This window comes from Sphingobium sp. KKT206 (genome assembly GCF_055640555.1).
In genome coordinates, this window is record NZ_CM145764.1 from 3,345,377 (window position 1) to 3,401,557 (window position 56,181).

55 protein-coding genes (1 of these 55 running past the window's edge) are annotated in these 56,181 nt (G+C 63.5%); 29 read left to right on the forward strand and 26 right to left on the reverse strand.

The window, feature by feature from the left end; all coding sequences use genetic code 11:
- On the reverse strand, positions 1–548 hold the start of the coding sequence (locus ACZ2HM_RS16255; protein ID WP_470425721.1) for an ATP-dependent DNA helicase. The gene continues 2,206 nt to the left of window position 1, outside the view; only the first 548 of its 2,754 coding nucleotides appear in the window; the start codon lies at positions 546–548; its stop codon lies off the left edge, out of view.
- A 52-nt stretch (positions 549–600) separates the two neighbouring features.
- Positions 601–963 (reverse strand): PilZ domain-containing protein, encoded by a 363-nt coding sequence (locus tag ACZ2HM_RS16260; RefSeq protein WP_037472688.1) that lies wholly within the window; start codon positions 961–963, stop codon positions 601–603.
- Between the two features lie 127 nt (positions 964–1,090).
- Here ACZ2HM_RS16260 and ACZ2HM_RS16265 point away from each other — a divergent pair, with 127 nt between their 5' ends.
- Positions 1,091–2,686 (forward strand): lysine--tRNA ligase, encoded by a 1,596-nt coding sequence (locus tag ACZ2HM_RS16265; RefSeq protein ID WP_069065915.1) that lies wholly within the window; start codon positions 1,091–1,093, stop codon positions 2,684–2,686.
- Positions 2,687–2,880: 194 nt separating this feature from the next.
- Here ACZ2HM_RS16265 and ACZ2HM_RS16270 read toward each other — a convergent pair whose 3' ends face one another.
- The 3 genes from ACZ2HM_RS16270 to ACZ2HM_RS16280 form a co-directional block, all read right to left on the reverse strand.
- On the reverse strand, positions 2,881–3,351 hold the full coding sequence (locus ACZ2HM_RS16270; protein ID WP_037474758.1) for an RcnB family protein: 471 nt from the start codon (positions 3,349–3,351) through the stop codon (positions 2,881–2,883).
- A 149-nt stretch (positions 3,352–3,500) separates the two neighbouring features.
- Positions 3,501–4,178 carry a prolyl hydroxylase family protein gene (locus ACZ2HM_RS16275; protein WP_037474761.1) on the reverse strand — a complete coding sequence of 226 codons (678 nt, stop codon included), beginning with the start codon at positions 4,176–4,178 and terminating at the stop codon, positions 3,501–3,503.
- 102 nt (positions 4,179–4,280) lie between these two features.
- Entirely contained in the window at positions 4,281–5,237 is a 957-nt protein-coding gene (locus tag ACZ2HM_RS16280) for an RcnB family protein (protein WP_052027608.1), read from the reverse strand.
- A gap of 246 nt (positions 5,238–5,483) precedes the next feature.
- Here ACZ2HM_RS16280 and ACZ2HM_RS16285 point away from each other — a divergent pair, with 246 nt between their 5' ends.
- The gene (locus ACZ2HM_RS16285; RefSeq protein ID WP_052027609.1) at positions 5,484–6,023 is read left to right on the forward strand and encodes a biliverdin-producing heme oxygenase; all 540 of its coding nucleotides are present in this window, start codon (positions 5,484–5,486) and stop codon (positions 6,021–6,023) included.
- Entirely contained in the window at positions 6,016–8,577 is a 2,562-nt protein-coding gene (locus ACZ2HM_RS16290) for an HWE histidine kinase domain-containing protein (RefSeq protein WP_037474764.1), read from the forward strand. The genes ACZ2HM_RS16285 and ACZ2HM_RS16290 overlap by 8 nt, the downstream gene beginning before the upstream one ends.
- 4 nt (positions 8,578–8,581) lie before the next feature.
- Here the strand turns inward: ACZ2HM_RS16290 and ACZ2HM_RS16295 are convergent, their stop codons facing one another.
- The 3 genes from ACZ2HM_RS16295 to ACZ2HM_RS16305 are packed head-to-tail and all read right to left on the reverse strand — an operon-like array spanning position 8,582 to position 10,837.
- Complete coding sequence (locus tag ACZ2HM_RS16295; protein WP_037474766.1) at positions 8,582–9,118, reverse strand: (2Fe-2S)-binding protein; 537 nt, start codon at positions 9,116–9,118, stop codon at positions 8,582–8,584.
- Positions 9,115–9,606 (reverse strand): DUF2721 domain-containing protein, encoded by a 492-nt coding sequence (locus ACZ2HM_RS16300; protein WP_037474768.1) that lies wholly within the window; start codon positions 9,604–9,606, stop codon positions 9,115–9,117. Before ACZ2HM_RS16300 ends, ACZ2HM_RS16295 begins: the two co-directional genes overlap by 4 nt.
- Before the next feature lie 22 nt (positions 9,607–9,628).
- Positions 9,629–10,837: an LL-diaminopimelate aminotransferase gene (locus ACZ2HM_RS16305; RefSeq protein ID WP_037474771.1), complete on the reverse strand. Its 1,209-nt coding sequence runs from the start codon at positions 10,835–10,837 to the stop codon at positions 9,629–9,631.
- Positions 10,838–10,980: 143 nt separating this feature from the next.
- On the opposite strand from ACZ2HM_RS16305, the gene ACZ2HM_RS16310 reads away from it, so the two are divergent.
- The 6 genes from ACZ2HM_RS16310 to ACZ2HM_RS16335 all read left to right on the forward strand — a co-directional run bounded on the left by ACZ2HM_RS16310 (position 10,981) and on the right by ACZ2HM_RS16335 (position 18,332).
- Positions 10,981–12,720 carry a PHA/PHB synthase family protein gene (locus tag ACZ2HM_RS16310; protein ID WP_470425722.1) on the forward strand — a complete coding sequence of 580 codons (1,740 nt, stop codon included), beginning with the start codon at positions 10,981–10,983 and terminating at the stop codon, positions 12,718–12,720.
- Between the two features lie 139 nt (positions 12,721–12,859).
- On the forward strand, positions 12,860–13,804 hold the full coding sequence (locus ACZ2HM_RS16315; protein ID WP_037478157.1) for a phasin family protein: 945 nt from the start codon (positions 12,860–12,862) through the stop codon (positions 13,802–13,804).
- Positions 13,805–13,956: 152 nt separating this feature from the next.
- Entirely contained in the window at positions 13,957–14,334 is a 378-nt protein-coding gene (gene clpS, locus ACZ2HM_RS16320; protein ID WP_470425723.1) for an ATP-dependent Clp protease adapter ClpS, read from the forward strand.
- A gap of 135 nt (positions 14,335–14,469) precedes the next feature.
- A complete protein-coding gene (locus ACZ2HM_RS16325) occupies positions 14,470–15,969 on the forward strand; it encodes a catalase (RefSeq protein WP_037478158.1) in 1,500 nt (499 codons plus the stop codon).
- A 129-nt stretch (positions 15,970–16,098) separates the two neighbouring features.
- Entirely contained in the window at positions 16,099–17,880 is a 1,782-nt protein-coding gene (locus ACZ2HM_RS16330; protein WP_037474777.1) for a sensor domain-containing diguanylate cyclase, read from the forward strand.
- A 74-nt stretch (positions 17,881–17,954) separates the two neighbouring features.
- Positions 17,955–18,332 carry a MerC domain-containing protein gene (locus ACZ2HM_RS16335; RefSeq protein ID WP_037478159.1) on the forward strand — a complete coding sequence of 126 codons (378 nt, stop codon included), beginning with the start codon at positions 17,955–17,957 and terminating at the stop codon, positions 18,330–18,332.
- A gap of 19 nt (positions 18,333–18,351) precedes the next feature.
- Here ACZ2HM_RS16335 and glpX read toward each other — a convergent pair whose 3' ends face one another.
- Positions 18,352–19,335: a class II fructose-bisphosphatase gene (glpX, locus tag ACZ2HM_RS16340; protein ID WP_037478160.1), complete on the reverse strand. Its 984-nt coding sequence runs from the start codon at positions 19,333–19,335 to the stop codon at positions 18,352–18,354.
- Positions 19,336–19,442: 107 nt separating this feature from the next.
- On the opposite strand from glpX, the gene ACZ2HM_RS16345 reads away from it, so the two are divergent.
- On the forward strand, positions 19,443–19,886 hold the full coding sequence (locus tag ACZ2HM_RS16345) for a hypothetical protein (protein WP_037478163.1): 444 nt from the start codon (positions 19,443–19,445) through the stop codon (positions 19,884–19,886).
- Positions 19,887–19,893: 7 nt separating this feature from the next.
- Here the strand turns inward: ACZ2HM_RS16345 and ACZ2HM_RS16350 are convergent, their stop codons facing one another.
- Both ACZ2HM_RS16350 and ACZ2HM_RS16355 read right to left on the reverse strand, forming a co-directional pair.
- Positions 19,894–21,198: a homoserine dehydrogenase gene (locus ACZ2HM_RS16350; protein ID WP_037474780.1), complete on the reverse strand. Its 1,305-nt coding sequence runs from the start codon at positions 21,196–21,198 to the stop codon at positions 19,894–19,896.
- An 88-nt stretch (positions 21,199–21,286) separates the two neighbouring features.
- On the reverse strand, positions 21,287–22,159 hold the full coding sequence (locus ACZ2HM_RS16355; RefSeq protein WP_470425724.1) for a hypothetical protein: 873 nt from the start codon (positions 22,157–22,159) through the stop codon (positions 21,287–21,289).
- Positions 22,160–22,413: 254 nt separating this feature from the next.
- Between ACZ2HM_RS16355 and ACZ2HM_RS16360 the strand changes: the two genes are divergently transcribed.
- From ACZ2HM_RS16360 to ACZ2HM_RS16380, 5 genes are all read left to right on the forward strand, one after another.
- The gene (locus tag ACZ2HM_RS16360; RefSeq protein WP_069065925.1) at positions 22,414–23,076 is read left to right on the forward strand and encodes an energy transducer TonB; all 663 of its coding nucleotides are present in this window, start codon (positions 22,414–22,416) and stop codon (positions 23,074–23,076) included.
- 72 nt (positions 23,077–23,148) lie between these two features.
- A complete protein-coding gene (locus ACZ2HM_RS16365; RefSeq protein WP_037473520.1) occupies positions 23,149–23,919 on the forward strand; it encodes a MotA/TolQ/ExbB proton channel family protein in 771 nt (256 codons plus the stop codon).
- A 99-nt stretch (positions 23,920–24,018) separates the two neighbouring features.
- Positions 24,019–24,504 (forward strand): ExbD/TolR family protein, encoded by a 486-nt coding sequence (locus ACZ2HM_RS16370; protein ID WP_037473522.1) that lies wholly within the window; start codon positions 24,019–24,021, stop codon positions 24,502–24,504.
- Positions 24,505–24,549: 45 nt separating this feature from the next.
- Positions 24,550–24,972: an ExbD/TolR family protein gene (locus tag ACZ2HM_RS16375; protein WP_470425725.1), complete on the forward strand. Its 423-nt coding sequence runs from the start codon at positions 24,550–24,552 to the stop codon at positions 24,970–24,972.
- Between the two features lie 230 nt (positions 24,973–25,202).
- Positions 25,203–25,532: a PilZ domain-containing protein gene (locus ACZ2HM_RS16380; RefSeq protein ID WP_313922579.1), complete on the forward strand. Its 330-nt coding sequence runs from the start codon at positions 25,203–25,205 to the stop codon at positions 25,530–25,532.
- 21 nt (positions 25,533–25,553) lie between these two features.
- Here ACZ2HM_RS16380 and ACZ2HM_RS16385 read toward each other — a convergent pair whose 3' ends face one another.
- Together ACZ2HM_RS16385 and ACZ2HM_RS16390 are read right to left on the reverse strand one after the other, a co-directional pair.
- Entirely contained in the window at positions 25,554–27,341 is a 1,788-nt protein-coding gene (locus ACZ2HM_RS16385) for an ABC transporter transmembrane domain-containing protein (protein WP_470425726.1), read from the reverse strand.
- A gap of 31 nt (positions 27,342–27,372) precedes the next feature.
- On the reverse strand, positions 27,373–28,677 hold the full coding sequence (locus tag ACZ2HM_RS16390; RefSeq protein WP_470425727.1) for a class I SAM-dependent methyltransferase: 1,305 nt from the start codon (positions 28,675–28,677) through the stop codon (positions 27,373–27,375).
- Positions 28,678–28,778: 101 nt separating this feature from the next.
- Between ACZ2HM_RS16390 and dgcA the strand changes: the two genes are divergently transcribed.
- Positions 28,779–29,753: an N-acetyl-D-Glu racemase DgcA gene (dgcA, locus tag ACZ2HM_RS16395; RefSeq protein ID WP_470425728.1), complete on the forward strand. Its 975-nt coding sequence runs from the start codon at positions 28,779–28,781 to the stop codon at positions 29,751–29,753.
- Positions 29,754–29,770: 17 nt separating this feature from the next.
- Here the strand turns inward: dgcA and ACZ2HM_RS16400 are convergent, their stop codons facing one another.
- Positions 29,771–30,934, reverse strand: coding sequence for a mechanosensitive ion channel family protein (locus ACZ2HM_RS16400; protein WP_470425729.1), 1,164 nt, complete (start codon positions 30,932–30,934; stop codon positions 29,771–29,773).
- Positions 30,935–30,961: 27 nt separating this feature from the next.
- Complete coding sequence (locus tag ACZ2HM_RS16405; RefSeq protein ID WP_470425730.1) at positions 30,962–31,969, reverse strand: DNA topoisomerase IB; 1,008 nt, start codon at positions 31,967–31,969, stop codon at positions 30,962–30,964.
- Positions 31,970–32,072: 103 nt separating this feature from the next.
- On the opposite strand from ACZ2HM_RS16405, the gene ACZ2HM_RS16410 reads away from it, so the two are divergent.
- Positions 32,073–32,627 (forward strand): type 1 glutamine amidotransferase domain-containing protein, encoded by a 555-nt coding sequence (locus ACZ2HM_RS16410; protein WP_037473532.1) that lies wholly within the window; start codon positions 32,073–32,075, stop codon positions 32,625–32,627.
- Here the strand turns inward: ACZ2HM_RS16410 and ACZ2HM_RS16415 are convergent.
- The 3 genes from ACZ2HM_RS16415 to ACZ2HM_RS16425 are packed head-to-tail and all read right to left on the reverse strand — an operon-like array spanning position 32,587 to position 34,770.
- The gene (locus ACZ2HM_RS16415) at positions 32,587–33,294 is read right to left on the reverse strand and encodes a hypothetical protein (protein WP_470425731.1); all 708 of its coding nucleotides are present in this window, start codon (positions 33,292–33,294) and stop codon (positions 32,587–32,589) included. The two genes, ACZ2HM_RS16410 and ACZ2HM_RS16415, sit on opposite strands and share 41 nt — an antisense overlap.
- The gene (locus ACZ2HM_RS16420) at positions 33,291–34,655 is read right to left on the reverse strand and encodes a putative O-glycosylation ligase, exosortase A system-associated (RefSeq protein ID WP_470425732.1); all 1,365 of its coding nucleotides are present in this window, start codon (positions 34,653–34,655) and stop codon (positions 33,291–33,293) included. The genes ACZ2HM_RS16415 and ACZ2HM_RS16420 overlap by 4 nt, the downstream gene beginning before the upstream one ends.
- Positions 34,648–34,770 (reverse strand): hypothetical protein, encoded by a 123-nt coding sequence (locus tag ACZ2HM_RS16425; RefSeq protein WP_313922570.1) that lies wholly within the window; start codon positions 34,768–34,770, stop codon positions 34,648–34,650. The genes ACZ2HM_RS16420 and ACZ2HM_RS16425 overlap by 8 nt, the downstream gene beginning before the upstream one ends.
- A gap of 90 nt (positions 34,771–34,860) precedes the next feature.
- On the opposite strand from ACZ2HM_RS16425, the gene ACZ2HM_RS16430 reads away from it, so the two are divergent.
- Positions 34,861–36,105: a TIGR04063 family PEP-CTERM/XrtA system glycosyltransferase gene (locus ACZ2HM_RS16430; RefSeq protein WP_470425733.1), complete on the forward strand. Its 1,245-nt coding sequence runs from the start codon at positions 34,861–34,863 to the stop codon at positions 36,103–36,105.
- A gap of 39 nt (positions 36,106–36,144) precedes the next feature.
- Entirely contained in the window at positions 36,145–37,041 is an 897-nt protein-coding gene (locus tag ACZ2HM_RS16435) for a hypothetical protein (protein WP_470425734.1), read from the forward strand.
- A 5-nt stretch (positions 37,042–37,046) separates the two neighbouring features.
- Here ACZ2HM_RS16435 and ACZ2HM_RS16440 read toward each other — a convergent pair whose 3' ends face one another.
- Complete coding sequence (locus ACZ2HM_RS16440; RefSeq protein WP_037476402.1) at positions 37,047–37,418, reverse strand: hypothetical protein; 372 nt, start codon at positions 37,416–37,418, stop codon at positions 37,047–37,049.
- On the reverse strand, positions 37,415–37,600 hold the full coding sequence (locus tag ACZ2HM_RS16445) for a hypothetical protein (RefSeq protein ID WP_037476400.1): 186 nt from the start codon (positions 37,598–37,600) through the stop codon (positions 37,415–37,417). Before ACZ2HM_RS16445 ends, ACZ2HM_RS16440 begins: the two co-directional genes overlap by 4 nt.
- 116 nt (positions 37,601–37,716) lie before the next feature.
- On the opposite strand from ACZ2HM_RS16445, the gene ACZ2HM_RS16450 reads away from it, so the two are divergent.
- Both ACZ2HM_RS16450 and ACZ2HM_RS16455 read left to right on the forward strand, forming a co-directional pair.
- Entirely contained in the window at positions 37,717–38,391 is a 675-nt protein-coding gene (locus ACZ2HM_RS16450) for a S24 family peptidase (protein WP_037476398.1), read from the forward strand.
- A gap of 41 nt (positions 38,392–38,432) precedes the next feature.
- On the forward strand, positions 38,433–39,350 hold the full coding sequence (locus ACZ2HM_RS16455) for an XdhC family protein (protein ID WP_037476396.1): 918 nt from the start codon (positions 38,433–38,435) through the stop codon (positions 39,348–39,350).
- Between the two features lie 173 nt (positions 39,351–39,523).
- Here the strand turns inward: ACZ2HM_RS16455 and ACZ2HM_RS16460 are convergent, their stop codons facing one another.
- From ACZ2HM_RS16460 to ACZ2HM_RS16485, 6 genes are all read right to left on the reverse strand, one after another.
- Positions 39,524–40,186 (reverse strand): structural protein, encoded by a 663-nt coding sequence (locus ACZ2HM_RS16460; RefSeq protein WP_037476393.1) that lies wholly within the window; start codon positions 40,184–40,186, stop codon positions 39,524–39,526.
- Between the two features lie 30 nt (positions 40,187–40,216).
- Entirely contained in the window at positions 40,217–40,402 is a 186-nt protein-coding gene (locus ACZ2HM_RS16465) for a YbdD/YjiX family protein (protein ID WP_037476391.1), read from the reverse strand.
- The gene (locus ACZ2HM_RS16470; protein ID WP_037476389.1) at positions 40,399–42,447 is read right to left on the reverse strand and encodes a carbon starvation CstA family protein; all 2,049 of its coding nucleotides are present in this window, start codon (positions 42,445–42,447) and stop codon (positions 40,399–40,401) included. The genes ACZ2HM_RS16465 and ACZ2HM_RS16470 overlap by 4 nt, the downstream gene beginning before the upstream one ends.
- 78 nt (positions 42,448–42,525) lie before the next feature.
- Positions 42,526–42,933 (reverse strand): DoxX family protein, encoded by a 408-nt coding sequence (locus tag ACZ2HM_RS16475; RefSeq protein ID WP_193378855.1) that lies wholly within the window; start codon positions 42,931–42,933, stop codon positions 42,526–42,528.
- 2 nt (positions 42,934–42,935) lie between these two features.
- Positions 42,936–45,473: a penicillin-binding protein 1A gene (locus tag ACZ2HM_RS16480; protein ID WP_037476387.1), complete on the reverse strand. Its 2,538-nt coding sequence runs from the start codon at positions 45,471–45,473 to the stop codon at positions 42,936–42,938.
- A 343-nt stretch (positions 45,474–45,816) separates the two neighbouring features.
- The gene (locus tag ACZ2HM_RS16485; RefSeq protein ID WP_037476379.1) at positions 45,817–47,097 is read right to left on the reverse strand and encodes an N-acetylmuramoyl-L-alanine amidase; all 1,281 of its coding nucleotides are present in this window, start codon (positions 47,095–47,097) and stop codon (positions 45,817–45,819) included.
- 526 nt (positions 47,098–47,623) lie between these two features.
- Here ACZ2HM_RS16485 and ACZ2HM_RS16490 point away from each other — a divergent pair.
- The 8 genes from ACZ2HM_RS16490 to yihA all read left to right on the forward strand — a co-directional run bounded on the left by ACZ2HM_RS16490 (position 47,624) and on the right by yihA (position 56,113).
- On the forward strand, positions 47,624–50,299 hold the full coding sequence (locus ACZ2HM_RS16490; RefSeq protein WP_470425735.1) for an Rne/Rng family ribonuclease: 2,676 nt from the start codon (positions 47,624–47,626) through the stop codon (positions 50,297–50,299).
- 164 nt (positions 50,300–50,463) lie between these two features.
- Positions 50,464–51,813 carry a M48 family metalloprotease gene (locus tag ACZ2HM_RS16495; protein ID WP_037473505.1) on the forward strand — a complete coding sequence of 450 codons (1,350 nt, stop codon included), beginning with the start codon at positions 50,464–50,466 and terminating at the stop codon, positions 51,811–51,813.
- Between the two features lie 2 nt (positions 51,814–51,815).
- Entirely contained in the window at positions 51,816–52,583 is a 768-nt protein-coding gene (locus ACZ2HM_RS16500) for a DsbA family protein (RefSeq protein ID WP_052027546.1), read from the forward strand.
- 206 nt (positions 52,584–52,789) lie between these two features.
- Positions 52,790–52,924 carry a 50S ribosomal protein L34 gene (gene rpmH / locus ACZ2HM_RS16505; RefSeq protein WP_006959075.1) on the forward strand — a complete coding sequence of 45 codons (135 nt, stop codon included), beginning with the start codon at positions 52,790–52,792 and terminating at the stop codon, positions 52,922–52,924.
- Positions 52,925–52,956: 32 nt separating this feature from the next.
- Positions 52,957–53,373 carry a ribonuclease P protein component gene (gene rnpA, locus ACZ2HM_RS16510; protein WP_470425736.1) on the forward strand — a complete coding sequence of 139 codons (417 nt, stop codon included), beginning with the start codon at positions 52,957–52,959 and terminating at the stop codon, positions 53,371–53,373.
- Positions 53,370–53,582: a membrane protein insertion efficiency factor YidD gene (yidD, locus tag ACZ2HM_RS16515; RefSeq protein WP_037473506.1), complete on the forward strand. Its 213-nt coding sequence runs from the start codon at positions 53,370–53,372 to the stop codon at positions 53,580–53,582. The genes rnpA and yidD overlap by 4 nt, the downstream gene beginning before the upstream one ends.
- Positions 53,583–53,614: 32 nt before the next feature.
- Positions 53,615–55,321 (forward strand): membrane protein insertase YidC, encoded by a 1,707-nt coding sequence (gene yidC / locus ACZ2HM_RS16520; protein WP_037473508.1) that lies wholly within the window; start codon positions 53,615–53,617, stop codon positions 55,319–55,321.
- Positions 55,322–55,474: 153 nt separating this feature from the next.
- A complete protein-coding gene (gene yihA, locus ACZ2HM_RS16525; RefSeq protein WP_037473509.1) occupies positions 55,475–56,113 on the forward strand; it encodes a ribosome biogenesis GTP-binding protein YihA/YsxC in 639 nt (212 codons plus the stop codon).
- The last annotated feature ends 68 nt before the right edge of the window (positions 56,114–56,181 follow it).

Sequence of the window (56,181 nt, forward strand, 5' to 3'; positions counted from 1 at the left end):
ACCTGCCCTTCATCCAGCGCGATCGTGCGCGGCGCGGGACGGGGCTGCGCCTCCTCCCATTCGGGCAATTTGGAAAAGAGCCAGCGTTCGGCTTCCTTGGGCTTGGCGATGCGCGGCGCGACCAGTAGTGCCCAGGTCCAGCGCAACCGGTGCAGCGATTGCGCTGCGGTCCAGCCGCCTTCGCGCTCGGTCCAGTCGGTCGATCCCAGCCGATCGAGCATCACTTGTGCCGCTTGTTGCAGCAGGCCGGGAATGTCGCCTTCGCTGGCCGGAACCGCCAAATTGAGCGCCGCCGCCAGCCCCTTGGGTGTGGGCACCAGAAAGCGGGCGGGGTGAAGAAAAGCCCATAATTCCAGCAGGTCGAGGCCGTTCAATTCGGGATAGCCGAGCCGCTGGCCGGTCAAAGGTGCATTGAGCAGCAGCACGGGGGTTTCGGCCGCGCGGGCGATCGCCCGTCCCTTGGCAAGCCCTTGCGTGCGGCCGCCATCGCGCAACCAGATGCCACCATGGCTGGCGTGAAGGGCGGGAAGGTCGGCGGGGTCGATCACCTGCCCGGCTTAGGCGAACAGGAACAAAAGGAAAACCTGTTTTGGTCGGCTTTCAGCCTGTACGGCGGCCAAAACCGCCACCGCCCATGCCCATGGATTGCGGGCGTGGTTGAAAGGGGAGTGGCGCACGGCGGGCTGCCTTTACCGCTTCGAGCTTTTCGAACAGCGGCCCCTCGGTCAATTCGTAAGGAAAGCGAATGCCCATCCGGTCCTCTTCGGACCAGCGAACGGTGCCGAACACGCTATAGCCATCCAAGTCGAGCTGGCACTGGGATTTCGGGGGGAGCGTGCAGCCAACGACCTGGGCACCGCCTTCGCTCAAGTCGACGATCACGCCGCGCAAGCTGTCGAGCACCGTCGTGACGACGATGGGGATCTCGACGGAGATGCGCTCACGGCTGCGCTTGATCTGCATATCGCCTCCAATCACCGCAGCCATTATCAACATTCAAGGTTAATGAAAGGCAAAGACGGCCAATTCCTAACGGGGATTGTCAGCAAAAGCCGTTCCCTTTCGCGGAGCGGGGCGGTAGAGGCCGGGCATGACTGTATCCGACACGCTCCGTACCGCCGCGCAGGCGGCCAAGGCCTGGCCCTATGAAGAAGCGCGCAAGCTGCTCAAACGCTATCCGCCCCATGGGCCGGACGGCGGCGTTCCGGCTAAGGGACATATCCTGTTCGAAACCGGCTATGGTCCATCGGGCCTGCCACATATCGGCACGTTCAACGAAGTGCTGCGCACTACCATGGTTCGCAATGCCTGGCATGCGCTATCGGATGTGCCGACCCGGCTGATCGCGTTCAGCGACGATATGGACGGGCTGCGCAAGGTGCCCGACAATGTGCCCAACCAGGCGATGTTGACGCAGCATCTGGGCAAGCCGCTGACGCAGGTGCCCGATCCGTTCGAAAAGTTCGAAAGTTTCGCGCATCACAATAATGCGATGCTGCGGGAGTTTCTGGACCGTTTCGGATTCGATTATGAATTCGTGTCCGCCACCGACCGGTATCAGGCGGGGGCGTTCGACGATGCGCTCAAAAATGTCCTGCGCCATTATCAGGCCATCATGGATATCATGCTGCCGACCCTGCGCAAGGAACGGCAGGCGACCTATTCGCCGGTACTGCCGATCAGCCCCAAAAGCGGCATCGTCCTGCAAGTGCCGGTCGAGGTGATCGACGCCGACGCTGGCCTCATCCGTTTCGAGGATGAGGGCGAGATGATCGAGCAATCGATCCTGTCCGGGGCAGCCAAGCTGCAATGGAAGGTCGACTGGGCGATGCGCTGGGTCGCGCTGGGCGTCGATTATGAGATGGCGGGCAAGGATCTGATCGATTCGGTGACGCAATCGTCCAAAATCTGTCGCGCGCTGGGCGCACGGCCGCCCGAAGGCTTCAATTACGAGATGTTCCTCGACGAAAAGGGCGAGAAAATCTCCAAGTCGAAGGGCAATGGCCTCAGCCTCGAACAATGGCTGACCTATGGCCCGCAGGAAAGCCTGGCTTTCTATGCTTATCGCGAGCCGAAGAAGGCGAAGCAACTGCACATGGGCGTCATCCCGCGCGCGGTCGATGAATATTGGCAGTTTCGCGGCAATTATGCTAACCAGGCGATCGAGCAGCAGCTCGGCAACCCGGTCCATCATGTGCATGATGGCAAGCTGCCGGACGGCACGCTGCCGGTAACGTTCGGCCTGTTGCTGAACCTTGTCGGCGTGATGGGGGATGCCAGCCGCGATCAGGTCTGGGCCTATCTCAAAAATTACGTCGCTGATGCCAATGCGGAAACCTACCCGGAATTGGACGCGCTGATCGGCCATGCTCTGGCCTATCATCGCGATTTCGTGGCCCCCACGCTGCAACGTCGCGCGCCCGACGAGCATGAGGCGGCGGCTCTGCGCAGGCTGGATGCGGAACTTGCCGCGCTGCCGGAAGGCGCATCGGCCGAGGATATCCAGAATATCGTCTATGCCATCGGCAAGGACGAGGCGTTCGGTTTCGCTGAACTGCGCGACTGGTTCAAAGCGCTCTACCAGACGCTGCTCGGCGCGGATCAGGGGCCGCGCATGGGCAGCTTTATCGCGCTTTACGGCATCGCCAACAGCCGCGCTCTGATTGCGGAAGCGCTGGCGGCATAAAGGCAGCGCCTCGCGCTGGAACATTTGCCCGGACGGGCCGTTTGCGGGTCAGTCCACCCCCCTTTCGGACTGATGGCGCGCCCCGCGTGCCATCGGCCGCGCCTGCCCGGCAACGGGCAGCGCGGCCAAGGGATGAGACCAGAGAAACGGCCCCAACGCTCGTGCGTTGGGGCCGTTCTCCTGTCAGCGGACTCTTACCAGAAGAAGCCGCGATGCACCTGGATCACGCGACCATTGCGCACATTCACCAGCATCACGTCGTTATAATGCCGGACCCAGCGCTGGTTCATGCCCGGACGGGGCAGGCGATAGCGATAGGGGTCGCTGATATAATAGCGCGAGTTGTAATAGGCCGGGCGAAGCTGCGCGCCTGCATTCCACTGATTGTAGCGGAAGGGCGCCCGCCAGTTGCCGGCGCGATAGACGCTGCGATGGCTGCGGCGATAATCGCGCCAGTCTTCGCGTACTTCGCGGCGCGCCTCGCGCACGTCGCGTCGTTCATCGCGCACGTCGCGGCGGTCGCCATAGCGCTGCGCCTGGCGCAGATCGCGCTGTTCTTCGCGCAACTCGCGCTGGCTTTGGCGGACTTCGCGGGCGGACTGCGCCGATGCAACGCTCGGCGCAACCGTTGCGGCCAATAGGCCCAGGATGATCAGTTTACGCATATCTCGTCTCCATATTGTCTGGCGGCTCAACCGAAAGGAAAAGGTCCGGCTCCGCTGCCAACACACAGAGATATGCCGCTCCGCGGCTGAACGATGCGCGAATGCGTCTGTCAGTTTTCAGTCATTTATGTCGCAAATTGTATCGGGCTTCAGTGGCCCCAGCGATGCTCGCGAAACCATTTGGTCACGACATATTTGGTGCCAGCTTCCACGGGACGCGCGGCGTGCAGGCTCATGGCGTTGGGCGCGCCTGTGCGGTCCATATTATCCCAGGCCAGCAACATGCCCTCAACCGGCGGCACCATGAATTCGCAATGCGGGAAGTGGGTTTCACCGCCCGCTTCCACGGCTGACAGATAGATCATGGCGGTCCAGCTACGTTGTCCGCCGCTCTTGCGCATCCGCTGCCAATAATCCGCGGTGACCGGAAAATAGTCGCAATGAACCTTATATTCCTGCCCTGCCGCATAACGCTGGCCTTGCAAGGTTTCGCCATGGTCGGCGGGAAGGCCGGTCAAGGCGCAGATCCGATCGCTGACCGTTCGGACCAAGTCGTCAAAGGGGTCGAGGTTGCAGCTATGGCTGGTGCGATAGTCCGCATTCGCGCTGCCCGAAAACAATGTCGATGGCTGTGCGCCCGCGTCGATGATCGCCCGCAGACCCGAACATTCCGCGCTGCTCAGAAAGCCGTGGCGTCCAAAGATGTCGATCCGGTCGCTGTCGATGCGGCTGACCATCGGGTTTCGTTCCAGCCGAGCGCGCACGTCCGCACCGATCTGCGCGCGCGCAGGGGAGGCAATGCCGCCATCGTCCATTATGTCCGTCATTGGCGCTTCCTGCCACAGACCGCAGGCGCATGAAAAGACCCCGAAGCGTTGCCGCTCCGGGGTCAGGGATTCCTGAAGGCCAGTTCAGGAAGTTTCGTCACGTCACCAGAAGAACCCGTGGATCACATCGACGACATAGCCGTCGCGCACATCCACCAGCATGGCGTCGTCATAATAGCGGACCCAGCGCAGCGTGCCGTAGGCAGGCGGCAGGCGATAGGCATAGGGATCGTTCAGCCAATAATTATTGGCATAGAGCAGACTGGACAGGGTGATCCCGACCGAAAAGCGGCGATAGCCATAGTCCCATCCGCGCGGGGCATAATAGCGGCCCATGCGGAACTGGTTGCCATTGCGACTGCGATAGCTGTTCCAGTCATAGCGCCGATCCTGCCGCCAGCCATTATCCCAGCGCCGCTGGTTGCTCCAGCGCGCGCGATCGTCATAGCGGCGGCCATTGTTCCAATTATTGTTGCCGACGCCCGCTACCCAGCCACGGTTATTGTTCCACCGCTGGTCGTCGCGCCGATCGTCCCTGCGGTCGTCGCGCCGATCCTGTCGATCATCACGGCGATCGTCGCGTCGATCATTACGCCAGTCCTGCCGTCCATCCCGGCGGTCTGCGCGGACATCCCGGCGATCGTCCCGCCGCTCTTCGCGCCGGTCCTGCCATCCGTCGCGTTGGCCAGGCGTGGTCACGACCTGGCTTGGCAGGTTGCGATCAGGCGTGGCGCGCACGCGCGGGTCGGCACGGCGCTGATCCCGCATGTCGGGGCGATAGGGTGCCATCCCGGCGGCGGGCCTTGGTGCCTGGGCCGGACGCTGTATCTGTGGCTGCCCTTGCGGGCTTACGTTCCCGCGCTGCTGCCAGCGATAGGACTGGTCGCCTTGCGGTCGAACCATGCGATTGCCCCGCTGTTCGCCCGCGCCACGATCAGGCCGTTGCATCCGCTCGCTGCGATTGCCACGGTCGCGCGGCTCACTTTGTGCATAGGCAGGCGTGATGCCGCTCAGCAATGTCGCGCTCATCAACCCCGCCAGCATCATCTTCCTGAACATGGTTCGGACTTTCTTCATGTGGGCACACAATGCGCCCTGATGTTCTACGACTATGCCATTCGGCGTGTCGCAAGTCTGAACCCATTCGTCAGCCATTTGAAAGCATTGGACGATGATGAACATGGACTATGGTTCATCTTGTGATCTTGATAAATATCGCTTGCCCGATGTTCGATATGTGCTGTGCAAGCATAAAAGCTGATCCAGATCAGTGCAGCGGTCACGAACTCGCTATAGGACTGCGCCGTGAAAAAATCCCCCCATGTTGGCGCAATCCGCCTGGCCTTGCGCGACGCAACGACAGACAATCATCGACAGGTCGATGCGTTGTTTGCTGATCATGCGATGGATTCACCCGACAGCTATCGCCGCTTTCTGACGGCCCATGCCCGCGCTCTGGGTGCGCTGGAGCCGGTTGCACGGCCGTCGGTGCCCCGCCTGCCGCTGTTGGCATCCGACATCGCGGCACTGGGACAGGTCATGCCCGCACCCCTGCCACTGGAGGATCGTGCCGGCGAGGGCTATCGCTGGGGGCTGCTCTACGCGCTCGAAGGCTCGCGGCTTGGCGGTGCGATGCTGGCGCGCAAGGTCGCACCTGATCTGCCCACCGCCTATCTCTCAGCGGTCCATGGCAAGGGCGAATGGCTTGCCTTCCAGCACGCGCTCGATAGCGCCGGTGCGGAAGGCGGCGAAGGCTGGCTGGACGATGCCGTGCAGGGTGCCCAGGCGGCCTTCGCCCTCTTCTCGCAAGCGGGCACGGCAGAACGAGCGGCTGCCCATGGCTGATGCCGACGCTGCGACCGACTTCGCCGTCGATCTTACCAATTGCGATCGCGAGCCGATCCATGTGCTTGGTACCATCCAGCCGTTCGGTTTTCTGATAGCGCTGACTGCCGACTGGCTGGTGTCGCGCGTATCAGCCAATAGTGCCGCCTTCATCGGCCACGAACCCGAAGCCTTGCTGGGGCGGCCGATCAGCGCGGTCTTTTCCGCCGATGCGATCCATATGCTGCGCAACCGCATCACCCTGCTGCGCGGTCCCGATTCGGTCGAGCGCATCTTCTCTCTGGCGCTGATGGACGGCGGCCCGGCGTTCGACATCGCCGTGCATTTTTCCGGGCAGTTGGTCGTGATCGAGGGCGAGCCCGCCTCACATGATGAGATGGAAGCGAGCAGCATCGTCCGCTCGATGGTCTCCCGGCTGGCGCAGGTGGAGGGCATGGCCCCGTTCCTGCGTGACGGCGCGCGGCAAGTGCGGGCACTGACCGGCTTCGACCGGGTCATGGTCTATCGCTTTGCGGAGGGCGGCGATGGCGAGGTGGTCGCCGAAGCGCTGCGCTCTGGTGTCGACAGTTTCTATGGCCTCCATTATCCCGCATCGGACATCCCGGTGCAGGCCCGCGCCCTCTATCTGCGCAATATCTTCCGCGTGATCGCCGATGTGAAGGCCGTGCCGGTTCCGGTGGTGCCTGCGCTCGATCCCACCGGAGCGGCGCTCGACATGTCGCTGTGCCTCACCCGCGCCGTGTCGCCGATCCATATCGAATATCTCGGCAATATGGGGGTGGGGGCATCGCTCTCCATCTCGATCATCGTCGAAGGCAAATTATGGGGGCTGTTTGCCTGCCACCATTATGCGCCCCGCCTGCCGACTTTCGCGCAGCGCAGCGCGGCCGAACTGTTCGGCCAGATCTTCTCGATGATGCTCGAAAGCCGCGAGCGCGCCGAAACCGCCACCTATGAGGGCAGGGCGCGGCAGGTGGCCGACCGGTTGATGGCGGCCGTCGCGCAGGATCATGACCTGCTGTCCAATGCCCGCTGGCTTGGCGACATCATTTTCGACACGATTCCGGCCGATGGCGTGGGCATCTATATCGACGGGCAGATGACCTTTTCCGGCCTGACGCCCGATCCTGCGGCCTTCTCGGCCATCGTCACGATGCTCAATCGCGTGGCGACCAGCCAAATCTATACGACCGACACTCTTTCTGCGGTGCTGCCGGGTGCGGCCGATTATGCCGACCGCGCAGCCGGACTGCTGGCGATCCCGCTGTCGCGTCGTCCGCGCGATTATGTCGTGCTGTTCCGGGCCGAACAATTGCGCTCGGTGCGCTGGGCCGGGCAGCAGGACAAGCATATCGAATATGGCCCCAACGGCCCACGCCTGACCCCGCGCAAGAGCTTCGAAAGCTGGTCGCAACTGGTCAAGGGCGTAGCGCTACCCTTTGCCCCCGCCGAATTGCGTGTGGCAGAAGCGCTGCGCACGGCCCTGCTCGAAGTCGTTCTGCGCCTGTCCGATTCGGCCGATCAGGAACGGCAGCGCGCGAACGAGAAGCAGGAATTGCTGATCGCCGAACTCAATCACCGCGTCCGCAACATCCTTTCGCTGATCCGTGGCCTGTTGTCGCAGACGCGCGATAGTGCGGCGACGGTCGAGGAATTTATCGGTACGCTCGAAAGCCGCGTCCATGCGCTGGCGCGGGCACATGACCAAATCACCGCCGATCGCTGGAGTCCTGCGCGCCTATACGACCTGATAGAGGTGGAAGCGGGTGCCTATCTGGGCGAGCGCCGCGACCGGGTGCAATTGTCCGGTCCCAATGTGCTGCTGACGCCCGGCTGTTTCACCGTCATGGCGCTGGTCATCCATGAAATGCTGACCAATGCCGCCAAATATGGGGCGCTGTCGGACAGCGGCGTCGTGACGATCGACTGGCGCGTGGACGAGGATGGCAGCCTGCTGCTGGACTGGACCGAAAGCGGTGGCCCCGCCGTGGTCGCGCCGACGCGCCGGGGTTTCGGCTCGACCGTCATCGAACGCTCGATCCCCTATGATCTGGAGGGACATGCCGAAATCAACTACCGGCTGGCCGGGATCGAAGCGCATTTCTGCATTCCCTCGCGGCATATCGTCTCGGTCCTGCCCGAAGCCGTGTCGCGGGATCGGGCCAAGCCGGTGCCAGCCGCGACGCCCTGCCTGTTGCGCGGCCGCAACGTCTTGCTGGTGGAGGATAATATGATCATCGCCATGGATGGCGAGGATGCGCTGCGCGATCTGGGGGCCGAAGTGTCGACGGTCGCCAGCGTCGGTCGCGCCCAGGAAGCGATCATGGTCCAGTCGATCGACCTGGCGGTGTTGGACTTCAATCTCGGCCACGAAACCAGCCTGCCGGTGGCGGACCTGCTGACACAGAAGGGCATCCCCTTCCTCTTTGCCACCGGCTATGGCGACGGACTGGAATTGCCCGAACGGTTCGCGCATATCGTGCTGGTCAAGAAACCCTATTCGGGCACGACGCTCGCTCAGGCCTTGGGACCGATGATCGCGCCGTCCGACTAAGCAGTCAGGGTTTTCCGAGCGCTGGCACCGTCTTCGAAGCATTTTCCGGGGTGATGCCGGGCGGCGGCGCGGCGGCAACCCGTTCTTCCCCGCGCATGATCCGTCCCGCCCTTTTGATCGCGCCACGCAACCGGGGATAGATGCCGCATCGGCAGATATTGGTGATCGCGGCGTCGATATCCTCATCGCTGGGGTCATTGCTCCGGCGGAGCAGGACCGACGCCGCCATGATCATGCCGGGAATGCAATAGCCGCATTGTGAGACATTGTCGGCGGCGAACGCCTGTTGCAGTGGATGACCGCGATCGGGCGACAGTGCCTCGATCGTCGTGACGAACCGCCCTTCGGTCTTGCCGATCGTGACCTGGCAGGACCGGACCGCTTCGCCGTCGATATCCACGGTGCAGGCGCCGCAGTCGCCGGTGCCGCAGCCATATTTGGTGCCGGTCAGGTTCGACGCATCGCGCAATGCCCAAAGCAGCGGCGTTTCCGGGTCCATGCGATATTGCACGGGCCGGTCATTGACGGTGAAGCGGGTCATGCCGCGTTTTCTTCCTCCGCCTCGGCCTTGTGATAGAGGACTTCGTTGCGGATATGGATGGTGCGAGCGGCCAGCCGGATTTCCTGAATGAAGGTGCCGAATGCCGCTGCCTGCAACAGCATCGCCAGAATGAACAGGATGGCAATCGCCGTGCCGAGATGGGCATCGACCAGTTCGGAGGCGAACAGCAGGATCACGACCAGGCAGATGGCGCAACCCGACGCCACGCACAGGAAAATCGCGCCGTTGACCACGCTCATCCGCCGGTCGAGTACACGAATTTCGCCGACCAACCGGTCATGTTCCTCGCCACGCGACACCATCACGGCCTTTTCGACGACCCGCGCCCGATCAATGACGCGCGCCAGACGCGCGGCGCAAACGTTGAGGAATGCGCCGATCCCGGCGAGCAGAAACACAGGTGCCACGGCCAGCTGGATCGTCTGGGCGACCTGCGAAACCTGGGGCAGGGAAATAAAGCCGCTCATCACGCTCCTGTTCGCCTGATGATCAGGCTGCGCCCTTAGCGGGCGTGTTGATACCCATCGACTGGAGATATTTCTTCACGTTGCGCGCGGCCTGCCGCAACCGCTGCTCATTCTCCACCAGGGCGATGCGGACATAGCCTTCGCCATCCTCGCCATAGCCTACCCCCGGCGCGACGGCGACCTTGGCATGGGTGAGCAATTGCTTGGAAAATTCGAGGCTCCCCATCTCTTTGAGCGCAGGCGGCAGCGGTGCCCAGGCGAACATGGAGGCGGGCGGGGCAGGGATGTCCCATCCGGCGCGGCCGAAACTTTCCACCAGCACGTCGCGGCGCTTGTGATAAAGCTCGCGGTTCTTCGCGACGATATCCTGCGGCCCGTTAAGGGCGGCGCAGGCAGCCGCCTGGATCGGCGTGAACGCGCCATAATCGAGATAGGATTTCACCCGGCTCATCGCCGCGATCAACTGTTTGTTGCCGACCGCAAAGCCGATCCGCCAGCCCGCCATGGAATAGGTTTTGCTGAGCGAGGTGAACTCGACTGCGATGTCCTTCGCGCCCGGCACCTGCAGGATCGAGGGCGTCGGTTTGCCGTCATAATAAAGTTCGGAATAGGCAAGGTCGGACAAGATCCAGACCTTATTCTCCTTCGCCCAGGCAACGAGCCGCTCGTAAAAGGCCAGGTCCACCGTCTCGGCGGTCGGGTTCGACGGATAATTGACGACCAGGATCGACGGGCGCGGCACGGTGAAGGCCATCGCCCGGTCGAGCGAGCGGAAGTAATTTTCGTCCGGCGTCGTCGGCACCGACCGGATCGTGGCCCCCGCCAGAATGAAGCCGAACATATGGATCGGATAGCTGGGGTTGGGGGCCAGCACGACATCGCCCGGTGCGGTGATCGCGGTGGCGAGGCTCGCCAGCCCTTCCTTCGACCCCATGGTCACGACGACTTCGGTTTCCGGGTCGACATCGACGCCGAAGCGGCGGCCATAATAATTGGCCTGCGCCTTGCGAAGGCCGGGAATGCCCTTGGACTGGGAATAGCCATGGGCGTCGGGCTTGCGCACAACCTCGATCAGCTTGTCGATGACATGCGGCGGCGGCGGCAGGTCGGGATTGCCCATGCCAAGGTCGATAATATCCTCGCCCGCCGCGCGTGCCGCTGCCCGCATCGCATTGACTTCGGCGATGACATAAGGGGGCAGGCGCTTCATGCGGTAGAATTCTTCGGACATTATAGGGGCTTTCCTGAAAGCTCTCGGTAGGGAATAGTGCGGCGCACGCCGTTGTCGCGTCACAATCTGGCTATAACCGGCCAGCCTGCGCCACGCCAGAAAAAGCGGCGCGACGAAATGATGCCAGGAAGAGGAGAGTGGCCATGGAAAAAGCTGATGTCATGGAGCCGCATCTGCCGACGCTGGACCAGATGCAGCAATGGACGCATGCGATCGGTCGCGCCCAGCAATTGATGCTGGAACAGGCGGCAGGCGCGTCGGGCATGACGCTGCCGTTCGATCCGCAAACCGTGGCGCGCATTCAATCGAGCTTTGCCGACGAAGGGCTGGCAATGTGGCAGCGCTTCATCGATTCGGGCGGCATGTGGCGGGACGAACCAGCCCCCGTTCCGGCCGACAGCCCCGCCGCGCGCAAGGATCGCCGCTTCGCCGACCCGGCCTGGACGCAAAATCCCTTCTACGACATCATCCGGCAAAGCTATCTGCTGGTGTCGGACTATATGACCCAATTGGCCGATGCGGTGGATGGCGTGGACCCCAAGCAGAAGGCCAAGCTGCGCTTTGCCACCGGTGGCATGCTCGATGCGCTGTCGCCCTCCAACTTCCCGCTGACCAATCCGGCGGTGGTCCAGAAGACGATCGAAAGCGGCGGCGAGAATCTGGTCAAGGGCTTGCAGCATATGCTGGCCGACATGGAAAAGGGGCAACTGACCCACACCGACGGCACCCAGTTCGAACTGGGCCGCAATATCGCCGCGACGCCGGGCAAGGTCATCCATGAAACCCCGCTCTACCAATTGATCCATTATGCGCCATCGACGGACACGGTGCTGGAAACCCCGCTGATCATTTTCCCGCCGTGGATCAACCGTTTCTATATTCTCGACCTGTCCCCACAAAAAAGCTTCGTCAAATGGGCCGTGGATCAGGGGATCAGCGTCTTTCTGATATCGTGGAAATCCGCCGATGCCTCGATGAAGGATCTGACCTGGGACGATTATATCCTGCGCGGCCAAGTCGATGCGATCGATACGGTGCGAGGCCTGCTCAAGGTCAAGAGCGTCCATACGATCGGCTATTGCGTGGCGGGCACCACGCTGGCGGCGACGCTGGCGCTGCTGACGGCACGGGGCGAGGCGGACAAGGTGGCGAGCGCGACCTTCTTCACCGCCCAGGTCGATTTCAGCAAGGCAGGCGACCTGACCCTGTTCGTGGACGATGAACAGATGAAGCTGGTGGATAAATTATCGACCGGCGGCTTCCTTGACGGGCGCTACATGGCGCTGACCTTCAACCTGCTGCGCGGGCGCGACCTGATCTGGAACTATGTCGTCAACAATTATCTGTTGGGGCAGGATTATCCGCCGTTCGACCTGCTCTACTGGAATGGCGACACCACCAACCTGCCCGCGCGCTGGCATCGCGACTATCTGACCCAGCTGTATCGCGACAATCTGCTGGTGACCCCCGGCGCAATCAGTGTCGATGGCACGCCAATCGACCTCAAGACGGTGCAGACGCCCGCTTATGTTCAGGCTGGCAAGGAAGATCATATCGCGCCGCTGGAAAGCGTCTGGAAGCTGACCGAAAATCTGTCCGGTCCGATCCGCTTCGTGCTGGCGGGATCGGGGCATATCGCGGGCGTCATCAATCCGCCCGCCGCCCATAAATATCAATATTGGGTCTGCGACGAGGCCCAGCCGACGCTCGACGCGTTCGTCGCGCAGGCCAAGGAAACCAAGGGGAGCTGGTGGCCGGACTGGCGCGGCTGGCTCGAAACGATCGATTCGCGCACCGTCGCGGTCAAGGGCGCGCGCCAGCCCGGCAAGGGGCGGCTCAAGGCGATCGAGGATGCGCCAGGGCGCTATGTGAAAGGCGAATAAGCAAACCCTCCTCCATGCTGCGGCGAGCCGTTCGCGACATGCGACAGGCCGCAGATGGCACTTTTGTTGCACTGCACAATAAATCTTGCAATTTCTTATTCGCGGGCTTATTGTGCAGTGCAACAAACGGAGGATGGTCATGGCTGTTACCCCAAAGACCGGACGCAATGCCCAGCCCGGTAAAAGCGACTCGGCGACATTATCGGCAAGCGAAGCATTGAAAGCGGCTGAGGCGGCGATCGAGCCAGCGCCGGCCGTTCGGAAACCTGCCCCGCGCAAGGCGGCATCGAGCGTTCCGGCGATGGACGCCAATCCATCGGCTAAATCGGTCCCCGCAATGGACGCCAATCCGTCCGCGAAGTCCGTGCCTGCGATGGATGCCAATCCGTCCGCCAAATCCGTGCCTGCGATGGATGCCAATCCATCCGCCAAATCGGTGAAGGCAACAGACGCCAGTCCCGCGGCGATCGTCGCTGCAACGACGGCCGTCGATGCCATGCCCGAACCCGATACGGAAGCGGCCGCTGAGGCGGCCCCCGACGCTGAGACACCAAAGAGCCTCGACGAAAAGGCCAAGACGACCGCAACCCTGCCGCTGCCGGCAACAGAAGGAACGAAGATCATGAACGACGTGATGGAAACCGGAAAGAAGTTCGCCGAGGACACCAAGGCCAAGCTCGAAACCGCCTATGCCGACATGAATGAGAAGGCGAAGGCCAGCGTCGAGAAGTCGACCAAGGCGATCGAAGAAATGAGCGACATCGCCAAGGGCAATGTCGAAGCCATGGTCGAATCGGGCAAGATCGCTGCCAAGGCGATGGAAACGATGAGCCAGGAAGCCGTCGACTACAGCCGCAAGAATTTCGAGAAGGCGACCGCCGCCCTCAAGAGCTTCGCGACCGTCAAGACGCCGACCGAATTCTTCCAGCTCCAGAGCCAGATGTTCTCCAGCAGCTTCGACGAATTCACCAAGGAAGCCGCGAAGAACAGCGAAGCGATGATGAAGGTTGCTGGCGACATCGCCCAGCCGCTGACCGCGCGCGTGACGCTCGTCACCGACAAGGTGAAGTCGCTGGCCGCTTAAGCGCCCGCGCTTTCCTGCCTGTAGTTGAAAGGGCGCTCTTCCCCGATGGGAAGGGCGCCCTTTCGCGTTAACGCTGAAATCCGGTTTGCTGCACCGTCCTGCCCCATCGGCCCCTTGCCATGGCCGGACAAATCGCCATATTCTTGGTCATCATGAACAGCATCACCTCAGCCTATGCCGACCCAGCGAAGATGGCGGGTCAGGACCAGGACGACCAAGGCGAAGGCCCTGGCGGCCCCAGCGTCGGCATCGCGACCCGCACCCGTACGCGCACCAAAAAACCTTCGCTTTATAAGGTGTTGATGCTCAACGACGATTATACCCCGATGGAATTCGTCGTCCATGTGCTCCAGCATTTCTTTCGTATGGACATGGAGCAGGCAACCCGTGTCATGCTGCACGTCCATCAGCGCGGCGTCGGCGTATGCGGCATTTTCAGCTACGAAGTTGCAGAGACCAAGGTTAACCAGGTGATGGACTTCGCCCGGCAGAACCAGCATCCGTTGCAATGCACGCTGGAGAAGGCCTGATCATTCGGGTGCATGGCTAAAAGCGCATAGCGCTTTTATTGATCGGTAAAATCGATCATCGAGCGCGGTATATACTGTTTTGTCGAAATGCCATTCGGGCCTATTCTCCCCTCATCCAAGATGAGGAGAATGATGATGGCCGACAAGCCGACCATGACCACCAGCGCGGGTGCGCCGATCGCCGACAATCAAAATAGCCTGTCTGCAGGGCCGCGCGGCCCCTTGCTGCTGCAGGACTATCAACTGATCGAGAAGCTGGCCCACCAGAATCGCGAACGGGTGCCGGAGCGAGTCGTGCATGCCAAGGGTTGGGGCGCGCATGGCGTGCTGACGATCACCGGCGACATCTCCCGATATACCAAGGCCAAGGTGCTACAACCCGGCGCGCAGACGCCGATGATCCTGCGCTGCTCCACCGTGGCGGGCGAAGCGGGCGCCGCCGATGCTGAACGCGACGTGCGCGGCTTTGCGCTGAAATTCTATACGCCCGAAGGCAATTGGGATCTGGTCGGTAACAATACGCCGGTCTTCTTCGTGCGCGATCCGCTCAAATTCCCCGACTTCATCCACACGCAAAAGCGTCATCCCCGCACCAATTTGCGGTCACCCACTGCGATGTGGGATTTCTGGTCTTTGTCGCCCGAATCGCTGCACCAGGTCACAATCCTGATGTCCGACCGTGGCCTGCCCACCGACATACGGCACATTAACGGCTATGGCAGCCACACCTTTGCGCTGATCAACGATGCGGGCGAGCGCTTCTGGGTGAAATTCCATTTCAAGACGATGCAGGGTCACCGGCACTGGACCAATGAGGAAGCGGCCCAAGTCGTCGGCCGCACCCGCGAATCCACGCAGGAGGATCTGTTCGAGGCGATCGAGACCGGCAATTTCCCCAAATGGAAGATGCAGGTCCAGATCATGCCGGAAGCGGACGCCGACAAGACGTCCTACAACCCGTTCGACCTGACGAAGGTTTGGCCCCATGCGGACTATCCGCCGATCGACATCGGCGTGATGGAGTTGAACCGCAACCCGGACAATTATTTCGCGGAAATCGAACAGGCGGCGTTCAGCCCGTCCAACATCGTGCCGGGTATCGGCTTTTCGCCCGACAAGATGCTCCAGGCCCGTATCTTCGCCTATGCCGACGCCCATCGCCATCGCATCGGCACCCATTATGAAGCGTTGCCGATCAATGCGCCGCACTGTCCGGTGAACCATTATCACAAGGATGGGGCGATGCGTTTCTTCCCCAACAATCCCAATCCGGCGGCCTATTATGAGCCGAACAGCTTTGGCGGGCCGGTCGAGGATCATCGCTTCGACGAGCCGCCGCTCAAAATTGCGGGCGACGCGGATCGGTGGAACCACCGCGAGGGCAATGATGATTTCGTCCAGCCTCGCGCGCTGTTCAACTTTTTCGACGAAGGGCAAAAGGCCCGCCTGTTCGCCAATATAGCTGCGGCTATGGGCGACATCCCCGACTTCATCGAAGAGCGCCAGTGCAAGCTTTTCGATCAGGTCCATCCCGACTATGGCGCAGGCGTGCGATCGGCGCGTGCGGCGATTAAGGACCGCAACCCGTCCATCTCCGCTCCCACCGATCAGACCCTGGCCGACGCATCCGCCTGACAGCCGGTTTGATAGCGCCCATCCAGTCTTCCCCCCGGTGTTCGCGCACCGGGGGCTTTCTTTGACTTTTGTTGGACAAAACGAGCCGTGAGCAAATTTTAACGATATCGCTCTATCTCAGGTTGGAACATGCAACGTTCCACTTCTCGACTATCCCGCGCTTTGCTTTCGCTGGTTCTGACCGGCAGCCTTTACTTTGTCGCGGCGACTTTTGCTTTGCTATTGTCGCGCTTCGAGGGCGGTCTGGCGTTCATTTGGGGCGCGAACGCCTATGTGATGGCGAAGCTGCTGACCACGCGAGTCCGGCGCTGGGCCCCAATCATTCTGGCCTGCGCCATAGCGAGCGCCCTTTCTACCAGCCTGTTCGGCATGGGGCCGCTGGCGGCGATACCGATGGCCGTCATCAACATGGCCGAAGCGCTGATCGTGGCGCTGATCTGCCGTCATTTCCTGTCGGATCGGCCGACGATCGGCGCTACCCGGCCGTTGATGATCTTCATCCTGGCTTTGTGCGCGGTAGCCGATGTGATCACGGGCATCCCGGCGGCGGCGGTGGCGTCGTTGTTGACGCCGGTGTCGTTCGGCGCGTCGTGGGTCCAATGGTATACGGGCCATGCGCTGGGCGGGCTGATCTGCGCGCCGATATTGGTGATGCTGATGCAAGGCGAGTTGCGCCGCTGGCGGCGGGACAAGTCGAGGGCGGAAAAGATCGAGGCCGTCCTCATCCTGGCGCTGTTCACCCTGATCATCGTGCATATCTTTTACTGGGCGCGGTATCCGATGCTGTTCGCGCCGCTCCTGCCGCTCGTCCTGATCGCCTTTCGCGTCGGGCATATGGGTGCCGCGGCCTCGATCGTGATCCTGGCGCTGATCGGTGGCACCGCGACGCTGTCGGGCGGGGGGCCGTTGACGATCGTGTCCGCCGATATGGGCGCGCGCGTACAGGCGTTCCAATTCTATCTGGCGCTCAGTTTCCTGCTGTCGATGCCGGTCGCCGCCGAATTGAACGGACGCCGGCGCTTGTTCCAACTGTTGCGGGAAAGCGAAGCGCGCTATCGGGCGATCGCCGAACATAGCGGCGACGTGGTGCTAAACATCGGCGTCACCGGCATAATCGACTATGCTTCGCCCTCGGCCTTCGAACAGGTCGGTTGCGCCCCGGAATTGCTGATCGGCCAATCCGCCGCCGATCTGGTCGATCCGCAGGATCGGCCACAGGTGATCGCCGCCCATCGTCGCGCCTTGATGCGCCCTGGATCGATCCACACGGTCGAATTCCGGCCGCTCCTGTCGATCGGCGCCATGGAATGGTGCGAAATGGTCACGCGCGCGGTAGTCGACGAACGGGGGCAGCCCAGCGGCGTCATCAGCACGATCCGCGACATGTCCCGCCACAAGGCGCGGCAGCGCGCGCTGCAACAGGTCGCAGCCCGCGATTCGCTGACGGGGGCGGATAGCCGCCGCGCCTTCCTCGAAAAGCTGGAAGCAGAGATATTGCGGACCCGGCATGGCGTCCGGTCCAGCCTGCTGCTGATCGACATCGACCATTTCAAGGCGGTCAACGACGTTCATGGTCATGGTGTCGGCGACGAAGTGCTGACCGCCTTTGTCGATCGGTTGACGCCGGGGCTTTCTGCCCAAGACAGTATAGGCCGGTTGGGCGGCGAGGAGTTCGCGATATTGCTGCCGGACAGCGATATCGATCGGGCGAGCCTGCTCTGCGAACGCCTGCGCGCGCTATTGCGCGATCCGATCCCGGTGTCCTGTGGCAAACATATCGGCATCACCTTCAGCGCAGGTCTGGTCGAACTGGATGACACGTCCACGCGATCGGCGATGCTCGAAGCGGCGGATAAGGCACTCTACCGCGCAAAACATAGCGGCCGGAACTGCCTGCGCCTCGCCGCCTGAACCGCCCGGCGAGCTTTCACAAAAAATGTCGATGTAATGTTGTAACCTACGCTGGCTTGGCCTATGTGGTGTCCATGTCCTCGACCCTTCGCCAATCCCTGTTGACCGGTCGCGTTGATCGCATTGCGATGGCGCTATCGGGGCTCTGCGTCGCGCATTGCTTCGTCACTGCCGTCGTGCTGGGCGTATTGGCCAGCGCCGGGGGCATTTTCGAAAGCCCGCTGTTCCATGAGGTCGGCCTGGTGCTGGCGATCCTGCTGGGCGCGATCGCGCTCGGCCATGGCGCGATGGTCCACCGGTTCATGATGCCCGCCGCGATCGGTTCGCTCGGCCTTGGCGTCATGGCGGGCGCGATGACGATGGATCATGGCTGGCAGGAAAGCATCTATACGCTGATCGGCGTTGCCATCCTCGCGCTCGGTCACGACCTCAATCACCGCGCCGGGCGCTAGGCTCGGCCATCGTCGCTCGTCAGAGCGGCTTATGGCTGTTGCGATGCTCGCCCTTCACCCATCGCACCGTTCCGGTGCTGGCGCGCATCACGACGCTTTCGGTGGTCAGCTTGCCGCCGGGCAGGCGCTTCACCCCGTCGAGCAGTGATCCGTCGGTGACGCCGGTGGCGGCGAAGATGCAATCGCCCTTGGCCAATTCCTTCAGGTCATAAATCTTGTCGAGGTCGGTGATGCCCCATTTGCGCGCGCGCTGCTTCTCATCCTCGTTACGGAACAGCAGCCGACCCTTGAACTGACCCCCGACGCAGCGCAGCGCCGCGCAGGCCAGCACGCCTTCAGGTGCGCCACCTGACCCCATATAGAGGTCGATCGTCGTTTCCGGGTCGGTGGTGGCGATCACGCCTGCCACGTCGCCATCGGGGATCAGCATGATGCCGCACCCAATGGCGCGCAACTCCGCAATCAGTCGCTCGTGGCGCGGCCGATCAAGGACGCACACGATGATGTCGCTCGGCTCCACACCCTTGGCGGCGGCCACGGCTTCGACATTCTCCTTGGCCGACCGGTTGAGGTCGATGACGCCATCGGGATAGCCGGGGCCGACCGCCAGCTTGTCCATATAGACGTCGGGCGCATTGAGCAGTCCACCTTCCTCGGAAATGGCGAGGACAGCCAGCGCATTGGGTCCGGCCTTGGCAGTGATGGTGGTGCCTTCCAGCGGATCGAGCGCGATGTCGATTCGCGGACCTGTGCCGATCGCATTGCCGACCTTCTCGCCGATATAGAGCATCGGCGCTTCGTCGCGTTCGCCCTCACCGATGACGACGGTGCCGTCCATATAGAGGTCATTGAAGGCCAAGCGCATGGCTTCGACGGCGGCGGCATCGGCGGCCTTCTCGTCGCCCCGGCCGATCAGTTTCGACGCGGCGATCGCGGCCGCTTCGGTGACGCGGACCATTTCCAGCACCAATACCCGATCAAGGGGCGAACTTGCCTGTACCATCGTCATTCCTCTGCCTTTTCTTATTGGGGCAGGCGATAGGCGGTCCCCCCAACCTTGTCGAGCAGCATGGCCATGATGCCGCCATGATCGCTTGCTCTTGTGCGCGCATGGTTCGCCGGGCCCTCTTTGCAATCGTCCTTCTAGCAAGCCACCCCGGCACAGCGCTGGCGCGCGACACCGAATCGCTGATGGCGGCCTATCGCACCAAGACGCAGGTGATCCGGCGATGCGACCGTAGCGGGGACGCCATCGTCGTCTGCGGGGAGAGCCAGGCGGAGCGTAATGCGCGCGAACGGCTCCCGCTCCCGCGAGAGGAGGCAGACAGCAACGCACCGATGCGTGGTGACACGCCCCGCGCCTCGGCAGCGCCGGTCAAGCAAGGCAGTTGTGGCGTATCGGGCGGGCAGGGGGCGGGCTGCGTGGGTGGCCTGTCCGTCTTGAAGGCGGCCGACATGATCGGCAAAAGCATCACCGCGATCGTCGATCCCGATGCTGACCTCGCCCCACCGCCCCCACTGCCCGATCGCTTCAAGGGCACGGGGCAACGGTGAGCGGCACTCAGTCGAGAATATGCATCACCATCGGCGTGCCGAGCAGGCTGTCCGACCCGGCGAGCCGTTCGAGCGTGTCGCGGATGCAGCGTTCCTCGCCCGCATGGGTGACGATAGCGACCAGCACGCCGTCTTCCTGATGCGCGCCGCGCTGGATCATGCTTTCGATCGACACGCCCGCATCGCGCGTGGCGGCGGCGATTTCCGCCAGCACGCCGGGACGATCCTGCACCATGAAGCGCAGATAGGTGCGGCCGATGCGGGCACCGGCGTCGGCCGTATTCTGCGGCGTCAGGGCGGCGACTGGCATGGCGAAGGCATCGCCATATTCGTCGCGGGCCACGTCGATCAGGTCGGCTACCACCGCCGACGCGGTCGGACCATCGCCCGCGCCACGTCCCTGGAAGAAGAGGCGGCCGACGAAATTCCCCTCGGCCACGACCGCGTTCAGCGACCCGTCCACATGCGCGAGCGGGTGGTCGAGCGGCACCAGCATCGGGTGCACCCGCTGGAACAGTCCATCCGCGCCATTCTGCGCCATGCCGACCAGACGGATGCGAAAGCCCAGCGCGGCGGCCTCGGCAATGTCGGCGGCGATGACGTCGCGGATGCCAGTGGTGGCGACCGCGTCGAAATCCAGCTCCGTGCCGAACGCCAAGCTCGCAAGGATGGTCAGCTTGTGCGCCGCATCCACGCCATCGATGTCGAAGCTGGGATCGGCCTCGGCATAGCCCAGTTCCTGCGCCTCTTTCAGAACCTCGTCGAAGCCGCGACCTTCCTTCTCCATCGTCGTCAGAATGTAATTGCAGGTGCCGTTGAGGATGCCATAGACACGGGCGATCTCGTTGGCGGCGGCCCCTTCGCGCATCCCCTTGATGACCGGGATGCCGCCCGCGACCGCCGCTTCATATTTCAGCGCAATGCCGCCCTTTTCGGCAAGGCGGGCGAGGTCCAGCCCATGATGCGCCAGCATCGCCTTGTTCGCGGTGACGAACGGCTTGCCCGCAGTCAGGCACTGGCGCGCCAGCGTCAGCGCCGGGCCGTCCGACCCGCCAATCAGTTCCACCACCACATCGACATCGTCGCGGGTGGCGAGGCTGTTCATATCGTCCACCCATTCATAGGGCGACAGATCGACGCCGCGATCCTTGTTCCGGTCGCGCGCGGAAATGGCGACGATCTGGATCGGACAGCCCGCACGCCGGGCAATCAGGTCGCCATTGGTGTTGAGCAGCCGAATGACCCCGCCGCCCACCGTACCGAGACCGACGAGCGCGACGCGCAACGGGGCATGGCGGTGCAGATTGGTCATGGTGGCGTCACTTTCTTGGCGAAGATGATGAAAGCCGGGCTGATAGCCGCCCGCGCCCGACGGTCCAAGCAAAAGCTGCCCTCCTCGATCACGGCGCTATGCGCGTCCGTCCGCATGGTCCCAGCGCTTCGATCACCAGGCGATAGTCGGCGCGCGCTGCCTCTGCGTCAGCCACGGCCAATGTGCGGACCGCGCGGGCGGGCAGGACAGGGGGCAGGCTGCACGCCAGTCGATACCAGAGCAGCGTGCCGGGCACTGGCGCGCGCGCCGCTTCATCGACGATTTCGCCGAGCGCGACGGCCCAGCGCGGCGGCTGCCCCGGACGACGCAGCACCGACAGCGATACCGGGTCACCATTTTCGGTCCGCAGGAAAATCTGAGTCTCGCCTTCGCCCGCCACCGTGCCTGCCACATGGAAGGCATCGCCCAGGCCTAATATGCGCGGCGGCGCATCGCGCGCGACCATAGACGACAGGAGGGACTTGACCCTGTCCACCATCACTGGCGTCGCTGCGATCTGCGCGTCGGGGGCGACCAACTGCACTTCGCCGGGGCGGGTCGCGGGACGGGCGAACAGGATGAACGACGCCTTTTTGAGCTTGGGTAGCTTGCCGCGCGCATCCAATCGTGCGTCGTACAGGTAGGTTACAAGGGGGCTGATTCCCGCCTCGCCGCGAATCAAGCTCGTCACATCCGCCTCGATATAGAGCCGTTTATGCCCCGGCGGGACGCCTTGCGCCTGATCGGGCTTCAAAGTGATGATGTTGCGGATTCGCACAACCGCGACCATCGGGGCGGTATCGGCGAGGTCGGCGAGGTCGGCATAGGATAGCCCCACACCGGTTCCTGCCGGTTGCGCTACCATCGGCTGTTGTAGCGCTAAAGCTGGAAAAACGGGGATGTTTGCGGCCAAAATGAGGCATGGCGGCAGGAGGCGGCGGATCAGGGTGGCGGGTTTCATGGTCAGCTTCGTCCTGTGTTATTGGCCAGTGGCAAGGATGTCACAGGCAAGTCATTCCTATATGAAGTGGTAACCGCAAATGAACATATCGATAAAGCGTTTGCGTGCCGCGATGCACCGCGATAGGAGTTTGCGCGGTAGCAAATAGAAGGACAGGGGCCAAAGCTGACCGGGGGGAGCCCGGACGGTTGGGGTCGTTTTTGGCTGATTTGTAGAACCCATTGGTAAGATGAGTTAAGGAGTGTCGTTGCTGAATGGCCTATGCTGACCACTCGGAAGGATCGAGTCGCACGATATCGATCATCATCGTCGCCCTGATTCACGCTGTTCTTGGCTATGCCTTCGTCTCCGGCCTTGGCATGAAATATGTCAAACAAGCGGCAGAACAGCTGAACGTGATCGACGTGAAAGAGGAACCTCCACCACCGGACGAAGAGCCGCCACCGCCGCCGCCAGATCAGCCGATCGAGCCGCCGCCGGTAGTCGCTCCGCCGCCGATCGTGCAGACTCCGACCCCGGCGCCGCCGATTCAGACGGTTCGGACACCGCCTCCGGTGTTCAACCCCGTCCCGGTCGCAGCACCGCCCCCACCACCGGCTGCACCGCCGCCGCCGCCTCAGGCCGCAACGCGCGCTTCGCCGCGTGGGTCGCCAGGCAGCTGGCTCAGCGATGCCGACTATCCGAGCCGCGCACAGCGCGAAGAACGTTCGGGTACGGCTGGTTTCCGTCTGGAAATTGGCCCGGATGGTCGCGTGACCAACTGCACCATCACTTCATCGACCGGTCATTCGGACCTCGATGAAGCGACCTGCCGCCTGCTGCCGCGTCGCGCACGCTTCAAGCCGGCCAAGGGTTCCGATGGCAGGGATATGTCCGACACGTACAACGGTCGTATCACTTGGCGTTTGCCGGAATAATTCAGAACGGAAGGGCGGGCGCACCGCGCCGCCTTTCCTTCGCTTGATCTCATTGAGAGGGAAGTCTTGATCATGTTGAACTCCATCATCGCGGCCGCTGCCGCACCTGCCGCGGAAGCCGCCAACCCCTACGGCCTCATGGAAGCTCTGGAACAGGGCGGTATCATTGCCTGGACCGTGTTCATCATCCTGGTCGGCATGTCGGTCGGCACCTTCTATGTGCTGTTCACCAAGCTGATCGAACAGCAGAAGGTCATCAACCAGTATAAGAAGGTCCGCACGACCTTCTGGCGTTCGAACAGCCTGAAGGAAGGCGTCGCCAAGCTGGAAAAGAACAGCGCCTACAAGCAGCTGGTCGATGACGGCATCGCCGCTCAGGAACAGCACAGCAAGCTGACCGATCCGGTCGAAGCGCATGACTGGCTGCACGGTTCGCTGGCCCGTTCGGAAAACGCCATCAACTGGAAGCTGGGCGGCGGTCTCGCTTTCCTCGCGACCGTTGGTTCGACCTCGCCGTTCGTCGGTCTGTTCGGTACGGTTATCGGTATCTACCGCGCGCTGATCAAGATCGGTGCTTCGGGTCAGGCATCGATCGACGCCGTTGCCGGTCCGGTCGGTGAAGCGCTGATCATGACCGCTCTGGGTCTGGTCGTCGCGGTTCCCGCCGTGCTTGCCTACAACTTCCTGCAACGCCGTAACAAGGCGATCGCCGAGGACCTCTCGTCCTTCTCGACCGACCTGCTGGGCTACATGGTTTCGAACGGTGCAGTGAAGCCGGTTGTCGGCACGCCTGCTCCTGCCCAGGTGGGCAAGCCGGTTCCTGCAGCCGCCACCAAGGCCTGATCAAATATGGGAGCCGGAATGCATCGCGCATCTTCGGCTCCCAAGATCGCCGCTCCTGGCGTGCGGTCTAAAATGACAGACATGTTAGGATACTGATCAATGGCAATGAGCGTTGGTGGCTCCGGCGAAGAAAAGCCGATCACAGATATCAACACGACGCCGCTCGTCGACGTCATGCTGGTGCTTCTCATCATCTTCCTGATCGCCGTCCCTGTCGTGCTTCAGACGGTCGATTTAGAGCTTCCCAAGGTCGAATTCGAACCGACGACGACCAAGCCGGAGAACGTCTCGCTGTCCATCATGCCAGCAGAAGACGGTAGCTGTGCGGTTTACTGGAACATGACCAAGGTCAATTCCGAAGACCTGCTCAACCGCGCCGTTGCCAAGCTGGAAGCGGACATCAAGAAGGTTGGCGGCATCGAGAATATGACGCCGGAGGATCTGCCCGAAGTGCATATCCGCGGTGACATCAATACCCCCTATCGGTGCATCGGTGGCACGATCTACACGATGCAGCGCGCAGGTTTTCCGAAGGTCGGCTTCATTTCCGAGCCGGAACCAGGTATGAAAACTACCCGTATGTAACGTCCGATACGTGCTGATTATTGTGAATTTCTAGGAGTACGCCCCATGGCAATGAGCGCCGGTAGCGACGATGGCGAACCGATGATGGAAATGAACACGACGCCGTTGATCGACGTCATGCTCGTGCTCCTCATCATGTTCATCATCACCATTCCGATCCAAACCCACGCGGTGAAGATCGATCTGCCGCAGTCATCGAATAGCGACTCGCCGATCGTCGATCCGGTGAAGAACAAGGTTGCGATCGACGCAGCCGGGATCATCACCTGGAACGGTTCTGCGATCGATCTGCTGACGCTGCGCCAGTATCTGCAACAGTCGCTGCGCCTGCCCGTCGAGCCGGAACTTCAGTTCCAGCCGAACGCGCAGACCCGTTATGTGACCGTTGATGAAGTGCTGGCCGAGATCAAGCGGGCAGGCGTCACCAAATTGGGTTTCGTCGGCAACGAACAATATGGCAATTTCTAAGGCCTGATCTGCCTCTCTCTGCTCGCGTCAGGACTTCCCAGTTTGGCGGGCAGTGGATAGCAGACGGGCCTTATGATCATGCCGGACCATCAGGGGTCGCCTTCGGGCGGCCCTTTTTTTTGGTTTTGACCTATCTCCAGGACCGCAAAACCGATCGGAAATGTACGGGTTTAACCAATTCCTTACCTCAATCCCCGACACTGACCGGTGAATGGAATGAAGTGCAAGCCATGGGCGCCGATCGACATCATCAAGCCAGCCATAAGGCGCGCGCTGCCGAACGCCGTCATGTTCGGATCAGCGTCAAGATTCGGCGGCCCGGCGAAACCTGGGTCAAGAGCGCGATCGCCGACCTCTCGGTGTCCGGCTTTCGGTTGCAAAGTTTCATGAAGCTGCTGCCTGGTGGCGAATTATGGATCATGTTGCCCGGCTTCGAGGGGCGTCGTGCGCGAGTCCTCTGGACGCGCGGGCATGAGGCGGGTTGCGCCTTTGAAAACCCGCTCCATCCGGCGATCCTCGACCATGTCGTGAAACTGCATGAGGCCGCCAACCGCGCCTGACGGGCGGGGCAAGGGCACGGGTCAGGCGGCGGGCATATCCTGAAATTGCAGGCTGGCGAGCCGAGCATAGAGTCCGCCTTGCGCCACCAGTGACGCATGATCGCCCTGTTCGACGATCCGGCCTTCATCCATCACGATGATCCGATCGGCCGCCCTGACGGTCGCCAGCCGATGCGCGATGACGATGGTCGTCCGTCCCTGGATCAGCCGCCCCAACGCATCCTGCACCAATCGCTCGGACTCCGCATCCAGCGCCGATGTCGCCTCGTCCAGCAACAGGATCGGCGCGTCGCGCAGCAGCGCGCGCGCGATCGAGAGCCGCTGGCGCTGGCCGCCCGACAGACGCGCCCCGCCTTCGCCCATGAATGTGTCGAGACCCTGCGGCAGCGCGCGCAGGAAGCTTTCGGCATTGGCGGCGCGGGCCGCTTCCCAAATCTCGTCATCGCTGGCATCCCAGCAACCATAGCGCAGATTGTCGCGTGCTGAGGCTGCGAAGATCACGCTATCCTGCGGCACCATCGCCATCATCGCGCGCGCAGCGGCTGGATCGGCATGGGGCAGGGCAACGCCGTTCAGACGCACGACGCCTTGGTCAGGATCGTAGAAGCGCTGCGCCAACTGGATCAAGGTCGTCTTGCCTGCGCCCGACGGCCCGACGACCGCCATTGTCTCTCCCGGTGCGATGTCCAGTGACACGCCGTTCAGCGCGGCTTGATCGGGGCGAGTGGGATAATGAAAATAGACGTCGGCAAAGGTCAGCCGTGCGCCATTGGTGGTGACCGGGATCGGTACAGGCACGGCCGGCGGCAGGATGTCAGGCGTCGCGCTCATCAATTCGTGCAGGCGGCTGGCCGCACCAGCGCCCCGCAACAGGTCGCCCCAGCTTTCGGACAGCGAACCGAACGCCCCTGCGACCAGTCCGCCGGTCAATACGAACGCGGCGATGCTGCCGCCCGACAATCGCCCCGCGGCAACGTCCAGCGCCCCTTGCCACATGACGGCAGTGATTGATCCGAACACCAAAGCGATCACTACGGCGGTCATGATCGCGCGCAACCCGATGCGGCGGCGTGCGGTCGCAAAACCCGCCTCGACGGTGGTGTTGAACCGCATCGCCTCGCGGGCCTCCTGCCCAAAGGCCTGCACGATCTTCATCGCGCCCAACACTTCGCTGGTGACGCTGCCGACATCGGCCAGCCGATCTTGACTGGCGCGCGACAGGCCGCGCACCTTGCGGCCCAGGCTGATCAGCACCAGCAGGATGACGGGAATGCCCAGCAACAGAAGCGCCGCCAGCTTGGGGGCCAGCGCGAAGAGATAGATCAGCCCGCCAAGCCCAGTCACCAGATTGCGGAGCGCCACGGACACGGTCGATCCGACCACCTGCTCGACGATAGCCGTGTCGGCGGTCATGCGCGACGCGATTTCGGACGGGCGGTTTTCTTCAAAGAAGCGCGGTGCCTGCCGCAACAAATTGGCCTGGGTCGCGCTGCGAATATCGGCGACGACCCGTTCACCAAGCCAGGACACGAAGTAAAAACGCAGCGCGCTGGCCAACGCCAGGATGATGACGATCAGCAGCAGATATTCGAACCAGCGGCTGATGTCGCCGCCGCCCATGAACCCCTTGTCGATCACCAAGCGAAAGCCGCTGGGGATGCCTAGCGTCGCCGCCGACGAGACGATCAACGCAGCCAATGCCCCTGCAATGCGCGCCGGATAGCGCCGGGCGAACCGCCACAACATCGCCAGGCTGCCAAGGGCGGGTCGCGCGTCGGCGCGGGCGGTGGGTTGCGGGCTGTCCTCCATGCGCGGCGCTTAGCAGGCCGCCCCTAAAGCCTCAATGGGGCGTCCTGCCCATAGGGGCGATCGTGCCAGCGAGGTGCAGGATGCGGCGCGTGTCGCCCTCGCCGGTCAAGGCATAGGCCATGGTGCCGACTTCCCAATAGGCCACCACGTCGCCCGCGCGCCGGGCGACCAGCGGCGTGGCCTCGGCGGGGGTTTCGGCCTTGTCGGCGAACAGGGACAGCGTCTCCTGTTCCGGCGTCACGATGGTCATCGCGATGGCGGGGCTGTCGGTCGTTGGAAATAGTTGAACGTCGGTCACCCGCCAATCGCCCGGCAATGCAGGCAGGATGATGCCGGTCGACCGCCGGATTTCCTGCGCGTCGAATGTCGCGCTTTCGATCTGCGATGCCATGCCCTGCCGCAGCAGTCCGGTGCGGCGCGAGGCGGCCGCTTCGTCCAGAAAGCTGCTCGCCTGCGCGCTTTGGGGAAATTCGCCCAATTCGCCGCGCGCGATCCAGCCGATGCCCAGCAGCGCGGCAACCGCTGCCGCGCGGCGCATATGCCGCCATGTGCGCCCATCCTCATTGTCGTTGGCGACAGGCGCGGTCAGGTCGCGGCGACGGCCGACCAGCGTGCCCTTGGTCCCATCGCGCATCAGGCGAAAATCGATATGCGGCCACCGCTCGCGCCAGCGCCGTGCGACGATACGTTCGCCCGGCCGCGCGGCATCGTCCAGCAGCACGACGCCATTAGGCGACAATCGCGCGAACAGGCTGTCGGCTGCGCCCCGCACCAGCGGATGGACGCTCCAGGGTGGGCCGTCGATGATGATCAGGTCGATGCGCTCCGGCACACCCTCCAGCGCATACCAGCGGCCGGGCCAATCCGCGCTTTCATGCGTCAGCGGCGCATGACGGATGTCGGCATCAATCGCATGGTCGCTCAGCCATTGGCGGGTCGCATCGACAAAGCCGCCATGCTGGTCGAAACTGTGCAACCGCCCGCCGCCGTGCAATTGCAAGGCTCGCGCCGCGATCAGCGATGAAGCGCCTGCGCCCAACTCCACCACATGGGTGGGGCGTAGCCGTGCAATCTCCCGCACGATATGGCGCAGAAAACCGACATCGGCCTTCCAACTGCCCAGATGCGGCAGCGCATCATGCGGCAGGCCGAGTTCATCGAGCAACGCGCGCTTGTCCGCCGGGCGTCCGCCCGACAAGCTGGCGAGCAACCACGGCCAGCCGATCGCACCGAAACCGATGCGCCACGCCATGTCCGACAGGCGGCGCGGCCACTCGCTTTGCGCGGCATGGGCTTCATTGAGGGGCAAAAAGCCGGTCAGGTCGCGGGATGTCACGGAAAATAGGCTCCTTGTTGCATCACGGGACTATGCCGGACTTTATGTTTCGCTCATATGACGGTCTCGACCATGGTCAACCGATGACGCAGGAAAGCGCGATGATCCGTATAGTCTCTGCGACCGTCGAACGCTGGCCGGTGGCAGGTGCCTTCGTCATCAGCCGGGGAGCCAAGACGCATGTCGATGTCGTCGTCTGCACCGTGGGCGATGGCACCCATGTCGGGCAAGGCGAGGGCACGGCCATCTATTATGAGGGCGAAAGCGCGGAAAGCTGCGTCGCCGCCCTGCACGCCTATACCGGACCATTGGACCGCCAAGCCTTGCTGACCGCCATGCCGCGCGGCGCGGCGCGCAACGCGCTCGATTGCGCCTTATGGGATTTGGAAGCCAAGCAAGCGGGCGCGCCGGTGTGGCAATTGGCCGGTCTGGCACCACCCGCACCGCTGGCGACGGCATTTACGATCAGTTTGGGCGATCCCGATCTGATGGAGGCCGATGCGCGGGTCGCGACGGCGCGGGGCTTTGCGTTGCTCAAATGCAAGTTGACGGGGGAGGGCGACCAGGACCGCATCGCCGCCGTGCGGCGCGGCGCACCCACGGCGCGGCTGATCGTCGATGCCAATGAAAGCTGGCATGATCGCGACATCGCTGCAGAAGCAGCAGCACTCGCGGCCTTGGGCGTGGAGATGGTCGAACAACCGGTAATCCATGGGCAGGAGGCGCGCCTCGCGGGCGTTCATGCGCCGCTGCCGCTCTGCGCCGACGAAAGCTGCCACACGCGCGCCGATCTCGACCGGCTAGGCGATTTTGACGCGGTCAATATCAAGCTCGACAAGGCAGGCGGGCTGACCGAAGCCTTGGCTTTGGCGCGCGAAGCGAAAGAGCGCGGATTCCGGCTCATGGTCGGCTGCATGCTCGGCACGTCGCTTGGCATTGCACCTGCCGCTCTGTTGGCGCAGGGCGCGGACTGGATCGACCTGGACGGCGCGCTATTACTGGCGGAGGATCGCGACGGTGGGCTGGCGCTGTGCGACGGGCAACTGCAACCCGGCCCGCTCTGGGGCATGGGCTGATCCGTTCAGCGACAGCCTCATTCCTTCTCGACCTGGCGGACCGCCTGAACATCGGGATAGGGTAGAACCATCCGCCCGTCCGGTGCCGCGGTAAAGCTGGTCTGGGTCGGATAGGCGAACTCGATTCCGCGTTCGTTGAACTGGCGCAGGATGGCCAGGCCGACCTTATGGCGGATGACGTAGATGGCATCCCAATCCGGCAGATAGACGTCGAACTCGACTTCGAAATCCAGGCTCGACGCACCAAAGCTGATGAAACCGGACCGAACGAAATTCGCGCCGAGATCCGTGACGATCGTTTTCAATATGTCGGGAATCTGTTCGGCGACGTCGGGCGGCGTCTGGTAGATGACACCGATCGCGAATTTGATCCGGCGATGGTCGAGCGTGAAATAGCTGGTTATCTCCTTCTGCAGCAGATTGGCGTTGGAGATCACCTTCTTCTCGCCGGTAATGGCGCGCAGGCGGGTGGATTTCAGACCGATTTTTTCGACCGTGGCGGTCGTCATGTCATAATTGATCGTCTCGCCCCGGCGGAACGGCTTGTCGAAGATGATCGACAAGGCGGCGAACAGATCGGAAAATATGCCCTGCGCGGCGAGGCCGATGGCGATGCCGCCAATACCAAGGCCCGCGACAAGTCCAGTGACGTTGACGCCCAGATTATCCAGTACGACGATCGTCGCGACGGCAAAGAGGACGACGCTGACCAACAGGCGGATAAGCCCCATGGCGTTCGCGAGTGTCTCGCCGCCGCCATCCTGCGCCAGCGTCTTACGCTCCACCAGCCCCAGGATGATCTCCCGCGCCCACAAGGCCGCTTGCCACACCGCCGCGATGGTGAAGAGAAAGGCGATCGTTTTGTAGAGCGGAGCCGGTGCATCGGCATAGCCAACCACCAGCCGCGCCGCGACCATGACCATGAAGAAGTGCGTCGTGCGTGCGGCGGCCCGTCCCAGCACATTGGCATAGCCCAGCGGATCGCCGCGCGTCCCCTTGTGCCGCTTGCCAACCCCGCGCAGGGCCGTCAGCGCGAGGTAGATCAGGACGCCGACACCGATGGCGATCAATATCTGGACATAATGGACGGCAAGCCAGTCGCTGGTCGAGCGCCACATCGCGCCGAGATCGGGCGGCCGCACCGTGATGACGGGGTCGGCGGGGGTTTTCGTATTGGCCATGCTATCCTGTAGTCTGTTGAGTGCGGATCAGGCCGCCGCTGCAAGCGGGGCGCAGTCCGCCAAGGTATCGAGAAAGGCGATCAATCCGCGTTCCTCTCGTGACAGATATCGTGTCCGACGCGGAAGGCGAAGTTCCTCGCGCCATTCATCCTGCCCCTCCTTACATAGGGCAATAAGTGCGGGATGAATATAGGATTTGCGGCTGATCGCCGGCGTGTTGCCCAGCGCCAGTGCCACCGGGTCGATCATCTCCTTCAAAGAAACATGCCCGGCCGCCAATGTTTCAAAGGCGATCGTGGACGCGCCCCAGGTGCGGAAATGCTTGGCGGTGAACGGCCCTCCCATGGCATCGGCGATATAGGTGTTGACGTCGCTTGACGTGATCGGCCGGGCTTCACCCTCCTCGTCCAGATATTGAAACAGATGCTGGCCCGGTAGATCCTGTACCTGCCGCACGAAGCGCAGCAGGCGACTGTCGGTCACGGTCAATTGCTGTTCCTTGCCCGATTTGGCGCGATAGCGCAGCGTCAACGACCGGCCGTTGAGGTCGAGGTGACGGCGACGCAGCGTCGTCGCGCCGAAGCTCCTGTTGGTCGTGGCATAATGTTCATTGCCGACGCGCAATTTGGCGAGGTCGAGCAGGCGGATGACCGCCGCAATGGTGCGATCCTTGCGCAGCCCCCGCTTGGACAGGTCCGCCTCCAGCCGGGCGCGCAACTTGGGCAGGGCTCGACCGAAATGGGGGCATCCGGCATATTTCTCCGCCTCGCGCGCGGCGCGAAAGTCGGCATGATAGCGATATTGCTTGCGCCCCTTGTCGTCATAGCCGGTCGCTTGGATATGCCCATAAGGCGAGGGGCAGAACCAGCAGTCGCGATAGGCGGGCGGCAGGGCGATGGCGTTCAGCCGGTCGATCTCGTCCCGGTCCGTGATCCGCGCACCATCGACGTCGCGATAGGCCCAACCCCGTTTCAACGCGCGGCGCGTGATGCCGGGCACGCTGTCATTGGCATGAATTATGGCGGTTTGGGGCATGGTGTCCTTCTCGTCTCCCCAAACCCGCCTTTCGTCGCTTCGTTCCGCAACCATGGGGGCTCCGGGCCGTTAAACGGCCATTCCCCCCATGCAGGAGACACCCATGTCCGCCATCGAAAACAGCCATATTCTCATCATCGCCACGGATGGGTTCGAACAATCCGAACTGTTCGATCCACGCGACATGCTGATGAAAGCCGGGGCCAAGGTGACGCTGGCCTCGCCTGAAAGCGACCCGATCCAGGGTATGAAGCATGATGAAAAGGGCGATACCATCACCCCCGACATCATACTCGATGCCGTTTCGATGGACGATTATGACGGGCTGATCCTGCCCGGTGGCGTCGCCAATCCTGATACGCTGCGCGTGAATGAAAAGGCGATCGCGCTCATCCGTGCTTTTGCCGACGCCGGCAAGCCCGTCGCCGCCATCTGCCATGGTCCCTGGCTGCTGATCGAGGCGGGCGTAGTGAATGGCCGCACCGTCACGTCCTGGCCTTCGGTGCGTACCGACCTCACCAACGCCGGTGGAACGGTTGTCGATCGGGCCGTTGCGATCGACGGCAATATCATCACCAGCCGTAACCCCGACGACATCCCTGCCTTTGTCGAAGCCTTTACGAAGGCCGTGACCGAAGGGGCCAGCGTAGCCGCCTGAACGATGTGCCGCCGCCCGGATGCCACGGCACCGGGCGGCGGCGCAACACCGACAGATGCGCAAGCGCCAGTGTGGCGCATAATGTGCCACCGGCCAGCATGAGCGCTCGAACGTCCGGCGCAAAGACGGCGATCACAGCGGCGGCGCACGATCCCGCGATGGCCCATCCCAGCGCCCGGCCATCGCCATCCGGCCCGCGCAGCCAGAATACGCATCCACCCACCCCGACCAGATAGGCGCTGGCGTAACGCAGCGCCGCGACATCGGCCCCCCATAGCGGTAGCATCAGCAACAGCAGCAGCACGATCCCGCCGCGCGTCAGCCGTCCCATGGCTGGCGCAAGCAGCGGATAGAGCAGCATCTCGCACGCCAGCACCGCCATCAGGATCGCCAGTGCCTCGGTTGGACGACCCGCGATCAGCGCCACGGTCGCCGTTGCGCCCCAGGGGAGCAGCCGTTGCGGGGCCATGCGGATATGGCTGACCCAATCGCCCAGGCCAGCGCGCCTCTCCCAGCGTCGATCGGCAAGGCGCAGTTGGAAGCCGCCCATGACAAACAGCGCGCCGACACCCGCCGAAAAAAGCGCCGGCGCAATCATCGGCGATGCCAGCAACAGCCCCAGCAACAACCCATGCGCCATACCCAGCGCTCGCAATTCTCCGTTCATGCAGGGACGCCCTGCCGCGCGACGAGCGCTGCGGCCAGATCCTGCCGTGCCGCCGTCTTGCGTTTGCGGGTCAGATAGGTGTCGAGACCGATTTGCAGCGCCAGCATCATGAAGATGAACGGCTGATAGGCGATGCCCACGAACAGCGATCCGATCATATAGATGATATGCCCCTGTTGCAGCGCCAGCGCGAAGGGCGAAATCCACGCTTCCTGCGGTCCATCGCGCTTGCGGTAGAAGCGGCGGATCGATTCGGTGCGGATGAAGCAGATGAGGTGAATGAGCGCCCAGACCGCAAAGCCGAAATAGCCCTGCTCGCCGAGCAACTCGAAATAGGCGCTATGATAGGCACGGCCCTTGTCAGTGACGATCCGGGTTTCCAAGCGACTGCCGCCGCTGTCGGTCACTGTGCTGCGCGCGACATAGGTGAAGCTGTTCTGCAGATAATTGTCGAAGCCGCCGCCGCCCGGATGATCCTTCACATAGTCGAGCGTCCACATCCACACCGCGACGCGGGTGGAGGCGCTTTCGTCGCCCTGATGATTTTCGATCGTCTGCATCCGCTGCGTGAAGCTGGCGGGCAGGAAGGGGATCGACACCAACGCCGCCAGCAGCATCAGCGGTCCGTAGACGAAGCGCCGGGGCGAACGCATCAGCATCAGCCCGGCCAGGATGACGATGCAGACAAGGCCAGTACGGGCCTCGGTGCCGATCGGCATCAACAGGCAGGCGAGGCACAGGCAATAGCAAAAAGCCTTCACCTTCCAGTCGGGCGGGAAGATGGTGCCATGTTTGGCCAGCCACAGGATCAGCGGGATCAGCGAGATGGCGACGCAGCTGATGATGGAGCCTTCATATAGCCCGCTATTATTGTCGACCATTAGGTTGAGCACGCCATAGCCGCCGCCCGACAAGGCGGTCTTGAGGCCGCCATTGATGATGATCGTGCTGGCGCACAGGATCATGAAAACGGTCATCGCCTCGATTCGCAAGCGCGTGCGCAACACCAGCGGCAGGAACACGCCTGCGATGATCGCCTTCCACACCCAATTCCATTTGGTCAGCGCCTCGACCGGGAAATCGGCGGTCATCGTGGTATAGCCGCACCAGGCAAGCAGCACGAGCATCAGCCCCTGCCGCGCCGAGAATCGGCAATCCTTTTTGTCGTCCATCACCAGCCAGGCGCCCACCATCGCGCCAAAGGCGATGAAGGAGATCGGGATCGAATTGAGCAGGAAATAGGACAGGCGCTGGGGCGAGACGATGTCGATATAGGCATAGACCGCGACCAGCAGGAACGGCCGCCTGAACCCCATCAGGAAGAAGACGCCCAGAAAGGCGAGGAAGAACAGGTCACGCATCGCCCGTCTCGACCTCCGGCTCTGGATCGCGATCAAGGTCGGGGCGCGACAGCAAGCGCCAGGCCGTCAGCAGGATCACGCCATGGCTGACCAGCAAGGATAAGGTGTCGATCATTATGCGTTCTTGTTCCCGGTAGCCGCCTCTTTGTCCTAGCGAGACAGAGTTGACGGGGCGTTAAACCTTTTTCGGCAGACAGGGCTGGCTATGACTCGCATCCTCCATGTGCTGGACCACAGCCTCCCGCTCCACAGCGGCTATACCTTCCGGACCCGTGCGATCCTGCGCGCGCAGATGGCCAAGGGCTGGGCGGTGCGTGGCATCACCGGCCATCGCCATGTCGCGCCACAGCCACAGGACGGCGCGGCACCGCTGGAAGAGGTGGTCGATGGCCTCCATTTCCACCGCACGCCGGGGCAGCCCGCGACCGGCAATCCGCTGATTCGCGAATGGCGCGACATAGCGGCGCATGCCGACGCGATCGAATCGCTGGTGCGCGATTGGCGGCCCGACATCATCCACGCTCATTCGCCCGTCCTCAACGCCATCGCGGTGCAGCGGGTCGCCAAGCGGCATGGCATCCCGATGATCTACGAAATCCGCGCCTTCTGGGAAGATGCGGCGGTCGGCAACGGCACCGGGACGCAGGGAAGCCCGCGCTATTGGCTCACCCGCCAGCTCGAAACCCATGCGGTGCGCGCCGCCGATGCGGTCGCGGTAATCTGCGAAGGGCTGCGCGGCGACCTGATCGCGCGCGGCATTGATCGGGACAAGATCATCGTGTCGCCCAATGGCGTCGACATGGAACAGTTTGGCGATCCGGTCCCGCGCGACCCTGCGCTGACGGCTAGGCTGGGACTGGAGGGGGCCGATGTCGTCGGCTTCATCGGCAGCTTCTACGATTATGAAGGGCTGGACGATTTGATTGCGGCGATGCCGCGACTCGTGCGTGCCCGGCCCAAAGCGAGGCTGTTGATGGTGGGCGGTGGCCCGCGCGAACAGGCGTTGCGCGAACAGGCGATGGCGTCGCCTTTTGCCGATCATATCATCTTCGTCGGCCGCGTGCCGCACGACCAGGTCGAACATTATTATGCGCAGGTCGATATTCTTGCTTACCCACGCAAGGCGATGCGGCTGACCGATCTGGTGACCCCGCTCAAGCCGCTGGAAGCCATGGCGCAGGGGCGACTCGTTGCTGCGTCGAGCGTCGGCGGCCATCGCGAGTTGATCGAGGATGGCGTCACCGGCACGCTCTTTGCCCCCGACGATCCGGCGAGCATCGCCGCCGCGCTTGCCGGGCTGTTCGCCGATCGCGCGCCGTGGGACGAACGCCGCGCCGTGGCGCGTGCCTTTGTCGAGCGCGAACGCAACTGGTCGGCCAATATCCTGCGCTACGAACCGGTCTATCAGCACTTGCTGGCCCAGGCCGACGGCGCGCGGGCGGCGGCCTGACGGCATATGGCGCCACGCGGATCAAGACCGGACCGGGCCATGGTGATGGCAGCGCTGGGCGGCCTCGTCGCCGCACTGGCGGTGCTGCTGACCCCGGTGGGGCTGATCGAAATGCTGGTGGCGTCCAGTGGGCTGAGCGAAGCGCTGCCCGCCGCCGCGCCGCCACTTGGCCTCAAGGCCAGAATACTGATCGCTCTTTTCGCCGCTATAATGGTGATGGGGATCATTTTGACGATGCGGCGCGACGCAACTGTGGCGACGGAACCAAGTGAAAAGAAGCAGCGCGTCGAACGCGCCAAGGGAGCACGAAAAATGGGTTTCGCATTTTCCAAATGGGCCGCGCTGGCGCGGGGCCGTTCCATCGAATCGATCGAGGGCGCACCGCCGACGCTGCGCCGGGCCGATGCCCATCCCGATGCGCCGGCGCGCGCACCGATCTTCGCCAGCCGCGACCTGAACGGCGTCGATATCTTCGCGCGCCCTGAATCAGGACGGCGCGGGCTGGTGGCGCAGGCCGTGGTGGACGCGCCTGCCATCCGGTCCACGCCGGACTTCCCCATGCCAGCCGCGCCCCTGCCGGTTGCCGAGGCGGACTTGCCCCAGCCCGCCTTCCTGCGCCCGGCCGCGCCCCTGATCGAGCCGGAGGAAGCAGAAGAGGCCGCACCGGCCATCGAAGCCAAGGCACCCCCTGCGCCCCTGCCAACCCCGGCGCCGCGCCCCTCGACCCAGGGGCTTACGATCGGCCAGTTGACCGAGCGGCTGGAACGTGGCCTGTCCCAGCGTCGCCGCACGGCATCCGATGATGGCATCCGGGTGCTGGCCGACATGCCGCCCGCCATGCCGGTGCCCGTGCGCGACACGCCCGATACCGACACCGACGCCGCATTGCGCGCCGCGTTGGGCACGTTGCGCAGCATGACCGGCCGGGCCCGCTAACTCTCCTACCATTCCTCGATCGTCAGCGCTGACAGCTCCACCCATAGGCCGTCGGCGCTGTCGCCCTCTGCATCGACGCAGATGTCGGCGACGAAATGGCGCGGCAACACCCATTGCGCTTCGCTGATCCCATCGAGCAGGCGCGCCTTGCTCGCCTGCGCCTCCGCCCCGCTGATCGCCAGCCGCACGACATGGCGTCGCCCCTCGAACAAAGCGCTGGCCCAAGGGCGGCTCACTGCCCGTTCGACGCGGGCATTGTCGCCCGCCCGCGCGAGCAATTGGGCCAGCAGGCGGGGCAGGGGGTCGGCCGTGCCTTTTCCTATTGCTTGATTTCGGATCAGGTTGCCCGCGCGCACATGCGGATCGATGCTTGTCATTGGCCGCTGCTCCTGCGATATGTGTTCATGAAATGTTCTACACGTCTCTTTATCCGTTCGCCCGGCTCGCGTCCGCCGCGCAGGTCGAAGACCAGCCGTGGATCGCGCACGCTGGCCCGCCCGAAGGTGGCGGGCGGCATCTCGTGGCGGCGAAGGAATGTCTCGATCATGCGCAACAGCATCGGCCTCAATCTCCCCTGTCATGGCGACTCGCCCCGCGCGAGCCGTTAGGTATATTCCTATCTCAAAGCCAATTTCCTACTTGTCTAGGAAAAATCTTATCAGTAATGGACGGATCATGGATGAATCGCAGGACGCTCGTATCGCGCTGGAACGGCTGATCGCCGATCGGGGGGAGAATTATGCCGATCTGTCCCGGCTGATCGGCCGCAACCCCGCCTATATCCAGCAGTTCATCAAGCGCGGGACGCCGCGCAAATTGGATGAGGATGATCGCCGCGTGCTGGCCCGCTATTTCGGCGTACCCGAACAGATGCTGGGCGGGACAGCGGCGGCGCCCCTGTCGGCAACGTCCGGCCGGATGCGCAGCGTGCCGGCCGTGGTCGCCGTACCCCGGCTGGCGCTGGGCGCGTCGGCGGGCGGCGGCACGCTGGACGAGGATGAACGCGCGGCGGGCGTGATGGCGTTCGACGCGCACTGGCTGCGGCACTTGGGCGTCCGGCCGCAGCGCGTGTCGATCATCCGCGTCGATGGCGAATCGATGGCGCCGACGCTTAGCGACGGCGACGACATCATGGTCGATCATGATGATGATGCGCTGCGGCTGCGCGACGGCGTCTATGTGTTGCGGCTCGACGGCGTGCTGATGGTCAAGCGAATCGCCATGGGGCCACTGCGGGGCCGGTTCAGCGTGGTCAGCGACAATGTCCATTATCCCGACTGGGCCGATATCGACCCGGCGCTGGTGGACATCGTCGGCCGCGTCGTGTGGACTGGCAGGCGTCTGGTGTAGGTGGTGAGACCACCCTATCTGTGCGCCAAAGGAGTATCGGTGTGAACGACAATGGCGCGGTGATCCGCAAGGGCTTGGAATGGCGCGGCGCGCGGCTGGCGCTAGCGACGGTGGTATCGACCTGGGGATCAGCCCCGCGCCCGCGCGGCAGCCATATGATCGTCCATGAAGACGGCCGGTTCGAAGGCAGTATTTCCGGCGGCTGCGTCGAAACCGACGTGCTGCAACGCGCCACTGAAGTGATCGCAGGCCGCGCGGCGCATGTCGAAACCTATGGCGTGGCCGATGGCGATGCGTGGGAGGTCGGTCTGCCCTGCGGCGGCGAGATCGCGGTGCTGGTCCAGCCGGTGGGGGAGGATGGCTTTCTCCCCGACCTGTTCGACCGGATCGACACGGCGAACGCGCGCGGGCGCGCCGTCACGCTGGCGACCGACCTGACGACCGGCGCGACGCAGGAAGGGAGCGGGGAGGGACTGTTCCTCAACCGCTATGATCCGCCCCGCCGCTTGCTGATCGTCGGCGCGGTGCAGATCGCCCAGTCGCTCGTGCCGCTGACGCAGGCGATCGGCGTGACCCCGGTCCTGATCGACCCGCGCGGCCGCTTCCTCACCGCCGAACGCTTCCCCGGCGTCGAACTGGACGACCGCTGGCCCGACGACGCCATCGCCGCGCACTTCCCCGGCGAATCGACCGCCGTGGTCACGCTCAGCCACGACATCAAGATCGACGACCCCGCGCTCGCCGCCGCGTTGCGCGCGCCGACCGGCTACATCGCGGCGCTAGGCTCCCGCAAAAGCCACGCGGCAAGGCTGGAGCGGCTCGCGGCCATGGGCTTTGGCGCGGACGATCTGGCGCGGATCGATGGCCCGGCCGGGCTGGATATCGGCGCGATCGGCGCCGCCGAAATTGCGCTGTCGATCACGGCAGGCATGGTGGCGGGATTCAACCGGATGCGGTGAGGGGAGGGTGGAGACAGGGCAGGCAGATTGAAGAACGAAACCGCCCCCAAATGCCGTTACCCCGGACTTGATCCGGGGTCCATGAGCCTCACCCCCTCAATGACGCCATACCGTCGAGCCAATAGATGCCGGGTCAATCCCGGCATGACGGCAAGTGGTAGGAAACTGCTGTATTAAAGTGGCCCTTCCCGGCGTCGAAAATCGAGCAGCATTAAAAACTCGGTTGGCCATGAATCGCGAAGCTGTGATTCGATTAGCGATAGTTCCGCGTCTGTCGTGAGAGTTCTGCCTGAGCGCTTCATTTGGCTGTGCGTCATATTATTAGTTGCGCACCGGCAGTCCATTCCAAGAGGAGGCTGCCAACGCATCCAAAAGGAATGATCCCAAGGCAGAATGACTTTACTTAAAGGGAGATGTGTCGGATCGGTACGCGCATCACCTACCACGATGCCGTACTTAAATGGGAGCACTGCGCGGGCTTGCTGGTCCCGCTGAGCGCGCGCTGCCGCCCGCGCGAGCTTAAGCGAGACCCTGAAGAAGCGCTCGGCCAGCAAGCGTTCAACACCGGCTCCAAAGCCGATATTGATGTGAGTGACCAAATCAAAGAAGTTAGATTCTGAGCCTCCTCGAAGCATTGTTGTAAGCATCGCAGCGTGCAGTTCCCCAGCGAGAGCTTCTGCGAAGGGCGCCTCCCAATTCAAAGCCGCCATAACTTGCGGCGTCCAGGCAGCGATCAGTAGTCCATCGCGATCCGCGATCCAGTCAATCAGGTCGTTTGCTGCTACCGACACGGCATTCATAGTCTTAAATTGGCCTGGCGACATCGCGTTTTGCATGGGGACAGATGAGCGCTTCCAGACACTCCCCTAACAGCACCGCCCACCATTCTTCCCGCCATAGCGCGCTTCCTGCCGGTCACGAAAAAACGCCGTGCGGTCCATCACCGGCTGCCCCGGATGATGCGCCTCGCAGTGCCGCAGATACGCGTCATAGTCGGGCATTCCGACCATCAGCCGTGCGGTCCGGCGCAGCGTGTCGAGCAGCCCGCTCATGCCGTCGGCACCAGTTGCGCCGGGATTTCCTGCGCGGTCGGCTCTGTGCTGCGACGCGCGGCGAGGCAGGTGCGGATCGTGAAGACCAGCAGCGACAAGACCACGGCCAGGAACAGCGCGACCAGCGCCGCGTCGATCCGGTCGTTGAAGATGATGCGCTCCATCTCCGCCATCGACTTGGCGGGGCTAAGCACTTCGCCCTTGTCTGCCGCCGCGCCGAACTTGGCCGCATGGGCGAGGAAGCCGAGCTTGGGATCGGGCGAGAAGAGTTTGAGCCACCCCGCCGACAAAGTGCAGACCAGTAGCCAGGCGGTCGGGATCATCGTCACCCAGGCGAAGCGGTCGCGCTTCATGCGGAACAGCACCGCTGTCGCCAGCATCAGCGCGATCGCGGCGAGCATCTGGTTCGAGATACCGAAGACCGGCCACAGCGTATTCACCCCGCCCAGCGGATCGGTGACGCCTTGATACAGGAAGAAGCCCCAGGCCGCGACCGTTAGCGCGGTCGCGACGACGCCCGGCACATGGCTCTTGCTCTCCTTGAAGGACGGCACGGCCAGCGCGATCAGATCCTGCAGCATGAAGCGCCCGGCGCGGGTGCCCGCATCCACCGCGGTCAGGATGAACAGCGCCTCGAACAGGATGGCGAAATGATACCAGAAGGCCTTCATCGCCGGGCCGCCGACGACATGGCTGAAGATTTCCGCCATCGCCACCGCCAGCGTCGGCGCGCCGCCGGTGCGTGAAATGATACTATGCTCGCCGACATCCTTGGCCGTTTGCGTGATGAGGTCGGCCGAGATAGGAAAGCCCATCGCCGTGACGGCGGCCGACGCGCTCGCCGCATCCGTGCCGATGATTGCGCCGGGGCTGTTCATCGTGAAATAGATGCCGGGGTCCAGAATCGACGCGCCGACCAGCGCCATGATCGCCACGAACGCCTCCATCAGCATCGCGCCATAGCCGATCACCGGGGCGTGGGCTTCGCTGGCGATCAGCTTGGGCGTGGTGCCGCTGGAAATCAGCGCATGGAAACCCGACACCGCGCCACAGGCGATGGTGATGAACAGGAAGGGGAAGAGGCCGCCTGCCCAGACCGGCCCACCGCCATCGACGAACTGGGTCAGCGCAGGCATTTTGAGCGGCGGGGCCATGATGACGATGCCGATGGCCAGCGCCGCGATCGCCCCGATCTTGAGGAAGGTCGAGAGATAGTCGCGCGGCGCAAGCAACAGCCATACCGGCAGCACCGACGCCACGGCGCCATAGCCGATCAAAATCCAGCACAATTGCACCGGCGTAAAGGTGAAGATCGGTCCCCAGACCGGCGAGGCGGCAATCGCCTGCCCATAAACGATCGCAGCGAGCAGCCCGACGAGGCCCAGCAGCGACACTTCGCCGATCCGCCCCGGCCGAATCCAGCGGGTATAGACGCCCATGAACATCGCCAGCGGCACGGTCGCCGCCACGGTGAACATGCCCCACGGACTTTCGGCCAGCGCCTTAACGACGATCAGCGCCAGCACCGCGAGGATGATGACCATGATCATGAAGGCGCCGATCAGGGCGATCGTCCCGGCCCATTGGCCCATTTCCATGCGAATGAGTTCGCCCAGCGACTTGCCGTCGCGGCGCATGGAGATGAACAACACCATGAAATCCTGCACCGCGCCCGCCAGCACGACGCCCACGATGATCCAGAGTGTGCCGGGCAGATAGCCCATTTGCGCCGCCAGCACTGGCCCGACCAGCGGCCCCGCCCCCGCGATCGCCGCGAAATGATGACCAAACAAGACGGTTCGATCGGTTGCTACATAGTCCAGCCCGTCGGCACGGCGCACGGCAGGCGTGGGCCGCGACGGATCGAGCCGCATCACATGGCGCGCGATGAACAGCGCATAATAGCGATAGGCGACCAGGAAGCTGCTGACCGCAGCGATGACGATCCACAGCGCATTGACGGCCTCGCCGCGCGATACGGCCACCACACTGAGCGCCACCGCGCCGACAATGGCCAACGCTATCCAGGGAAGATGCCGGGTCATCGCTCTCTCTTGTGATCGTCGGTCAGGAGAGGGTACAGTAAGCCGCTCACCTCAAAAGACAATCACACGATGGTCGGATCAGCGCCGCCGCCCGAACGGCCAGTCGATCACGCCGCCCGCCCATAGCGCCCACCAGATGATGACGGGTTGCAGTGCCAGGCGCGGTCCATGATACCACCAGCTCAGATGCACCCCGCCCAGCGAAATGTCGCCCAGCGCATGGTGGATATTGGCGGGCCATACGCACAGCGCATAGAGCGCCAGGCCGATACCGGCCGCCCGGCGCAGCGGCGGCAGCATCAAGCCCACCGCGCCTGCAATCTCTGCTATCCCTGTCAACCAGACGACGGTGGCGGGGAAGGGCACCCAGTCGGGCGTGATCGCGATGAACCCGCCCGGCGACCGCAAATGCGCGACGCCCGCCACCAGATAGGCCAGCGCCAAAATGACGCGCGCAATCTGTCGGGCGCGGCTGTCCCGCCGCACCCTTAGTAGATCCCGCCCTGATCCTGCAAAAAGTCGCTGTCGGTACGCTGGCGGCGCTGGCCGGACGCGGCCTTGGCGGCGGCGACCTTGGCCTGCGCCTCGGCCTCCTCCTTGCGGATGGTACGGCGCGGTTCCGATTCGGGCTTGAACGCTTCCCAGATGACCGCGGCCTTGGGCTCGCTGGTCGGCCAGGCACCATAGACGCGCTTGCCCGATCGCCGGTCGATCGGCACCATGCGGATGCCAGCCGGGGCGACGAAGGGCGTCTTGGGCATCGTTTCCAGGATGGGGGCCATCGCCGCTTTCCAGATCGGCGCGGCGATGCGGCCGCCCTGCGCCCAACCGCCCAGGCTGCGCGGCTGATCATAGCCGATATAGACCCCCGCGACGAGGTCGGGCGATCCGCCCACGAACCACACATTGGTCGGGCCGTTGGTGGTGCCGGTCTTGCCGAACAGCGGGCGCTTCAAGTCCGCCAACACCGTGGCGGTGCCGCGCTGGACTACGCCTTCGGTGATATGGACGACCTGATAGGCGGTCATCGGGTTCATCACCTGTTTGCCCTCCATGCCGAAGCGGGGCATCGGCTTGCCGTCCCAGTTCGCCATGTTACACCCATCGCACGGTCGCCAGCGTTCGGGCCAGATCACCTTGCCGCGCCGGTCCTGCACATAATCCATCACCTTGGACGGGAATTGCCGCCCCTGATTGGCCAGCGTCGCATAGGCGTTGACCATCTTCTCCACCGTCGTTTCCCCCGCGCCCAGCGCGAAGGAGAGGTAGGGCTGATAATCGCCGATGCCCAATCCCTTGATGGTCCGCACGACCTTTTCCATGCCGGTCTGGCTGGCGGCGCGCACGGTCATCAGGTTGCGCGATTGCTCCACCCCCCAGCGCATCGTCTGCGGCCCGGCGCTGCCGCCGGAAAAGTTGCGGAAGCATTTCTGCCCCAGGCCAGCGCCCTGATAGACGCATAAGGGGCCATCGACGATGATCGAGGCAGGCGTCATCCCGCTGTCGAGTGCGGCGGCATAGACGAAGGGTTTGATGGTCGATCCGGGCTGGCGCATCGCCTGCGTCGCGCGGTTATAGGAGGAAAGGCGCGCATCGAACCCGCCCTGCATCGCGCGGATGCGGCCCGAATGCACCTCTTCCACCACCATGCCGCCCGACACTTCGGGAATGTTGCGCAGCGCCCAATTGGCACCATTGCGCGCCACGACGATCAAGTCGCCGGGCTGCATCGCGGAAAAGGCCGGGCCACCGCTCTTGCGATAGGCCATTTGCGCCGCGCTTGCGGGCAGAGTTCCGGTGCTGCCGTCGGCAAAGCCGATCTGCGCTTCCGAAGAGGTGCGGCTGATGATGACGGCGACGCGCCATTCGGCATAATCGACGTCGATATAGCTCGCCGCCAGTTCGCGTTCCCAGCCATTGTCGATCTTGATCTTGGCGACCGGACCCGACCAACCACGCCCGGCGTCGAAACGCAGCAGGCCGTTGCGCAGGGCGTTGGCGGTGCTGTCCTGCACCACCGGATCATAGGGGCTGCGCACCCACAGGCCACCGGCATAGACGCTGTTGGGGCCGTCTTCCGCCTTTTCGCCGAACAAGCCGATCAGACGACGACGCACTTCCTCCATATAATAGCCGCCCGCGCGCGCGTCGAAGCTGGAACTGTGCATGGCGACCGTGCCGAGCGGCAGCGCCGCCGCCGCATTGCGCTGTGCAGGCGTGATCCAGCCGCTCTTCACCATCTCGCCCAGCGCCCAGTTACGCCGGTCGAGCGCGCGCGCCATGCCGCTTTCGCTTTCGGGGCGATAATTGGCCGGACCCTTGGGCAGGATCGACAGATAGGCCATTTCATGCAGAGCGAGGTCAGCAACGTCCTTGTTGAAATAGGCGCGCGAGGCCGCCTGCACGCCATAGGCATTCCGGCCGAGGAATATCTGGTTGAGATAGAGTTCGAGGATCTGCTGCTTGCTCAGCACATTTTCCATGCGGTAGGCGAGGATCATCTCCTTCACCTTGCGCGTGGGCGAATATTCATCGCCGATCAGCAGATTCTTGGCGACCTGCTGGGTGATCGTCGAACCGCCGCGTGCGCGCTGGCCGGAGCCGAGCTTGCTCGCATAATCGACCACCGCGCCTGCAAAGCCGGGAATATCGACGCCATGATGTTCGAAGAAAGTCTTGTCCTCCGCCGCCAGATAGGCGCGGATCAGCAGCGGCGGATAATCGCTATATTGCAACTGGACGCGCCGTTCGCGGGCATAGCTGTGGACTGGCTGGCCATTAATGTCGCGCACGATGGTCGGCAGCGGCGGCTCATATTCCAGCAGCGTCGCCGCATCGGGCAGACCGCGCGCGAAGATCAGCCAGAACAAGAGCAAAGCGGTGAGGAAGCCGCCCAGCGCAATCGTGCCCCAGCGCACCAGCCGCCGTTGCCACAAGCGACGCAGCAGGCCGCCTGCGCCACTGGCGTCGCGACGCAAGCGATAGGCAAAGGATGACGGGGCGGTATCGGGGCTGGCCTCTTCCATGGGTACGAGGCTCTAGGGTCAAATTGCGGGCAATGCCAGTATGGATCGCGAGAACGATGTTCCTCCCCGCTCGCGGGGAGGTGGCGCGCGCAGCGCGTCGGAGGTGGTTTGCCCCACGGCACGCCCCTCCACCATTTGCTGCGCAAACGGTCACCCTCCTCGGTACCGGGATCACCGCGAAATTCATCACCCACAGAGTTTTACGTCATCCCCGCGAAGGCGGGGACCCATCTCCGGAGCTAAAATCAAGATGATAAGGTGGGAGATGGGTTCCCGCCTTCGCGGGAATGACGATGATTCGTATGCGATCCGCATTTCGCAACGATCCCCGTGTCGGGGAAGATCAACCGCCCGCCGTGCCGCTCCGCATCGCCAGCTTCCGCGCGAAATGGACCTCGATCGCGCGGGCCACGCCGCGCGCGATCTTGGACTGCCCTTCGCGCGATGACAGAAACGCAGCGTCGTCGGCATTGCTGATATAGCCGGTCTCGAACAGGATCGACGGCGTATCGGGCGCTTTGAGCACCATCAGCGACGCGAAGCGGTGATAGCTACTGCGGAACGGCACATAGGGCGCGGCTTCGCGCTGCAGCAGCCGGGCAAAGCTCGCTGAGATGTTGAGCGATTCGCGCTGGGTCAGGTCGATCAGGATCGAGGAGACATCGCCCGACTGGCCGCCCAGATTGACGCCATTGATGATGTCGGCCTTGTTTTCGCGTGCCGCCAGCCGTGCCGCCTCGCGGTCGGACGCGGTTTCCGACAGGGTATAGACAGTCGCCCCCTGCGCTTCGGTATTTTCCGCCGCGTCGGCGTGAATGGAGATGAACAGGTCGGCGCCCAGTTTGCGCGCGATGCCATAGCGTTCCTGCAGAATCAGATATTTGTCATCGTCGCGGGTCAGCGCGACGCGCACCCGGCCCGATTTGACGAGCTGGTCACGGATCGCCTGCGCGATCGCCAGCGTCACATCCTTTTCGCGCTTGCCCATGTCGGTGTTGATCGCACCCGGATCATGGCCACCATGGCCAGCATCGATCACCACCAGCGGCCGCGCACCATCGCGCGACCCTTCGACTGAGGGCAGCGAGACGCCGCGTGCCGCCGCCGGGATCGGCACAGTGATCGAATGGAGGCGCCTTTGCGGGCGGGCCGCCATCTCGGCCGGCGCGTCGAAGCGCATGCGGCCCTTGCCCACTTCGCTGCGAAAGCGGCTGTCGGTCACGCCCTGCAGCGCGAAGCTCAGCGATTTGCCATCGGCGGCGATCTGTGCCTGGTCGAGCGTGGCGGGGCTGGCGAGGTCCAGCACCACCCGCGCCGTGTCCTCGCTTAGCTGCCCCTGTCGCACGGCTGACACCGCGCTGCTGGCGGGGGCGAAATGGCCGCGTCCGACCTGCGCACCATCGATATCCAGCGCGATCCGGCGCGGCGCGTCCAGCAGGAAGGCCGACGCGCCATTCACCCGATCATCGAAGCGGACGACGACCCGGTCATTCTGCACGAAGACACCGGAAATACCACCGGCGCTGCCGGGAACCGACAGGGCGATCGTGCTTGCCAGGGCAAGGCTCAGAAACATGTACCGCTTGTGCAACGCAGCCCAGTCAGCCGTCCAGCCAAATTTCATGCTGTTTACATCCGTCCAGCGTCCCCACGCTAAAGGCCGGGTTAAGCATCGCCGCCTTGGATTCGGTAAAATGAGAGAGTTAACGGCATTTTCAGCATGAAGCGGCAGAAGGGGCGCGGCGGACGGTGTCCGCGACATAATATTTCCTGCAGCCGTTGCTCCCTACCGCTTTGGCTGCTACCCATTCACATTCCTGCAATGTCCGTCTTTTCCATACGGCGCGGCGCAGGCCCAAGAAGACGGCAGGTTGGCGCGATCCGCGCCGCCGCGCCGATGTTATGAACAGGTTGACGCTGCATGAGGCATGAATTTCCATCCACGCTGACCCCGGCAACGGGCATCGCGGCGTGGTTGGTTCGGCCCGGCGCCATGTCCGGCCCTGCCGACGCAGCAGACGCGCAGTTTTTCCATCTAACCCGGACGATGCCGACATCCGCGCCCTTACCGGCGCGCAGGCGGCCGTCCCTTCACTATCGCATGGTGGCCCGGCCCAGCGCCGTCGACCGCCATCGCCGGAGAATCATAAATGACAATGCGTATGCTGATCGACGCGCGCCACCGGGAAGAAACCCGTGTCGCGGTCGTCAAAGGTAACCGGATCGAAGAGTTCGACTTCGAATCCTCCGAGCACAAGCAGCTCAAGGGCAATATCTATCTAGCCAAGGTGACGCGGGTCGAACCCTCGCTCCAGGCGGCCTTTGTCGATTATGGCGGCAACCGCCACGGCTTCCTCGCTTTCAGCGAAATCCACCCCGACTATTATCAGATCCCGCGCGAAGATCGCGAAGCCCTGCTGCGCGAAGAGCGCGAGCACGCCGAAGAAGAGGCCGCGTTGCGCGCCGACTTCGACGATGAGGACGAGGATGGCGAGGGCGTCGAGATCGTCGAAGCGACGCATCATCATGACGATGATGAAGATAGCGCACCCGAAGGCGAAGCGGCCGAGGGCGAGGCGTCCGAAGGTGGTCGTCCGAACCGGGGCCGTCGCGGCAAGCCCGGCGATGATGCTGCCGAGGAACTGCGCCGCAAGCGCATGGCGCTGCGCCGCCGCTACAAGATTCAGGACGTCATCAAGCGCCGCCAGGTGCTGCTGGTCCAGGTCGTCAAGGAAGAACGGGGCAACAAGGGTGCGGCCCTGACCACTTATTTGTCGCTCGCCGGTCGCTATTGCGTGCTGATGCCGAACACCAGCCATGGCGGCGGTATTTCGCGCAAGATCAGCAACGCGGCCGACCGCAAGCGGCTGAAGACGATCATCGCCGAAATGGCGCTGCCGTCGTCCATGGGCTGCATCGTCCGCACCGCCGGGCTCCAGCGCACCAAGCCCGAAATCAAGCGCGACTTCGATTATCTCGCCCGCCTGTGGGACGAGATTCGCGAAAAGACGCTGCAGGCCGCCGCGCCCGAACTGATCCACAATGATAGCGACCTCATCAAGCGGGCGATCCGCGATATCTACAATAAGGATATCGAAGAAGTCATCGTCGAGGGCGAGGAAGGCTATCGCGCTGCCAAGGACTTTATGCGCCTGCTGATGCCGAGCCATGTGCGTCGCGTGAAGCAATATGCAGACCCTGTATCGCTGTTCCAGCGCGCCAGCGTCGAAGATCAGCTGGCCGCCATGTACAACCCGGTCGTGCAACTGAAATCGGGTGGCTATCTGGTCATCAACCCGACCGAAGCCTTGGTGTCGATCGACATCAACTCCGGCCGCTCGACCCGTGAACATGGCATCGAACAGACCGCCGTCGCCACCAACCTGGAAGCCGCGCGCGAAATTGCGCGCCAGTTGCGCCTGCGCGACATGGCGGGCCTCGTCGTCATCGACTTTATCGATATGGAGAATAACTCCAACATCCGTAAGGTCGAGAAGGCGATGAAGGAAGCGCTGCGCGACGATCGCGCCCGCATCCAGGTCGGCCGCATTTCGGGCTTCGGCCTCATGGAAATGAGCCGTCAGCGTCTGCGCACCGGCGTATTGGAAGCTTCGACCCGCCAATGCCCGCATTGCGAAGGCACTGGCCTTGTCCGCACCGCCTCGTCGGCGGGCCTGTCGGCGTTGCGCATGTTGGAAGAAGAAGCGGCCCGTGGTCGTGGCAACTGCATCACCCTGCGCGCCAGCCAGGAAGCGGCCTTCTACGTCCTCAACAACAAGCGTCGCGAACTGGACGAGATCGAGCAGCGCTATGGCGTGCGGATCGAAATCCTGCCCGATGGCGAAGTCGAGGGCGCGCGCATGTCGGTCGAGGCCAGCGGCCCGCGCCCTGAGCGCGTCGTAAGCTACGCGCCGCTGCCCGAAGACGACGAGGATTTCGACGTCATCGAGGAAGAGGAAGAAGCGGAAGTCGAGGAAGAAGAGGCTGAAGAGCCCGAAACGCCCGCCGAAGCCGCCGACCGCGTTGAACGGGGCGAGGATCGCGAAGGCGGTCGTCGTCGTCGCCGCCGTCGTCGTCGTCGTGGCGGTCCGCGTGAGGATGGCCAGGCCGAAGGCGCCGCCGAGGGTGAGGGCGCTGTCGAAGGCGATAGCGAAGCCGATGCCGACGCAGAGGGTGAAGCCGAAGCTGAGCCCGCTGAAGCCAATGACGGCACCGAAGAGGAAGGCGGCGCACGTCGTCGCGGTCGTCGCGGTCGCCGTGGTGGTCGTCGCCGTCGCGAAGGTGGTGATGAGACTGTGAGCGCGGAAGCCACCGAATCGGCCGACGCCGAGCCAGTCGTGGAAGACGCGCCGGTCGAGCAAGCGCCCGTCGAGGAGGCTCCTGCAGAGGACGCCCCCAAGACTCGCCGCCGTCCCCGTGCCCGCAAGCCCAAGGCTGAAGCCGAAGCGGTCGTAGAGACCGTCGAAGCCCCGGCCGAAGCGGTTGTCGCCGAGGAAGCGCCGGTCGAAGCCCCGGTCAAGCCCAAGCGCACCCGCCGCACCAAGGCGCAGATCGAAGCGGAAGCTGCTTCGGCCGCGGCAGTTCCTGCAGCCGAGGAAGCCCCAGCCAAGCCCAAGCGCACCCGTCGCAAGAAGGCGGACGCCGTGGCCCAGGATGCCGCGCCCGACGCCGCGATCGAGGCACCTGCGCCGGTCGAATCGACGCCGGCACCGGTGGCCGAATCGGTCGCCGCTGATGGCGATGCGGCAGAAGCTCAGACTGAGGACGGCCAGAATGAAGACGGCACGCCCCGTCGCGGCTGGTGGCAGCGCACCTTCGGCCAATAAACCGGACGGGACGCCACCGCCATGAACAAGCGCCGCTGCTCTGCCGGTCCCGACCGGAGCGCAGCGGCGCTTTTCATTCCGCCCCGCTTCACGCGCGGTTCAGGGCGACCATGGCACCGCGCGGCGGTGATGGTCTGCTCTCCTACATGCCACGGTCACCGCTGATGCGGGGCCGGTTGAAACTCGTCGCGCTCGCGGCCCTGGCGCTGACCAGCGTCGCGCGCCCCGCGCTGGCGCAAAGCATCTTGCGCGATGCCGAAACCGAAGCCTTCATGGCGGATATGTCCGCCCCGCTGGTCAAAGCGGCCGGCATGCAGCCGCGCAATGTCGAGATCATGGTCATCAACGATCCCGAAATTAATGCCTTCGTCGCGGGCGGCCAATATGTCTGGGTGCATAGCGGCCTGATCGCGCAGGCGGACAATGTGAACCAGGTGCAGGGCGTTGTCGCGCACGAGCTTGGCCATATCGAGGGCGGGCATATCGTCCGTTTCGGCGAGGGCATGCGTGAGGCGACCGGCGTGACCCTGCTTAGCCTCGTGCTGGGCGCGGCGGCGATCGCCGCGGGCGGCGCGGAAGCTGGCCTGGGCATCATGGGTCTGGGGCAACAGGCGGCGATGAGCCGGTTCCTCGCCTTTTCCCGCGGCCAGGAAAGCTCGGCGGATCTGGCGGGTGCGCGCTATCTGAGCGCCGCCGGGGTCAGCGGTAAAGGCAGCCTCGAATTCTTCAAGAAGCTGCAAAATCAGGAATATCGCCTCGCGATTCCGCAGGATAACAGCTACGGTCGCACCCATCCGCTGTCGGGCGAGCGCATCAATGTGCTGCGCGAAGTCTATACCGTCGACCCGGCATGGGAAAAGCCGGTCGACCCGCAGCTTGAAGCCCGGTTCGAGCGCATCAAGGCCAAGCTGGTCGGCTTCGTGTCCGAACCGACGCAGACATTGATCAAATATCCCGAAAGCGACCAGTCGATCCCGGCCCATTATGCCAGGGCCTATGCCTGGCACAAAAGCGCCTATCCCCAGCGCGCCTTGTACGAGGCCGACGCGCTGCTCGCGGCTGCGCCGAACGACCCCTATTTTCTGGAACTCAAGGGCCAGATATTGCTCGAAAGCGGCCGCCCCAAGGATGCGGTCGCGCCTTTGCGCGAAGCGGTCAAGCGCACCAACCAGCCGTTGATTTCCGTCCTGCTCGCCCACGCCCTGATCGCGACCGAGGATGAGGCCAATTTCGCCGAAGCCGAAGATGTGCTCCGCATTGCGGTAGCGCGCGACCGGGAAAATCCCTTCGCCTGGTATCAGCTGGGCGTGGTCTATGCCCGCCGTGGTGACACGCCCCGCGCCGCGCTTGCGACGGCGGAACGCTATGCGATGATGGGCCAGCATCCCATGGCGCTGCGCAGCGCCGACGCCGCGATGCAGGGGTTGCAGCAGGGCACGGTTGACTATCTGCGGGCGCAGGATATCGCCATGACCTCGCGCGCGGCGATCGAGCAGCAGCGGAAGAAAAGATAAAGATGACAGACCAGCCTCGGCCCAGCTTTCGCGCGGCCCTTTCCAACAGGACGATCCAGATGACCCTTGGCGCTATCGCCTTTATCGCGGCCGCCGCTGGCACTGCGCTCGCCGTGCAGGCCCCCACCAGCGTCGCCGCCACCGATAAGGCGGCGATCGAGAAGATCGTCCATGACTATATTCTCGATCACCCGGAGATCATCCCGCAGGCGATCGAGAAATTGCAGGCCAACCGGATGTCGACCACCATCAGCGACAATCGCGCCGCGCTTGAAAAACCCTATGCCGGGGCGTGGGAAGGTGCGGCCAATGCCGACGTCACCGTGGTTGAATTTTTCGACTATGCTTGCGGCTATTGCCGCGCCTCGCTCCCCGACCTTGCCAAGCTGGTCGCCGCCGATGCCAAGGTGAAGGTCGTCTATCGCGAACTCCCCATCCTGTCGGAAGAAAGCAGCGACGCAGCCAAGGTGTCGTTGCTCGCCGCCGAACGCGGCCAATATATGGCCTATCACAAGGCCATGTATGGCGCGGGCCGGGTAACGCGCGACAGCATCATCGCTGCGGCGGGCAAGGCGGGGATCAGCAAGGCCGATACCGAAGCCGCCATCGCATCGAGCAAATATGACGCCGAAATCCAGTCCAACATCGCGCTCGCCCAGAAATTGCAGGCGAGCGGCACGCCGACCTTCGTGATCGGCGGCCAGGTGTTGAACGGCGCGGTCGGCTATGATGCGCTCCAGAGCGGCGTCGCAGCCGCGCGCGGGAAATAATCCTGTCTTCGTTCGGTTCGAGCCTGTCGAGAACTCTGGCGCCAAGGGTTCTCGACAGGCTCGAACCGAATGGTAGCCGGCACCACGCTCCACCATTGACTTCCACCCCTCCTTTGCCTATCGGACGCACCCTGACTTGCGGCCGCTGATTTGGCGGCCCTTTTTTGTCACGCCCGATTCTCTAGTTGTTTTTTGAGGAATGAACGATGAAGCGCACTTTTCAGCCGAGCAATCTGGTTCGGAAGCGCCGTCACGGTTATCGCGCCCGCATGGCGACCCCCGGCGGCCGCAACATTATCCGCGCCCGTCGTGCGCGCGGTCGCAAGAGCCTGAGCGCCTGATCGAAGGGCCGCCTTCGGCCGCGCCTGCCATCATGGGCAGGCGGGCCGATTTTCTGGCGGCCAATCGCGGCAAGCGCGCACCCATGCCGGGCTTCGTCCTGCTGGTGCGCGACCGTGCCGATGGCGATCCGGCGATGCGCTTTGGCATCACGGTCACGAAAAAAGTGGGCGGCGCCGTCATCCGTAACCGGATGAAGCGCCGCTTTCGCGTTCTCGCGCGCGAATTGCTGCCGCTCCATGGTTTTGCCGGTGCAGACCATGTGTTGATCGGCCGCGATGGCGGGATCGAGCGCGATTTCACCCTGCTGCGCACCGAATTGCAAAAGGCGCTAGGCAAGATTGCGCGCGCGCCGCAAGCAGGCGATAGCCCGCCGCGCCATGGCGCGCGGGCGGGACATGGCCGGGGCAAGGGCGGGGGCAAGGCCGGGGACCGGGGCAAAGTCCCATGATCGGCCGCCTGCTCATCCTGATCGCGCGCGGCTGGCAGCTTGGCCCTTCGCGCATCCTGCCGCCCTCCTGCCGCTTCGCGCCCTCCTGCTCGGAATATGCGATTCTCGCGATCCGCAAATATGGCGCGATCAAGGGTAGCTGGTTGGCGGGCAAGCGGCTAATGCGATGCCACCCATGGGGCGGGTCGGGCTATGATCCGGTTCCCTGATAAAGACACAAGAGACGGCGGAGCCGAATAGCGTGGACGACAAGAAGAATATCATTCTCGCGGTTTTGCTGACCGCAGCGATCCTGTTCGGCTGGCCCTATGTATCGGGCTATTTCTTTCCGGCCGCCAATCCGCCCGTCACCCGGATCGAAGGGGGCAAGACCACGCCGGTCGCCAATCCCGCTGCCGATCCGACCGCCGACAGCCCCGCCGCGATTCGCGACCGCGCGATCGTGCTGAAAGAAGGGCCGCGCGTCCCCATCCGCACGCCCAAGCTCGTCGGCTCGATCAACCTCAAGGGCGCGCGCATCGACGACATCGTCCTGCCGACCTATAAGGAAACGATTGCCAAGGATTCGGCCAACGTTCGCCTCTACAGCCCGGCCGGGACGCAGGACGCCTATTTTGCTGGCTTCGGCTGGCAGGGGGAGGGGCTCAAGACCCCGAACAAGGACACGGTCTGGACGGCGCAAGGTAGCGCGCTCACGCCGACCAGCCCCGTCACGCTGACGTGGAACAATGGCGCGGGCCAGCTTTTCGAAATCCGCCTGTCGGTCGATGAAAATTACATGATCACCGCCGCGCAGAAAGTGTCGAACAGCGGCACCGGCACGGTCGGCGTGAAGCCCTATGGCTATATTAGCCGTACCGGCGTGCCCAAGGACCCAGACACCTGGACCATCCATATCGGGCCGATGGGCGTGTTCAACAACGCGGCCAATTACGACGTCAACTATAGCGATCTCGACGAAGGCCCCTCGACCCGCGAGTTCCAGTCGAAGGGTGGCTGGATCGGCTTCACCGACAAATATTGGCTCTCGGCGCTCGTACCGGGCAAGGATGCCGACTTTGCGGGCCAGTTCCGCAAAGGGGCGGGCACTCAGTATCAGGCGGATGTCGCGCTTGGCTCGACCATGCTCGCGCCCGGCAAGGCCGTCACCCAGACGCAGCGCCTGTTCGTCGGTGCCAAGGAAGTCAAAACGCTCCAGGCCTATGAGCGCGATGGCGTGAAGCTGTTCGACCGCGCGATCGACTGGGGCTGGTTCTACTGGTTTGAACAGCCGATCTTCGCGCTGCTCCACTGGCTGTTCGAAACGCTCGGCAATTTCGGCGTCGCCATCATCTGCCTGACCTTCGTGGTCCGCGCGCTGATGTTCCCCGTCGCCCAGCGCCAGTTCGCCAGCATGGCCGCGATGCGCGCGGTGCAGCCCAAGATGAAGCTGCTGCAGGAAAAATATAAGGACGACAAGCCCAAGCTCCAGCAGGAGATGATGGCGCTCTACAAGACGGAGAAGGTCAACCCGCTCGCGGGCTGTCTGCCCATCTTCATCCAGATCCCGATCTTCTTCGCGCTCTACAAGGTGCTGATGCTGACGATCGAAATGCGCCATCAGCCCTTCGTGCTGTGGATCAAGGATCTGTCCGCGCCTGACCCGCTGCATATCCTCAACCTGTTCGGCCTGCTGCCCTTCACCCCGCCATCCTTCCTGGCGATCGGTGTGCTGGCGGTGCTGCTCGGCATTTCGATGTGGTTGCAGTTCAAGCTCAACCCGGCCCAGATGGACCCGATGCAGCAGCAGATCTTCTCGATCATGCCCTGGATGATGATGTTCATCATGGCCCCCTTCGCGGCGGGTCTGCTGGTCTACTGGATCACCAACAACTGCCTGTCGATGGCGCAACAATGGTGGCTCTACAAACGCCATCCTGCGCTCAGCGTGGCGACGGCAACGAAGTAACGAAGCGGCTTTCCGTCCTCCCCTGGCAGGGGAGGTGGATGGCCGCAGGCCAGACGGAGGGGTGTCACCCTATCGATGGGGCGACACCCCTCCACCACGCCCTTCGGGCGCGGTCCCCCTCCCCCGCCGGGGGAGGATTTTGAGGTGAACGATATGGACTCCCCCGACATCATCGAAGAAGCGCGCAAGGTCTTTTCCGGCCCGATCGCCTTCCTCAAATCCGCGCCCGCGCTGGAATTCCTGCCCGACATGGCGGTGAACGAAGTCGCCTTTGCGGGCCGCTCCAATGTCGGCAAATCCTCGCTGCTCAATGCGCTGACCAACCGCAACACGCTGGCGCGCACGTCGAACACGCCGGGTCGCACGCAGGAGTTGAACTTCTTCGACGTGGGCGAACCGCTGCGCTTCCGCCTCGTGGACATGCCGGGCTATGGCTATGCCAAGGCACCCAAGGACGTCGTGCGCAAATGGAAGTTCCTGGTGAACGACTATCTGCGCGGTCGCGCGGCGCTCAAGCGCACCCTGGTCCTGATCGACAGCCGCCATGGCATTAAGGATGTCGATACCGACATGCTCGACATGCTCGATGGCGCGGCGGTCAGCTACCGCATCATCCTGACCAAGGCGGACAAGATCAAGGCGAGCGAATTGGAACAGGTGTTCGTCGATACGGCCGCCGCGATCCGCAAGCGGCCCGCCGCCCATCCCGACATCATTGCGACGTCGGCGGAAAAAGGCATGGGCATCCCCGAATTGCGTGCCGCCGTACTGGAAAGCGTGACCCAGGGCTAAGCGCTTGACGAACCGGCCCGGCATCGGGAAGGAAGCGCGCTTCGACAAGCCCGCCGCGACGCGCTAAG

Coding starts and splice junctions, on each gene's coding strand:
- ACZ2HM_RS16260 (WP_037472688.1), bottom strand. CDS start 963: ATGCAGATCAAGCGCAGCCGTGAGCGCATCTCCGTCGAGATCCCCATC.
- ACZ2HM_RS16265 (WP_069065915.1), top strand. CDS start 1,091: ATGACTGTATCCGACACGCTCCGTACCGCCGCGCAGGCGGCCAAGGCC.
- ACZ2HM_RS16270 (WP_037474758.1), bottom strand. CDS start 3,351: ATGCGTAAACTGATCATCCTGGGCCTATTGGCCGCAACGGTTGCGCCG.
- ACZ2HM_RS16275 (WP_037474761.1), bottom strand. CDS start 4,178: ATGACGGACATAATGGACGATGGCGGCATTGCCTCCCCTGCGCGCGCG.
- ACZ2HM_RS16280 (WP_052027608.1), bottom strand. CDS start 5,237: ATGTTCAGGAAGATGATGCTGGCGGGGTTGATGAGCGCGACATTGCTG.
- ACZ2HM_RS16290 (WP_037474764.1), top strand. CDS start 6,016: ATGGCTGATGCCGACGCTGCGACCGACTTCGCCGTCGATCTTACCAAT.
- ACZ2HM_RS16295 (WP_037474766.1), bottom strand. CDS start 9,118: ATGACCCGCTTCACCGTCAATGACCGGCCCGTGCAATATCGCATGGAC.
- ACZ2HM_RS16300 (WP_037474768.1), bottom strand. CDS start 9,606: ATGAGCGGCTTTATTTCCCTGCCCCAGGTTTCGCAGGTCGCCCAGACG.
- ACZ2HM_RS16305 (WP_037474771.1), bottom strand. CDS start 10,837: ATGTCCGAAGAATTCTACCGCATGAAGCGCCTGCCCCCTTATGTCATC.
- ACZ2HM_RS16310 (WP_470425722.1), top strand. CDS start 10,981: ATGGAAAAAGCTGATGTCATGGAGCCGCATCTGCCGACGCTGGACCAG.
- ACZ2HM_RS16315 (WP_037478157.1), top strand. CDS start 12,860: ATGGCTGTTACCCCAAAGACCGGACGCAATGCCCAGCCCGGTAAAAGC.
- clpS (WP_470425723.1), top strand. CDS start 13,957: ATGAACAGCATCACCTCAGCCTATGCCGACCCAGCGAAGATGGCGGGT.
- ACZ2HM_RS16325 (WP_037478158.1), top strand. CDS start 14,470: ATGGCCGACAAGCCGACCATGACCACCAGCGCGGGTGCGCCGATCGCC.
- ACZ2HM_RS16330 (WP_037474777.1), top strand. CDS start 16,099: ATGCAACGTTCCACTTCTCGACTATCCCGCGCTTTGCTTTCGCTGGTT.
- ACZ2HM_RS16335 (WP_037478159.1), top strand. CDS start 17,955: ATGTCCTCGACCCTTCGCCAATCCCTGTTGACCGGTCGCGTTGATCGC.
- glpX (WP_037478160.1), bottom strand. CDS start 19,335: ATGGTACAGGCAAGTTCGCCCCTTGATCGGGTATTGGTGCTGGAAATG.
- ACZ2HM_RS16345 (WP_037478163.1), top strand. CDS start 19,443: ATGGTTCGCCGGGCCCTCTTTGCAATCGTCCTTCTAGCAAGCCACCCC.
- ACZ2HM_RS16350 (WP_037474780.1), bottom strand. CDS start 21,198: ATGACCAATCTGCACCGCCATGCCCCGTTGCGCGTCGCGCTCGTCGGT.
- ACZ2HM_RS16355 (WP_470425724.1), bottom strand. CDS start 22,159: ATGAAACCCGCCACCCTGATCCGCCGCCTCCTGCCGCCATGCCTCATT.
- ACZ2HM_RS16360 (WP_069065925.1), top strand. CDS start 22,414: ATGGCCTATGCTGACCACTCGGAAGGATCGAGTCGCACGATATCGATC.
- ACZ2HM_RS16365 (WP_037473520.1), top strand. CDS start 23,149: ATGTTGAACTCCATCATCGCGGCCGCTGCCGCACCTGCCGCGGAAGCC.
- ACZ2HM_RS16370 (WP_037473522.1), top strand. CDS start 24,019: ATGGCAATGAGCGTTGGTGGCTCCGGCGAAGAAAAGCCGATCACAGAT.
- ACZ2HM_RS16375 (WP_470425725.1), top strand. CDS start 24,550: ATGGCAATGAGCGCCGGTAGCGACGATGGCGAACCGATGATGGAAATG.
- ACZ2HM_RS16380 (WP_313922579.1), top strand. CDS start 25,203: ATGGGCGCCGATCGACATCATCAAGCCAGCCATAAGGCGCGCGCTGCC.
- ACZ2HM_RS16385 (WP_470425726.1), bottom strand. CDS start 27,341: ATGGAGGACAGCCCGCAACCCACCGCCCGCGCCGACGCGCGACCCGCC.
- dgcA (WP_470425728.1), top strand. CDS start 28,779: ATGATCCGTATAGTCTCTGCGACCGTCGAACGCTGGCCGGTGGCAGGT.
- ACZ2HM_RS16400 (WP_470425729.1), bottom strand. CDS start 30,934: ATGGCCAATACGAAAACCCCCGCCGACCCCGTCATCACGGTGCGGCCG.
- ACZ2HM_RS16405 (WP_470425730.1), bottom strand. CDS start 31,969: ATGCCCCAAACCGCCATAATTCATGCCAATGACAGCGTGCCCGGCATC.
- ACZ2HM_RS16410 (WP_037473532.1), top strand. CDS start 32,073: ATGTCCGCCATCGAAAACAGCCATATTCTCATCATCGCCACGGATGGG.
- ACZ2HM_RS16415 (WP_470425731.1), bottom strand. CDS start 33,294: ATGAACGGAGAATTGCGAGCGCTGGGTATGGCGCATGGGTTGTTGCTG.
- ACZ2HM_RS16420 (WP_470425732.1), bottom strand. CDS start 34,655: ATGCGTGACCTGTTCTTCCTCGCCTTTCTGGGCGTCTTCTTCCTGATG.
- ACZ2HM_RS16425 (WP_313922570.1), bottom strand. CDS start 34,770: ATGATCGACACCTTATCCTTGCTGGTCAGCCATGGCGTGATCCTGCTG.
- ACZ2HM_RS16430 (WP_470425733.1), top strand. CDS start 34,861: ATGACTCGCATCCTCCATGTGCTGGACCACAGCCTCCCGCTCCACAGC.
- ACZ2HM_RS16435 (WP_470425734.1), top strand. CDS start 36,145: ATGGTGATGGCAGCGCTGGGCGGCCTCGTCGCCGCACTGGCGGTGCTG.
- ACZ2HM_RS16440 (WP_037476402.1), bottom strand. CDS start 37,418: ATGACAAGCATCGATCCGCATGTGCGCGCGGGCAACCTGATCCGAAAT.
- ACZ2HM_RS16445 (WP_037476400.1), bottom strand. CDS start 37,600: ATGCTGTTGCGCATGATCGAGACATTCCTTCGCCGCCACGAGATGCCG.
- ACZ2HM_RS16450 (WP_037476398.1), top strand. CDS start 37,717: ATGGATGAATCGCAGGACGCTCGTATCGCGCTGGAACGGCTGATCGCC.
- ACZ2HM_RS16460 (WP_037476393.1), bottom strand. CDS start 40,186: ATGCAAAACGCGATGTCGCCAGGCCAATTTAAGACTATGAATGCCGTG.
- ACZ2HM_RS16465 (WP_037476391.1), bottom strand. CDS start 40,402: ATGAGCGGGCTGCTCGACACGCTGCGCCGGACCGCACGGCTGATGGTC.
- ACZ2HM_RS16470 (WP_037476389.1), bottom strand. CDS start 42,447: ATGACCCGGCATCTTCCCTGGATAGCGTTGGCCATTGTCGGCGCGGTG.
- ACZ2HM_RS16480 (WP_037476387.1), bottom strand. CDS start 45,473: ATGGAAGAGGCCAGCCCCGATACCGCCCCGTCATCCTTTGCCTATCGC.
- ACZ2HM_RS16485 (WP_037476379.1), bottom strand. CDS start 47,097: ATGAAATTTGGCTGGACGGCTGACTGGGCTGCGTTGCACAAGCGGTAC.
- ACZ2HM_RS16490 (WP_470425735.1), top strand. CDS start 47,624: ATGACAATGCGTATGCTGATCGACGCGCGCCACCGGGAAGAAACCCGT.
- ACZ2HM_RS16495 (WP_037473505.1), top strand. CDS start 50,464: ATGCGGGGCCGGTTGAAACTCGTCGCGCTCGCGGCCCTGGCGCTGACC.
- ACZ2HM_RS16500 (WP_052027546.1), top strand. CDS start 51,816: ATGACAGACCAGCCTCGGCCCAGCTTTCGCGCGGCCCTTTCCAACAGG.
- rpmH (WP_006959075.1), top strand. CDS start 52,790: ATGAAGCGCACTTTTCAGCCGAGCAATCTGGTTCGGAAGCGCCGTCAC.
- rnpA (WP_470425736.1), top strand. CDS start 52,957: ATGGGCAGGCGGGCCGATTTTCTGGCGGCCAATCGCGGCAAGCGCGCA.
- yidD (WP_037473506.1), top strand. CDS start 53,370: ATGATCGGCCGCCTGCTCATCCTGATCGCGCGCGGCTGGCAGCTTGGC.
- yihA (WP_037473509.1), top strand. CDS start 55,475: ATGGACTCCCCCGACATCATCGAAGAAGCGCGCAAGGTCTTTTCCGGC.